At 71.8% G+C, this 54251-nt stretch carries 62 protein-coding genes and 1 pseudogene (1 of these 63 only partly in view); 30 read left to right on the forward strand and 33 right to left on the reverse strand.

Annotation, left to right across the window (positions count from 1 at the left end; genetic code table 11):
- Positions 1 to 251 precede the first annotated feature (251 nt).
- Together ACQEU6_RS20145 and ACQEU6_RS20150 are read left to right on the forward strand one after the other, a co-directional pair.
- The gene (locus tag ACQEU6_RS20145; protein ID WP_499333968.1) at positions 252 to 620 is read left to right on the forward strand and encodes a hypothetical protein; all 369 of its coding nucleotides are present in this window, start codon (positions 252 to 254) and stop codon (positions 618 to 620) included.
- 63 nt (positions 621 to 683) lie between these two features.
- Positions 684 to 1343 carry a DUF3841 domain-containing protein gene (locus ACQEU6_RS20150; protein WP_499333969.1) on the forward strand — a complete coding sequence of 220 codons (660 nt, stop codon included), beginning with the start codon at positions 684 to 686 and terminating at the stop codon, positions 1341 to 1343.
- A gap of 43 nt (positions 1344 to 1386) precedes the next feature.
- Here ACQEU6_RS20150 and ACQEU6_RS20155 read toward each other — a convergent pair whose 3' ends face one another.
- The 3 genes from ACQEU6_RS20155 to ACQEU6_RS20165 are packed head-to-tail and all read right to left on the reverse strand — an operon-like array spanning position 1387 to position 2620.
- Positions 1387 to 1590, reverse strand: a complete 204-nt coding sequence (locus tag ACQEU6_RS20155; RefSeq protein ID WP_499333970.1) for a DUF397 domain-containing protein — start codon at positions 1588 to 1590, stop codon at positions 1387 to 1389.
- Positions 1590 to 1784 (reverse strand): DUF397 domain-containing protein, encoded by a 195-nt coding sequence (locus ACQEU6_RS20160; RefSeq protein WP_499333972.1) that lies wholly within the window; start codon positions 1782 to 1784, stop codon positions 1590 to 1592. The genes ACQEU6_RS20155 and ACQEU6_RS20160 overlap by 1 nt, the downstream gene beginning before the upstream one ends.
- Complete coding sequence (locus ACQEU6_RS20165; RefSeq protein ID WP_499333973.1) at positions 1781 to 2620, reverse strand: helix-turn-helix domain-containing protein; 840 nt, start codon at positions 2618 to 2620, stop codon at positions 1781 to 1783. Before ACQEU6_RS20165 ends, ACQEU6_RS20160 begins: the two co-directional genes overlap by 4 nt.
- 153 nt (positions 2621 to 2773) lie before the next feature.
- Between ACQEU6_RS20165 and ACQEU6_RS20170 the strand changes: the two genes are divergently transcribed.
- Entirely contained in the window at positions 2774 to 2971 is a 198-nt protein-coding gene (locus tag ACQEU6_RS20170) for a hypothetical protein (RefSeq protein ID WP_499333975.1), read from the forward strand.
- A complete protein-coding gene (locus ACQEU6_RS20175) occupies positions 2968 to 3183 on the forward strand; it encodes a hypothetical protein (protein WP_499333977.1) in 216 nt (71 codons plus the stop codon). Before ACQEU6_RS20170 ends, ACQEU6_RS20175 begins: the two co-directional genes overlap by 4 nt.
- 5 nt (positions 3184 to 3188) lie before the next feature.
- On the opposite strand, the gene ACQEU6_RS20180 is transcribed toward ACQEU6_RS20175, so the two are convergent.
- A complete protein-coding gene (locus ACQEU6_RS20180) occupies positions 3189 to 3449 on the reverse strand; it encodes a DUF6406 domain-containing protein (protein ID WP_499333978.1) in 261 nt (86 codons plus the stop codon).
- Positions 3450 to 3451: 2 nt separating this feature from the next.
- Entirely contained in the window at positions 3452 to 5320 is a 1869-nt protein-coding gene (locus ACQEU6_RS20185; protein WP_499333980.1) for a C2 family cysteine protease, read from the reverse strand.
- A gap of 413 nt (positions 5321 to 5733) precedes the next feature.
- Here ACQEU6_RS20185 and ACQEU6_RS20190 point away from each other — a divergent pair, with 413 nt between their 5' ends.
- A complete protein-coding gene (locus ACQEU6_RS20190; RefSeq protein WP_499333981.1) occupies positions 5734 to 6906 on the forward strand; it encodes a glycosyltransferase family 4 protein in 1173 nt (390 codons plus the stop codon).
- Positions 6885 to 8159 (forward strand): MFS transporter, encoded by a 1275-nt coding sequence (locus ACQEU6_RS20195; protein ID WP_499333983.1) that lies wholly within the window; start codon positions 6885 to 6887, stop codon positions 8157 to 8159. The genes ACQEU6_RS20190 and ACQEU6_RS20195 overlap by 22 nt, the downstream gene beginning before the upstream one ends.
- Here the strand turns inward: ACQEU6_RS20195 and ACQEU6_RS20200 are convergent.
- Complete coding sequence (locus ACQEU6_RS20200) at positions 8152 to 9273, reverse strand: MFS transporter (RefSeq protein ID WP_499340271.1); 1122 nt, start codon at positions 9271 to 9273, stop codon at positions 8152 to 8154. The genes ACQEU6_RS20195 and ACQEU6_RS20200 overlap by 8 nt on opposite strands.
- A gap of 62 nt (positions 9274 to 9335) precedes the next feature.
- Here ACQEU6_RS20200 and ACQEU6_RS20205 point away from each other — a divergent pair, with 62 nt between their 5' ends.
- Entirely contained in the window at positions 9336 to 9581 is a 246-nt protein-coding gene (locus ACQEU6_RS20205) for a hypothetical protein (RefSeq protein WP_499333985.1), read from the forward strand.
- 452 nt (positions 9582 to 10033) lie between these two features.
- Here the strand turns inward: ACQEU6_RS20205 and ACQEU6_RS20210 are convergent, their stop codons facing one another.
- Both ACQEU6_RS20210 and ACQEU6_RS20215 read right to left on the reverse strand, forming a co-directional pair.
- Entirely contained in the window at positions 10034 to 10513 is a 480-nt protein-coding gene (locus ACQEU6_RS20210) for a carboxymuconolactone decarboxylase family protein (RefSeq protein ID WP_499333986.1), read from the reverse strand.
- 13 nt (positions 10514 to 10526) lie between these two features.
- Positions 10527 to 11606 carry an NAD(P)H-dependent amine dehydrogenase family protein gene (locus tag ACQEU6_RS20215; protein ID WP_499333988.1) on the reverse strand — a complete coding sequence of 360 codons (1080 nt, stop codon included), beginning with the start codon at positions 11604 to 11606 and terminating at the stop codon, positions 10527 to 10529.
- 205 nt (positions 11607 to 11811) lie between these two features.
- Here ACQEU6_RS20215 and ACQEU6_RS20220 point away from each other — a divergent pair, with 205 nt between their 5' ends.
- The gene (locus ACQEU6_RS20220; protein ID WP_499333989.1) at positions 11812 to 13359 is read left to right on the forward strand and encodes a GMC oxidoreductase; all 1548 of its coding nucleotides are present in this window, start codon (positions 11812 to 11814) and stop codon (positions 13357 to 13359) included.
- A 66-nt stretch (positions 13360 to 13425) separates the two neighbouring features.
- Here the strand turns inward: ACQEU6_RS20220 and ACQEU6_RS20225 are convergent, their stop codons facing one another.
- Complete coding sequence (locus ACQEU6_RS20225; RefSeq protein ID WP_499333991.1) at positions 13426 to 13896, reverse strand: hypothetical protein; 471 nt, start codon at positions 13894 to 13896, stop codon at positions 13426 to 13428.
- Between the two features lie 97 nt (positions 13897 to 13993).
- Positions 13994 to 15337 (reverse strand): alpha/beta hydrolase family protein, encoded by a 1344-nt coding sequence (locus ACQEU6_RS20230; protein ID WP_499333993.1) that lies wholly within the window; start codon positions 15335 to 15337, stop codon positions 13994 to 13996.
- A 409-nt stretch (positions 15338 to 15746) separates the two neighbouring features.
- On the opposite strand from ACQEU6_RS20230, the gene ACQEU6_RS20235 reads away from it, so the two are divergent.
- The 3 genes from ACQEU6_RS20235 to ACQEU6_RS20245 all read left to right on the forward strand — a co-directional run bounded on the left by ACQEU6_RS20235 (position 15747) and on the right by ACQEU6_RS20245 (position 19624).
- A complete protein-coding gene (locus tag ACQEU6_RS20235; RefSeq protein WP_499333994.1) occupies positions 15747 to 15884 on the forward strand; it encodes a hypothetical protein in 138 nt (45 codons plus the stop codon).
- A gap of 175 nt (positions 15885 to 16059) precedes the next feature.
- Positions 16060 to 16815, forward strand: coding sequence for a hypothetical protein (locus tag ACQEU6_RS20240; RefSeq protein WP_499333995.1), 756 nt, complete (start codon positions 16060 to 16062; stop codon positions 16813 to 16815).
- Positions 16816 to 17962: 1147 nt separating this feature from the next.
- Positions 17963 to 19624 carry an ABC-F family ATP-binding cassette domain-containing protein gene (locus ACQEU6_RS20245; protein WP_499333997.1) on the forward strand — a complete coding sequence of 554 codons (1662 nt, stop codon included), beginning with the start codon at positions 17963 to 17965 and terminating at the stop codon, positions 19622 to 19624.
- A 48-nt stretch (positions 19625 to 19672) separates the two neighbouring features.
- Here the strand turns inward: ACQEU6_RS20245 and ACQEU6_RS20250 are convergent, their stop codons facing one another.
- The 5 genes from ACQEU6_RS20250 to ACQEU6_RS20270 form a co-directional block, all read right to left on the reverse strand.
- Positions 19673 to 19873 carry an aromatic-ring hydroxylase C-terminal domain-containing protein gene (locus tag ACQEU6_RS20250; RefSeq protein ID WP_499333999.1) on the reverse strand — a complete coding sequence of 67 codons (201 nt, stop codon included), beginning with the start codon at positions 19871 to 19873 and terminating at the stop codon, positions 19673 to 19675.
- 85 nt (positions 19874 to 19958) lie between these two features.
- Positions 19959 to 20438, reverse strand: coding sequence for an FAD-dependent monooxygenase (locus ACQEU6_RS20255; RefSeq protein WP_499334001.1), 480 nt, complete (start codon positions 20436 to 20438; stop codon positions 19959 to 19961).
- Positions 20435 to 20962, reverse strand: coding sequence for a VC0807 family protein (locus ACQEU6_RS20260; RefSeq protein WP_499334003.1), 528 nt, complete (start codon positions 20960 to 20962; stop codon positions 20435 to 20437). The genes ACQEU6_RS20255 and ACQEU6_RS20260 overlap by 4 nt, the downstream gene beginning before the upstream one ends.
- A 51-nt stretch (positions 20963 to 21013) precedes the next feature.
- Positions 21014 to 21832 carry a MerR family transcriptional regulator gene (locus ACQEU6_RS20265; RefSeq protein ID WP_499334004.1) on the reverse strand — a complete coding sequence of 273 codons (819 nt, stop codon included), beginning with the start codon at positions 21830 to 21832 and terminating at the stop codon, positions 21014 to 21016.
- A gap of 25 nt (positions 21833 to 21857) precedes the next feature.
- Positions 21858 to 22364, reverse strand: a complete 507-nt coding sequence (locus ACQEU6_RS20270; protein ID WP_499334005.1) for a VOC family protein — start codon at positions 22362 to 22364, stop codon at positions 21858 to 21860.
- Positions 22365 to 22603: 239 nt separating this feature from the next.
- Between ACQEU6_RS20270 and ACQEU6_RS20275 the strand changes: the two genes are divergently transcribed.
- From ACQEU6_RS20275 to ACQEU6_RS20295, 5 genes are all read left to right on the forward strand, one after another.
- Positions 22604 to 22834 (forward strand): hypothetical protein, encoded by a 231-nt coding sequence (locus ACQEU6_RS20275; RefSeq protein WP_499334006.1) that lies wholly within the window; start codon positions 22604 to 22606, stop codon positions 22832 to 22834.
- Between the two features lie 2 nt (positions 22835 to 22836).
- On the forward strand, positions 22837 to 23493 hold the full coding sequence (locus ACQEU6_RS20280) for a GNAT family N-acetyltransferase (protein WP_499334007.1): 657 nt from the start codon (positions 22837 to 22839) through the stop codon (positions 23491 to 23493).
- Positions 23494 to 23582: 89 nt separating this feature from the next.
- Positions 23583 to 23804: a VOC family protein gene (locus ACQEU6_RS20285; protein WP_499334009.1), complete on the forward strand. Its 222-nt coding sequence runs from the start codon at positions 23583 to 23585 to the stop codon at positions 23802 to 23804.
- A gap of 16 nt (positions 23805 to 23820) precedes the next feature.
- Entirely contained in the window at positions 23821 to 24759 is a 939-nt protein-coding gene (locus ACQEU6_RS20290; RefSeq protein WP_499334010.1) for a GNAT family N-acetyltransferase, read from the forward strand.
- Between the two features lie 46 nt (positions 24760 to 24805).
- The gene (locus tag ACQEU6_RS20295) at positions 24806 to 25810 is read left to right on the forward strand and encodes a metallophosphoesterase family protein (protein ID WP_499334012.1); all 1005 of its coding nucleotides are present in this window, start codon (positions 24806 to 24808) and stop codon (positions 25808 to 25810) included.
- Between the two features lie 33 nt (positions 25811 to 25843).
- On the opposite strand, the pseudogene ACQEU6_RS20300 reads toward ACQEU6_RS20295, so the two are convergent.
- Positions 25844 to 26092 (reverse strand): annotated as a pseudogene (locus ACQEU6_RS20300) (helix-turn-helix transcriptional regulator); the annotation flags it as partial.
- 16 nt (positions 26093 to 26108) lie between these two features.
- Here ACQEU6_RS20300 and ACQEU6_RS20305 point away from each other — a divergent pair.
- The 4 genes from ACQEU6_RS20305 to ACQEU6_RS20320 all read left to right on the forward strand — a co-directional run bounded on the left by ACQEU6_RS20305 (position 26109) and on the right by ACQEU6_RS20320 (position 28887).
- Entirely contained in the window at positions 26109 to 26564 is a 456-nt protein-coding gene (locus ACQEU6_RS20305) for a zinc-binding dehydrogenase (RefSeq protein ID WP_499334013.1), read from the forward strand.
- A gap of 58 nt (positions 26565 to 26622) precedes the next feature.
- Positions 26623 to 26994: a glyoxalase superfamily protein gene (locus tag ACQEU6_RS20310; protein WP_499334014.1), complete on the forward strand. Its 372-nt coding sequence runs from the start codon at positions 26623 to 26625 to the stop codon at positions 26992 to 26994.
- 79 nt (positions 26995 to 27073) lie between these two features.
- Entirely contained in the window at positions 27074 to 27727 is a 654-nt protein-coding gene (locus ACQEU6_RS20315; RefSeq protein WP_499334016.1) for a response regulator transcription factor, read from the forward strand.
- A 5-nt stretch (positions 27728 to 27732) separates the two neighbouring features.
- Positions 27733 to 28887 carry a sensor histidine kinase gene (locus ACQEU6_RS20320; RefSeq protein ID WP_499334017.1) on the forward strand — a complete coding sequence of 385 codons (1155 nt, stop codon included), beginning with the start codon at positions 27733 to 27735 and terminating at the stop codon, positions 28885 to 28887.
- A 4-nt stretch (positions 28888 to 28891) separates the two neighbouring features.
- Here ACQEU6_RS20320 and ACQEU6_RS20325 read toward each other — a convergent pair whose 3' ends face one another.
- From ACQEU6_RS20325 to ACQEU6_RS20335, 3 genes are read right to left on the reverse strand one after another with little or no spacing between them, the layout of a single operon-like run.
- Positions 28892 to 31183, reverse strand: coding sequence for an ABC transporter permease (locus ACQEU6_RS20325; protein ID WP_499334018.1), 2292 nt, complete (start codon positions 31181 to 31183; stop codon positions 28892 to 28894).
- Complete coding sequence (locus tag ACQEU6_RS20330) at positions 31180 to 31884, reverse strand: ABC transporter ATP-binding protein (protein WP_499334020.1); 705 nt, start codon at positions 31882 to 31884, stop codon at positions 31180 to 31182. Before ACQEU6_RS20330 ends, ACQEU6_RS20325 begins: the two co-directional genes overlap by 4 nt.
- A 54-nt stretch (positions 31885 to 31938) precedes the next feature.
- Entirely contained in the window at positions 31939 to 33081 is a 1143-nt protein-coding gene (locus ACQEU6_RS20335) for an acyl-CoA dehydrogenase family protein (RefSeq protein ID WP_499334021.1), read from the reverse strand.
- 94 nt (positions 33082 to 33175) lie between these two features.
- On the opposite strand from ACQEU6_RS20335, the gene ACQEU6_RS20340 reads away from it, so the two are divergent.
- Entirely contained in the window at positions 33176 to 33886 is a 711-nt protein-coding gene (locus ACQEU6_RS20340) for a MerR family transcriptional regulator (protein ID WP_499334022.1), read from the forward strand.
- A gap of 15 nt (positions 33887 to 33901) precedes the next feature.
- On the opposite strand, the gene ACQEU6_RS20345 is transcribed toward ACQEU6_RS20340, so the two are convergent.
- The 7 genes from ACQEU6_RS20345 to fdxA all read right to left on the reverse strand — a co-directional run bounded on the left by ACQEU6_RS20345 (position 33902) and on the right by fdxA (position 39305).
- Entirely contained in the window at positions 33902 to 35398 is a 1497-nt protein-coding gene (locus tag ACQEU6_RS20345) for a polyamine aminopropyltransferase (RefSeq protein ID WP_499334023.1), read from the reverse strand.
- A 131-nt stretch (positions 35399 to 35529) separates the two neighbouring features.
- A complete protein-coding gene (locus ACQEU6_RS20350; RefSeq protein ID WP_499334024.1) occupies positions 35530 to 35967 on the reverse strand; it encodes a DUF350 domain-containing protein in 438 nt (145 codons plus the stop codon).
- 61 nt (positions 35968 to 36028) lie between these two features.
- The gene (locus tag ACQEU6_RS20355) at positions 36029 to 36463 is read right to left on the reverse strand and encodes a DUF4247 domain-containing protein (protein WP_499334026.1); all 435 of its coding nucleotides are present in this window, start codon (positions 36461 to 36463) and stop codon (positions 36029 to 36031) included.
- Positions 36460 to 36966: a DUF2617 family protein gene (locus tag ACQEU6_RS20360; RefSeq protein ID WP_499334027.1), complete on the reverse strand. Its 507-nt coding sequence runs from the start codon at positions 36964 to 36966 to the stop codon at positions 36460 to 36462. The genes ACQEU6_RS20355 and ACQEU6_RS20360 overlap by 4 nt, the downstream gene beginning before the upstream one ends.
- A gap of 2 nt (positions 36967 to 36968) precedes the next feature.
- On the reverse strand, positions 36969 to 37586 hold the full coding sequence (locus tag ACQEU6_RS20365) for a DUF4178 domain-containing protein (protein ID WP_499334028.1): 618 nt from the start codon (positions 37584 to 37586) through the stop codon (positions 36969 to 36971).
- 192 nt (positions 37587 to 37778) lie between these two features.
- On the reverse strand, positions 37779 to 38864 hold the full coding sequence (dapC, locus tag ACQEU6_RS20370; protein WP_499334030.1) for a succinyldiaminopimelate transaminase: 1086 nt from the start codon (positions 38862 to 38864) through the stop codon (positions 37779 to 37781).
- 114 nt (positions 38865 to 38978) lie between these two features.
- On the reverse strand, positions 38979 to 39305 hold the full coding sequence (fdxA, locus tag ACQEU6_RS20375) for a ferredoxin (protein WP_190860953.1): 327 nt from the start codon (positions 39303 to 39305) through the stop codon (positions 38979 to 38981).
- Positions 39306 to 39417: 112 nt separating this feature from the next.
- On the opposite strand from fdxA, the gene ACQEU6_RS20380 reads away from it, so the two are divergent.
- The 3 genes from ACQEU6_RS20380 (at position 39418) to ACQEU6_RS20390 (ending at position 41382) form a co-directional block, all read left to right on the forward strand.
- Complete coding sequence (locus ACQEU6_RS20380) at positions 39418 to 39687, forward strand: putative acetyltransferase (protein WP_499334032.1); 270 nt, start codon at positions 39418 to 39420, stop codon at positions 39685 to 39687.
- 141 nt (positions 39688 to 39828) lie between these two features.
- On the forward strand, positions 39829 to 40281 hold the full coding sequence (locus ACQEU6_RS20385; RefSeq protein ID WP_499334034.1) for an ABC transporter ATP-binding protein: 453 nt from the start codon (positions 39829 to 39831) through the stop codon (positions 40279 to 40281).
- A gap of 87 nt (positions 40282 to 40368) precedes the next feature.
- Positions 40369 to 41382 (forward strand): FtsX-like permease family protein, encoded by a 1014-nt coding sequence (locus ACQEU6_RS20390; RefSeq protein WP_499334036.1) that lies wholly within the window; start codon positions 40369 to 40371, stop codon positions 41380 to 41382.
- A 39-nt stretch (positions 41383 to 41421) separates the two neighbouring features.
- Here ACQEU6_RS20390 and ACQEU6_RS20395 read toward each other — a convergent pair whose 3' ends face one another.
- The 3 genes from ACQEU6_RS20395 to ACQEU6_RS20405 all read right to left on the reverse strand — a co-directional run bounded on the left by ACQEU6_RS20395 (position 41422) and on the right by ACQEU6_RS20405 (position 43864).
- Positions 41422 to 42165 carry a polysaccharide deacetylase family protein gene (locus ACQEU6_RS20395; protein ID WP_499334037.1) on the reverse strand — a complete coding sequence of 248 codons (744 nt, stop codon included), beginning with the start codon at positions 42163 to 42165 and terminating at the stop codon, positions 41422 to 41424.
- 435 nt (positions 42166 to 42600) lie between these two features.
- Complete coding sequence (locus ACQEU6_RS20400; RefSeq protein ID WP_499334038.1) at positions 42601 to 43473, reverse strand: crotonase/enoyl-CoA hydratase family protein; 873 nt, start codon at positions 43471 to 43473, stop codon at positions 42601 to 42603.
- Between the two features lie 55 nt (positions 43474 to 43528).
- Positions 43529 to 43864 carry a hypothetical protein gene (locus ACQEU6_RS20405; RefSeq protein WP_499334040.1) on the reverse strand — a complete coding sequence of 112 codons (336 nt, stop codon included), beginning with the start codon at positions 43862 to 43864 and terminating at the stop codon, positions 43529 to 43531.
- A gap of 45 nt (positions 43865 to 43909) precedes the next feature.
- Between ACQEU6_RS20405 and ACQEU6_RS20410 the strand changes: the two genes are divergently transcribed.
- Both ACQEU6_RS20410 and ACQEU6_RS20415 read left to right on the forward strand, forming a co-directional pair.
- On the forward strand, positions 43910 to 44716 hold the full coding sequence (locus tag ACQEU6_RS20410) for a class I SAM-dependent methyltransferase (protein WP_499334041.1): 807 nt from the start codon (positions 43910 to 43912) through the stop codon (positions 44714 to 44716).
- Positions 44717 to 44736: 20 nt separating this feature from the next.
- Positions 44737 to 45387, forward strand: coding sequence for a hypothetical protein (locus ACQEU6_RS20415; RefSeq protein WP_499334043.1), 651 nt, complete (start codon positions 44737 to 44739; stop codon positions 45385 to 45387).
- 12 nt (positions 45388 to 45399) lie between these two features.
- Here ACQEU6_RS20415 and ACQEU6_RS20420 read toward each other — a convergent pair whose 3' ends face one another.
- Positions 45400 to 47307, reverse strand: coding sequence for a glycohydrolase toxin TNT-related protein (locus ACQEU6_RS20420; RefSeq protein WP_499334044.1), 1908 nt, complete (start codon positions 47305 to 47307; stop codon positions 45400 to 45402).
- A gap of 125 nt (positions 47308 to 47432) precedes the next feature.
- Here ACQEU6_RS20420 and ACQEU6_RS20425 point away from each other — a divergent pair, with 125 nt between their 5' ends.
- On the forward strand, positions 47433 to 48602 hold the full coding sequence (locus ACQEU6_RS20425) for an alpha/beta hydrolase family protein (RefSeq protein WP_499334045.1): 1170 nt from the start codon (positions 47433 to 47435) through the stop codon (positions 48600 to 48602).
- Here the strand turns inward: ACQEU6_RS20425 and ACQEU6_RS20430 are convergent.
- On the reverse strand, positions 48586 to 49542 hold the full coding sequence (locus ACQEU6_RS20430) for a zinc-binding dehydrogenase (protein WP_499334046.1): 957 nt from the start codon (positions 49540 to 49542) through the stop codon (positions 48586 to 48588). The genes ACQEU6_RS20425 and ACQEU6_RS20430 overlap by 17 nt on opposite strands.
- A 156-nt stretch (positions 49543 to 49698) precedes the next feature.
- Here ACQEU6_RS20430 and ACQEU6_RS20435 point away from each other — a divergent pair, with 156 nt between their 5' ends.
- The 3 genes from ACQEU6_RS20435 (at position 49699) to ACQEU6_RS20445 (ending at position 52360) form a co-directional block, all read left to right on the forward strand.
- On the forward strand, positions 49699 to 50274 hold the full coding sequence (locus ACQEU6_RS20435; RefSeq protein ID WP_499334047.1) for a hypothetical protein: 576 nt from the start codon (positions 49699 to 49701) through the stop codon (positions 50272 to 50274).
- Between the two features lie 20 nt (positions 50275 to 50294).
- Positions 50295 to 51056 carry a hypothetical protein gene (locus tag ACQEU6_RS20440; RefSeq protein WP_499334048.1) on the forward strand — a complete coding sequence of 254 codons (762 nt, stop codon included), beginning with the start codon at positions 50295 to 50297 and terminating at the stop codon, positions 51054 to 51056.
- A 344-nt stretch (positions 51057 to 51400) separates the two neighbouring features.
- Entirely contained in the window at positions 51401 to 52360 is a 960-nt protein-coding gene (locus tag ACQEU6_RS20445) for an NAD(P)H-dependent flavin oxidoreductase (protein WP_499334050.1), read from the forward strand.
- A 909-nt stretch (positions 52361 to 53269) separates the two neighbouring features.
- Here ACQEU6_RS20445 and ACQEU6_RS20450 read toward each other — a convergent pair.
- Positions 53270 to 53512 carry a hypothetical protein gene (locus ACQEU6_RS20450; RefSeq protein ID WP_499334052.1) on the reverse strand — a complete coding sequence of 81 codons (243 nt, stop codon included), beginning with the start codon at positions 53510 to 53512 and terminating at the stop codon, positions 53270 to 53272.
- Positions 53494 to 54251 carry the 3' portion of an ImmA/IrrE family metallo-endopeptidase gene (locus ACQEU6_RS20455; protein ID WP_499334053.1) on the reverse strand. Its footprint extends 181 nt past the window's final position, so 758 of the gene's 939 nt are visible here — the last part of the coding sequence; its start codon lies off the right edge, out of view — the gene reads right to left on this strand; its stop codon occupies positions 53494 to 53496. The genes ACQEU6_RS20450 and ACQEU6_RS20455 overlap by 19 nt, the downstream gene beginning before the upstream one ends.

A 54251-nucleotide genomic window follows, 5' to 3' on the forward strand; every position in this document is an offset into this window, starting at 1 on the left:
GGGAGCCAGCTACGCCACGAATAACGTTCCGCATATGCGACTCGCAGGAAGTCGCACAGTTCTCTCAGAGCAGTTCGAGAAGGGACACCGCGGAACGAAGAAAGCAGCAGGACTGGCAGGGGGAATCGTCGGGGCGGCGTTGGTCGCGGGTGGTCTGGCCGCGGTGGCCCCCCGACGACAGTCCCTCCGTCGAGCGCGTCGCGGCCACAACGAAGGAGTCGGCCGGCAAGCAGGCCGGCCAGCCCTGCGCGATGAACACCAAGGTCAAGAAGGGCGCGTTCATCGGCATTACGTACGTCAAGCCCAACCGCCACCCCTGGCGCGTCACGGGCGAGGACCCGCATTCCGTCCTGGAGTACTCCGGCGAGGAGAAGGTCTCGAACAAGATCACCAGTAGCCTCAACGCGAGCTACGAGACAATCAGTGCGAGCGTCGGATTCGAGGTGAGCGCGGAGCGGTCGACGAGGCTCTCCTACCGCGTGGAGCTCACCAAGAAGGCCTTCTACACCATCCAGGTCATGCAGGGCTTCAAGGGCTGGAAGTTCTACGTCTGGCAGGACGTCGGCGAACTCCGCATGGGGACCCCCCATTCTGGCATCGGCCTCTACTGCTCGGCGTGACATGAGTGACGGACGAGCACGGCCCCGGGCGATCGGGCTCGCCCGAACCGTCATGATGAAGGCGTGCCCCCCTTGCCACTTCGCGACGCCGAACCCGAGCAGGCCGTGCCCGCCGGTCGGGTGGGCTACGACCTCGACGCGGACCGGCTGCTGCTCCACACCGTCCAGTCGGCCGAGGCGTTCGAGGCCCTGCTCACGAGGGGCACGCTGACGACGGACCCGGACCTGGCGGTGAAAGAGTTCGCGGACGCCTACGACTGGATCCACCGCATGATGGCAGCCCGCCTGCCGACCAGCGGCGAGGGCGCACTGTGGTTCTGGGCACGCACCCGCCGCAGGCACCTGGTCGACAACTGCCGCCGCTCGCGCGGCCAGGTGCTGCTCACCTGCCGGGTCCCGCGCGAGCGGGTGCTCCTCTCACACTTCGACGAGTGGCACCTGGTCCTGAACAGGGCCCGGGGCATGCCGAGGCTGCCCGGCGAGTCGGAGGACGACGCGTTCGCCCGCTGGGAAGAGGCGCAGGACGAGTTCGACACCCGCCTGCGCGCGGCGGGCGTACGCGACGCCCCGGTCCGAAACTGGCCCACCGACCTCCGGAACGAGATCGAGACATCCTGGGAGAGCATCCTCGACCGAGCCGGCTACGGCCCGTCCGAATGCTGGCAGGGCACCGTCCACGCCCTGCACACCACCGACGTGGTGGAAGCGGTCCGAATCATCTGAGCGCCGAGTCCCCAGCAAACCTGGGAACGTCCAAGCTCGTGACTCAGCCCGGCCACTCACGAAGACGACTCATCAGCTCACGCGCCGCCACAGGGCTGAGCCTGAGGACCGGACCGCCCGAATCCTTGGAGTCACGAAGCAGCACCAGCCCCGACACTGAGGCGATCTCCACGCACTCACCGCCCGACCCGCCGCTGTAGCTGCTCTTCCGCCACCTGAGCGACGGCGGAACCTGCTGAATCACCACTACCTCGCCCGCACCTGGCTGATCAGAGCGCGTGCAGCTTCCTTGGTGAGCCCAAGGCGAGGCCCGTCCGGATCCTTGGAATCACGGACGAAGATGCCCCCAGGCAGAGCAGCAAGTTCGACGCACTCACCACCCATGCCGTTGCTGTAGCTACTCTTACGCCACAGTGCAACCACTGATATTTCCGTGCTCACGAGAAGGCCTCCCTGGCTTGGCGCATGAACTCGATGGACTCCGCTTGGTTCAGGGCCTCACCCATCATCCTGTTGAAATATACCCCGGCCATGAAGACGTCATCTGGCTCGCCGGTCAGGTGACCGATGTTCCCAGATTCGATGTAGAGGAGTTCTGGCTCCCTTGCGAAGGTCAGCAATATCAGTCCCCCCGACAGCGCTTCGGGCGTGACCTGCTCGAACGGCATCACCAGCACTTGAACGTGCACCAACCGAGACATGCTGACGAGGTGGTCGATCTGGTCGACCATCACCTCTCCGCCTCCAACGGGCCGACGGAGCACGGACTCATCCAAGATGAACGCCGTCATCGCGGGCTTGTCACGCGTAAAGACACCTTGTCGATCCAGACGGCTCGCGACACGAGCATTCAGCGTGTCTTCTGGATCGCTCGGGTCCATCAGGGCGCGGGCATACTCCTCCGTCTGGAGAAGGCCCGGCACGATCTGAGCCGCAAAACACCTAACGCCGATGGCGTTGGGCTCGTACTGCAGGTAGGTCTTGAAACCGGGGCGGAGGACGCGGTGGCGGCCGGCGCGGCGGATGGTGGTGTAGATGCGGTGGAAGTGGCCGTCGTCCTGGTCCGAGCCGTCGGTCTTGAAGTAGGTGTCGAGGTCGAAGGCCGTCTGCTCGGAGACGGTCTTGTCGGCCTTCTCCAACTGGCAGATCCACTGCGGGGTGCAGCCTAAGGCGTTCGCGAGCTGGGTCTGGGACAGCTTCGCGCGCTGGCGCGTCCGGCGGAGCTCTTCGCTGAAGTAGACGCGCAGCGCGTCTGGGTCCTGCTGGTCACCGGCCATGGCGGGGGCCTCCGGCATTCGGTTGGCGGGGGCGTCGGGGGGTGGACGTCCAGTTACAACAGCTTCGTTGCCGAGAGTAATCGCCCGACCGCAACCTGTCCCAAGAATCAGACGAGCGCCGACGAGGTCGGCCGCGAGGGGGCAGGTCAGCCGATGAAAGACACGAGAACGGCCGCGATCGAGCAGGACTTTCCCGCCTGGATGGTGTGGGTGTCCCAGCGGGGCGAGTACTGGGGCGCGGTTCGACGCGATCCGAGTTCGAGCCAGCCCGCGACCGTCATCGCCGACTCCGAGAAGGACCTTCGCGAAGCGCTGGCCGCGCAGCCGTCCGCCGGGGAGCTGAGCCGATGAACCCGGCCATCGGCCTGACCTACTGGATGCCCGGCTTGCAGGTCTGGTACGGCATCTACACCCGCTCCTGGTGGGCGTTCATACCCGGCCCCCAAGACAGGCTGATCGAAGCGCCGTCCCCAGAACTCCTCGCCCAACAACTCACCGCTCTGGCCATGCGATCCGCAGAGCACCGGCGGACACCACCCCGGCGACAGGCGCACGTCACCTGAGGGCGCTATTCAACCATAGAGAAAACCGCACCCAATCTATTCCTCCCAATCTCTTCGATTCGGTCGACTTTCCAAGTTTGTTCGCCGACAGGGAAGGTATCTCCAAGACGGAGAGTGAACTCACTCTCTCCGCCGTCCTTGACGAAAAGAATCACCTCCGAAAGGTCACCATCTTCTCCTATGCTCACGTCGACGAGTCCCATCTTCACCCCGTCCTCCAAGTGAGCCTGGGCTCCTTCCTGAAGGGCGACATTCTTGCGCGCCATGGTTACTCCAAGGTGGTGTAGCGTGACCGTGCTTCGCGTTTGAATTCTTGAATCGTCATTGGTTCAGGATGTTTTCTACCCCATGGGTTGCGCAGATGAAACCTTCCTTGGTCGTCTATTTTCGTGACTTCGTAGGCGTGATTAGCGCGAAGCCCTTTCGAAAGCCTCGATTCACCTTCGCGCTTGTCGCGAGTTCCTACCAGCACAGGCTTGCCGTGAGAGAGTTGCCGGAAGATCTCGTCATGAAGTTGGCGATCAGCACTGCGCCCCTGGTTATCATAACCACTCGGAAATTGTACCGACTTGGCGGGAAGCCCCGTCAACTGCGTCAGCAACTCGGCGCGTTCCCCAGGACCGCTACCTTGGTTCAGGCGCACATAACCCGTCGGAGCATCTCCAGGATTTCCACGCGCGTTCCAGATCTCATTCACTCTCGCCTGCCGTTTGACACTCCACGTCTGATCAGTACCAGCGATCGCCTTCTCAAGCACCGGAGCCCAGGCCGCGTTCGCCAGAACCGGAGCGAAGGCAGGCTTGTCGGGCGCCTCGTCGTTTACTGGCAGATCGGGCGTGAGGGTGAGCGTGATCGAAGCGCCGGTCGGCTCGTAGCGGCGCCTGGACACTGAGTATTCTGCCTCATGAAGACGTACCTGATAGTTGCCGTCTTCGGTTTCAGACACACACGTGCGAAGAGTCTCTGGCTGGTGAGCGGCGACCGCGCCGAGGGTGGCAATTATGCCGCAATCACCAAGTTCTCCCTGTTGTGCTTGTTCACGCTTGGGCATTCCATTGAAAAGCGGCGTCCGAGTACCGTCGTCGCGATCCAGCGGCGTTCCATATCGGTCCGGAACGTACTCAGGCTTTACTTCGGGGTCCTGAAAGTCCGGGCGGTCGACCAGCCCTCCCAACTCCCTGGGGCCGTCGCTTCGATCCAGCTTGGCAGCGAGCTTTCTCAGCCGCTCTGATATTCCACGCTCGAGGGCGTCCTCGTCGATTTCTTCACCTGAGATCCTTCTCCCCAGGTCGTCTGCCGCGTCGTCCGAGCCATCGAGGTCCGCCGTGCCGTCCGGCGCACTGGTGGGGCCCGCACTGAGGTCGTTGCCAGGCTTGTCTTCTGGTTGGCTCTCGGGCTCCTGTGCGACGGCTTTCGCCATGTCGCGTGTGTTCTCGTTCCCCGGTTCCGAAGTGGGCGACGGCTCATCGGCGCCCGGTTCTCGGTCCTGCTGAGGACTCGACTCCTGCTCCTGCGAACGTTCGGTTTTCGTGGTGCCGTTCTCCGACGTGGGCGAGGCAGGCTCGACGGCAGGCTCTGCGGTCGGGTCAGTGTCCGTGGACTCGGTCTCCGGCGCCCCGGCGTCCTGCTGATCTGGTTCGCGGGCGTGGCTTTCTCGGCGGGACGGCTGGTGCGGGGAGCCGGGGTTGTCGGTCGGCAAGGTGTGCTGCCGTTTCGAGGACACGGGGTCGTCGTGTGTTTCGGCTTTCTCGCCGGCGCTCTCGGGGCGCTGGTCCTGCTCTGACTCCTCGCCGGGCTCGGAGGCGTCTGCTTCCGCCTCCGGCTTGGCCGCGTCCTCTTCCCTGTCTGGGGCCTCCGGACCGGACTCGTCCTTCGCTTCGCCGCTGTCGGCCTGTGTGGAGGCGGGCTCGTCGTCGCGCGCTTCCATCTCCTGGGCGGGGCGGTCTTTGACCGCTGCCTGCTGTGTCCCGCCCTCTTGCTGGACGGGTTCGCGGGCGCGGGCGAGGCTCTCGCGGCGGGACGGGTAGCCGGGAGCGCCGGGGTTGTCAGGTGGGGGCCCGGGAGGCTTGTCGGACGACCTGGGCCGGTCGGTGTTCTCGACTTTGGCATCGGTCCTGGCGGGATGCTCCAAGCCCACACGCGCCCCTTCCACGAAATGACCCCGACATCGGCTCGCCTCGCCTCATGCGAGCCGGGGTGCCCGATGCCGAGCGGGGCCTTCGGCCGGTCACACCGTCATCTATGAAAGCGTGAATGCTCAGGGATTGCACGCTTCGTTGATCAGTGGGTCGTATTCCTGTTTCGATGCCGAAGCTCGGGCACCCTCACCGCAGCGCCATCGCCGCCGTGACCGGACAACGCCGCCAGGTGGATCTCGAAGGCGGTGCCAGGGGTGCGGACCGTGCGACACGCACGACGGGCGGGTTCTTTACCGCGTCATGAGGTTCACGTTCAGGATGCCGCCCTTTCCTTTTACCTTTGGGCGGCCGCATATCGGCCGGTGGCTCATGGGGTTGGTTGGGGGGCGGCTGGGCGGGAAATCGTGGTCGCATGGAGATACCGCGGACGTTGGTGCTGACCGGGCACTTTCCACCGGAGCCCGGCGGTGTGCAGACGTTCACGTGGGAGCTGGTGCGGCGGCTGCCCGCCGACCGGCTGGTCGTCGTGGGGCCCGCGTGGGCGGGGGCGGCGGAGTTCGACGCCGAGCTCGGGTTCCCCGTCGTCCGGCGGCACGCGTACCTGCTGTTCCGGGGGCTGCGGCGGCTCGTCGCGCGGCACCGGGTCGAGGCGGCGTGGATCACGGCGGCGGCGCCGTTCGGGATGTACGCGCCGCTGGTGCGGGCGGCCGGGGTGGGGTGGCTGGTCGGGTCCGCGCACGGGCAGGAGCTGGGGTGGTTCCGGGCGCCGCCGACGCGGGCGGCGTTCCGGGCCGCGGCGCGGTCGTTCGATGTCCTCACCCATCTCAGCGCGACCACGCTGCCGGAGCTGAGGGACGCCGTCGGCGACCGGACGCGGCTGGCGCGGCTCGCCGGGGCCGTGGACACCGTGCGGTTCCGGCCGGGGCTGGACGGGACGGCGGTCCGCCGCCGGCACGGCCTCGGCGGCGGGCCGGTGGTGCTCAGCGTCGCGCGGCTCGTGCGGCGCAAGGGCCACGACATGCTGATCCGCGCGTGGGCGGACGTGGTGCGCCGGCGCCCCGACGCCCGGCTGGTGATCGTCGGGGACGGTCCGATGCGGCGCCGGCTCGTCGGGATCGCGGACCGGGAGGCGCCGGGGACGGTCACGGTGACCGGGCCCGTTCCCGCGGCGGAGCTGCCGCGCTACTACGCCGCCGCCGACGTGTTCTCGCTGCCGTGCCGTGACGACCGGGCGGGGCTCCAGACCGAGGGGCTGGGCCTGTCGGTGCTGGAGGCGTCCGCGTCGGGGCTGCCGGTGGTGGTGGGCCGGTCCGGCGGCAGCCCCGAGTCCCTGATCGACGGCCGGACGGGGGTCCTGGTCGACGCCTCCGGCCCGGACGAGATCGCCCTGGCCCTGCACGGCCTGCTCGGCTCCCCCGGACGCGCCGCCGCGATGGGGGCCGCAGGCCGGCGGTGGACGTGCGAACGCTGGAGCTGGGACGCCGCCGCGGCCCGGCTCGCCGCCCTGCTGAAGGGTTCCGTCCTCGACGCGCCGAAGCACGACACACCGGGGATGGAGCCCGCATGGGACTCAGGGAGCAGCTGAACAAGCGCGACTTCCGGCAGCTCATCATCGGCCAGACGGTGTCCTCCTTCGGCGACTGGATGGGCACGCTGGCGCTGATGTACTTCGTGCTGGAACTCAGCGACTCCACGACGGCGGTCGGCGGCGTCCTGGTGCTGCGGCTGCTCCCGTCGGCGCTGGGCGCGCCGGTGGCGGCGCGGGTGGTGACGCGCTGGCGGCGGCGGAGCGTGCTGATGTGGTCGACGCTGGTCCAGACGGGCATGGCGCTGGCGCTGCCGGTCGTGCCGTGGCTCGCGTGGGTGTACTTCTGGGCCTTCATGATCGAAGTGGCGGGCCTGATCTTCCTGCCGGCCCGGGACGCGTCCATCCCGTTCCTCATCGAGGATGAGGAGAACCGGCACGACACCGGCACGCTGGAGATCGCCAACGGGATCACGATGGCGACCTCGTACGGGATGATCCCGGTGGGCGCGGCGGCGTTCGGGCTGATCCTCTACTTCTCGCAGCACATCGGCCTCGGCACCCATCTGCGCTACGTGCTGGTGTTCTGGCTGGACGCGCTGACGTACCTGGCCTGCTACTTCGCCATCCGCTCGATCCCCGACCTCGGCCCGGGGCCCGTCGAGCGGCGGGAGGTGGAGCGCGCCGAGAGGGAGGCGACGTCGCGCGGCCTCCTCGCGGCGCTGCGGCTGCCCGTGGTGCGCGGCGTCCTGCCGGGGGTGGCGGTGGTGGCACTCGGGCTGGGCGCGCTGTTCTCGCTGGGCGTGGTGTTCGTGCGGAACGTCCTGGCCGCGGGGCCGCTGGAGTTCGGGACGCTGGTGGTGCTGTTCGGGGTGGGCGCGCTCGTCGGGCTGCTGATCATCCACCGCAGGGTGCGCAACCTCGCGGCGCAGGTCCGGATCGGGACGGCCGTGCAGGGGGTGGTGATCACCTTCATGGCCCTGCTGGGGTCGGTGACGTGGGCGTTCGTCGGGGCCGTGCTGTTCGGCGCGGCGGCGACCAGTGCCCTGGTGGGCGGCATCACCTACTTCCAGGAGGCGCTCAGCGGCGTCGACCGGAACCTGGCGCTCACGGCCTTCCACGCCGTCCTGCGGTTCGGCCTGGCGCTCGCGGCGCTGCTGGCGGGGGCCGCGTCCGACCTTCTGCGGAAGGCGGGCGCGGCCCCGCTCGACCTGTCCCCGTCGCAGTTCGCGCTGGCGGTCTCCGGGCTGATCGTCCTGTTCGGGGCCTCCCTGATCAGGGTGCCCGGCGGCAACGGCCCGTCCGCTACCTGACCGGCACGGGACCCGCCTCCTTCCGCGGCTCCGGCGCGGACGCCTCCCCCCGGCTGTTGGCGGCGCGGAGGGCGACGACGGCCGCGGCGACCAGGAACAGGGAGCCGGCCAGCAGCGCCCGGGAGAACCCGCCGGTGAGGGCCTCGGGCACGGGCCTGCGGTCGGCGAGCAGGGCGTCGGTGCGGGCGGTGGCGACCGCCGAGAAGATCGCCAGGCCGAGGGCGCCGCCGATCTGCTGGGACGCGTTGAGCAGCGCCGCCGCGAGTCCGGCCTTGTCCGGCGGCACGTTGGCGTTGGCCGCGGTGGTGACGGCCACGAACGTGAAGCCGAGCCCGAACGAGGTGACCATCAGGCCGGGCAGCAGGTCGGTGAGGTAGTGGCCGTCCACCGGGATGCGCGACAGCAGGAAGGTGCCGGCGGCCGCGAGCAGCAGCCCGGCGATCATCACCGGGCGGGTCCCGGCGCGTCCGATCAGCGGGGCGGACGCTCCCGCGGCGACGCCCACGCCGGCGCAGAGCGGCAGGTAGGCCGAGCCCGTCTGCATCGGCGAGTAGCCGAGGACGTTCACCATGTACAGGCTGAGGAAGAAGAACATCGACAGGAATCCGGCGACGGCGACGAGCTGGGCGACGTCCGCGGCGGCCAGCCCCCGGATCCGGAAGATCGACAGCGGCAGCAGCGGGTTCCGGCTGCGCTGCTCGTTGAGCAGGAACGCCAGCAGGATCGCGGCCGCCCCGGCGAGGCCGCCGATCGTGCGGCCCGCGCCCCAGCCGACCTCCGGGGCCTTGACCAGGGTGAACACCAGCAGCAGCATCCCGCCGGTGACGAGGACGGTGCCGAGCGCGTCGAAGCCCGCGAGCCTGGCGGTGCGCCGGTCGCTCTCGACGAGCAGGAACAGCGCGGCGCCCGCGACCACGATCCGGCGGCGTCCGAGCAGGTCGGCGAGCCGCCCGCCGAGCAGCATGAACCCGCCGTAGGTGAGCAGGTAGCCCGACGGCACCCACTGCAGGTCCTGGACGGAGAAGCCCAGGTCGGAGCGGATCGCGGGCAGCGCCACGTTGACGATCGAGGCGTCGATGAAGTCCAGGAACGCGATGGCGCACAGCAGCGTCAGGGTGAGCTTGCCGCGTCCCGTCGCGAGGAAGGACGGAGGGGGTCAACGGCGACCCGTCCGCGGTGCTGTTCGATGAGGACGCGCCGTTCGCCGTCATGGTCCTCGGCCTGGCCCCGGACGGCCACCGCGTCCGCGGCGTCTACGCCGTCACCAACCCCGACAAACTCACCCGAATCGAGGACGACGGCTGCCCCCTCCCGCCCCGGCGATGGACGCCGCGACGTCCGGCGCGATGCGCGATGCGCGATGCGGGCAGGCTGATTCGCATTCAGGCCCGGCAATTTTACAGGCGACTTCTCGTGCCCTAGAATACGCAACGCAAGAACGGCAAATAAGATACATAGAGGGGAACAAATCAAATGACCGCAAAACAAGAAAGCACTCCCACCCAAGAGTGGGACTCGGAGAAGGACAAGTGGGCCAGCCCCGCGCCCCCCGAGGCCCCCCCGGCCGAGTGGGACAGCGACAAGGACCAGTGGGCCCGATAAGCTCCGGGCTGTGATCGGCCCGTAGGGCACGACATTCGCCGGTCCTCTCACGGCCGTGAGAGGACCGGCACTTCTTTGCGGACCGGCGCCGCACCCGGCAGACCATCCAAAGGCCCCGATCCCGGCGCCGCGATCTTTTCTCAACTAAACAGGTCGAGATAGTTGACTACAGGGAAGGGGTGTGGTTCGCTGGTGGCCGGGTCCGAAGGGGTTCTGTGTGGTCGTCCCGGAGACCGGGTCCGGCGCGGGGTGGCGCCGGGCCCGCCTCCGCGTCAGGGACGGGGCAGGACGCACATGGCGTCGAGGCCGAGGACGCGGTTCAGGCGTCCGAAGGCCAGCCAGGAGCCGATGCACATGCTCAGCTCCACGATCTCCGCCTGGGCGTAGGAGGCGGACATCCGGGTCCAGAACTCCTCGTCCAGGCCGTGGTGGTCGAGGACGTAGCGTTCGGCGTACTCGGCGGCCAGGCGGGTGCGCTCGTCGAAGGCGCCGGTGGTGCGCCACTCGGTCACCGCGTCGGCGAAGCCCTCCTCGACCTTCTCGCCGTCGCGCTCCGTCCGCCAGTCGAGGCAGAACAGGCAGCCGTTGAGCTGGGCGACGCGCAGCCGGGCGGCCTCGAACTCGCGGAGCCCGAGGGTGGTGTGCGCGTAGACGGCGAGAGAGAGGTTCGAGGCGGCGGGGCCGATGCCCGGCACCATCTCGCCCCACACGTACTGGATCGGGTCCTTGCCGTCGGGGATCTCGATGTTCACGGGCCCGCCCTTCTCATGACGCCGTCCTGCCGAGTCTGCCCACGGCGGGACGGACGGGAACGTCGAGCGCGTCGTACAGGCCCGGTTCGGCGTCCACGAGCCAGTCGATGGCGTTCACCAGCCGCCCGGCGGCGGTGGCGTTCCCCCCGGCGGCGCGGTTGCCGTGCTCGTCGGTGGCCTCGACGGTGACCTCGATGCGCGGGACGCCCTCGATGACCACCCGGTGCGCGCCGTCGCCGCCCGGGGGCATGGGCCAGTCCTGCGCGCAGGACGGGTGGATGCGCGTGACGTGCTCGACGACGATGCGCGGCTCGCCCGCCACGATGCCCTGGACCTCGAACCGCACCGCGCCCTGCGTGCCCTTCTCGAACTCGCCCATGGACGCGGTGGTGATCGTGGCGTCGAGCGGGCGCCGGTCCACGGTCTCGCGGATCTCCTCCAGCTCGGCGCCGAGGGCGCGGGCCATCAGCCGGACCTGGCCGCCCCACACCATGGTCGGGACGGTCGCGGCGAGCATCGGCGGCTCGTAGTCCATCGGCTGGCCCATGCCGACCAGATAGCGGACGGAGTCGGGCTGGTCGTAGGCGGAGTAGTCGAAGATCTCCTGGCAGCGGACGACGTCGATCGTGCCGCCGAGGCCGCTGACCAGCAGCGGCAGGACGTCGTTGCCCCATCCGGGGTCGACGCCGGAGGCGAACAGGGAGCCGCCGCCCTCGGCGATCGCGTCCAGCACCTCCGCGCGCATCCCGGGCGGCGCGCCGCTCTGGTCGTAGAGGGCGTAGAGGGCGGGGGTGACGACGACGGCCCCGGCGCGGACGGCCCGGAGGACGTCGGCGAGCGCGTCGTCCGGACGGATGTCGCCCGACGCCGCGTACACGACGGCCCGCGGGCGGGCGGCGAGGACGGCGCCGGCGTCGGCGGTCGCCGCGACGCCGAGCTCGCGGCCGAGGCCGGCGAGGTCGCCCGCGTCCCGTCCGACCTTGGCGGGATCGTGGACGATCACGCCGGTCAGCCGGAGCGCCGGATGCGCCTCGACGGAGCGGACGGCCAGCCGTCCCATGTTGCCGGTACCCCAGACGACCACGGAGATCATGCGCGGAATGTACCAGGTGCCAAGCAAGCACTTGGTAGTCCACATGTGGACACGAGAATCTTCCGGGCAGCTCGTGACGTGACTCATATTTGGATATAGAACACGTTCTAATCTCACGAGTGAGGGAGGTCACATGCGTGACTCCACCCCGTCCCTTAGCGTGTCCCGGCGAGGTTTCATCGTTGGAACCGGTTCTATCGTCGGATTGGGGCTGCTCGGCGGGACCGGCGCCGCCGCGGCCCCGGTCCCGGCGCCGATCCCCAACGGCGCCCGCGTCCCCGTCCTCGTCGTCGGCACCGGGTACGGCGGCTCGGTCGCCGCGCTGCGCCTCGCCCAGGCGGGCGTCGACGTCCACATGGTCGAGATGGGCATGACCTGGGACACCCCGGGCACGGACGGCAAGATCTTCTCGGGCATGCGGTCGCCGGACCACCGCGCCTACTGGCTCCGGACGCGGACCAAGCAGCCCCTCAGCAACTTCCTCGGCTTCCCGATCGACAAGGACGTCCCCAGGTACACCGGGATCCTGGACGCCGAGGACTTCGGCGGCATCCTCGTCTACCAGGGCCGCGGCGTCGGCGGCGGCTCCCTCGTCAACGGCGGGATGGCGGTCACGCCGAAGCGGTCGCGCTTCAGCGCCGTGCTGCCCTCGGTGAACGCCGACCAGATGTACGACGTCTACTACCCGCGGGCCAACGCCGGGCTGGGCGTCAACGAGATCGACCGGGCCTGGTTCGACACCACCGACTGCTACCAGTACGCGCGGGTCGGGCGGAAGCACGCCCAGCGCTCGGGGTTCGAGTTCGTCTACGTCCCGAACGTCTACGACTTCAACTACATGAAGCAGGAGGCGGCGGGCGCCGTGCCGCGGTCGGCGCTCGACGCCGAGATCCTCTACGGCAACAACTACGGCAAGAAGTCGCTCCAGAAGACCTACCTGGCGCAGGCCAAGGCGACGGGCCGGGTCGCCATCTCGGCGCAGCACCGGGTGACGTCGGTGTCCCCCGCGTCCGGCGGCGGGTACGCGGTCGCCATCGAGCAGATCGACACGACCGGCGCCGTCGTGGCGACCAAGACGGTCACCGCGGGCCGGGTGTTCTTCGCCGCCGGCAGCGTCGGCACCAGCAAGCTGCTGGTCAAGCTCAAGGCGACCGGCGCGCTGCCCAACCTCAACGGCGAGATCGGGAAGGGCTGGGGCGACAACGGCAACGTCATGGTCGGCCGCGCCAACCACCTGTGGGACCCGACCGGGAGCCTCCAGTCGGGCATGCCGACGGGCGGCATCGACAACTGGGACGCGGGCGGCGCGTTCGCCGAGGTCGCGCCGCTGCCGACCGGGATCGAGACCTACGCCTCCTTCTACCTGTCGATCACCAACACCCCGCACCGGGCCGAGTTCTCCTGGAACGCCTCCGCCGGACGGGTCGACCTCGACTGGCAGACCGCCTGGAAGCAGTCCAGCATCGACATGGCCAAGTCGATCTTCGACAAGATCAACAGCAAGGAGGGGACGATCTACCGGACCGACCTCTTCGGCACCTACAAGATCTGGGGCGACCACCTCACCTACCACCCGCTCGGCGGCGCCGTCCTGAACAAGGCCACCGACAACTACGGCCGGCTGCACGGGCACCCCGGCCTCTACGCCATCGACGGCTCGCTCATCCCGGGCAACACCAGCGTGAACCCGTTCGTCACGATCACCGCCCTCGCCGAGCGGAACATCGAGAAGATCATCGCCACCGACCTGTGACGGTCGCCGGGACCCGGCCACGGGCGCGTGTGGCCGGAACCCCCTACGGACGGCCGGGGAACCGGCTCACCGCCGCACCGCGCCGTACAGCGATCCCGCGAGCAGCACGACGCCCGACAGGACACCGCTGACGAACGGGATCCACTCCACGGACGACACCGCCGCCATGATCATTCCGGCCGCGCCGAGACCGGACAGCACCACCCCCGGCACCGCGATGGCGCCCCTCTTCCACACCCGTGCCAGCACGACGAAGTGCAGGCCGACGATCAACGCGATCCAGGCGACATTGATCTCCTGCGGCGCGTCCAGCGCCCTCAGCCCGGCGATCCCGCCGAAGATCAGCGCGAACTCCGCGGCCACCACGAGCCCGAACCGGGGCCCGAACCACGCCGGCCGCGCGTCGCCGCGCCCCGTCCCCCCGCGCCGGTCGCCGCGGAAGCCGGTCACCACCACCGCGATCAGGCACAGCACCGCCAGGATCCGGACCGCGATCCCGGCGGCCTCCGGTAGGGGCTCCCCCGCGTTCGCGAGCACAAAGGCCGTACCGAAACTGGAACCAACCAACAAACCAAGCAATTGCGGCGACACGCGGAGCATCCTACTGTCGGCGTACCTACCAGGAGGAACGCCACTACGGGCAGGCGGGGAACAGCCGCCGCGTCCCCGTCCCGGCCGCGTAGGCCGCGGGATCGCTGAACCGGCAGCCGTAGTCCGGACGCGCCACCGCCGACGGCCGCGTGGTCACGTCGCCCTCGGGCCGCGGGCCCCCGCCGGCCCAGCGGACGAGATCGTCCCAGGCGGTGCCCGCCTCCGCGTCCGAGAACTCGCAGTGCTGGGTCGTGCGCACGGCCCGCTGGACGAGCAGCCCCGACCGGTGGTTCCGTGCGACGTCCCTCGCGTACATCTGCTCCATGGAGAACGGGACGAACAGGTCCCCCAGCCCGTGCAGGCTCAGGACCGGGACGTCCGGACGCCCGTTGACGCGCGGCACCTGGGAGAGCCGGTTCGACAGCCGCGCCGGCAGGTTCCCGGCCCGCACCCGCTGGACCGTCCTGTTCACGTCCACCGGCCTGTTCGGCTCGTACCGGGTGAACAGGTTGGTCCCCAGCTGCCCCGGACTCTCGGCGAGGGTGGCGTCCGGGGCGGACGGCTCGGCCAGCGTGAACGGGAAGTCCTTCCACAGCGCGAACGACGGCACGGCGCCGGGGCGCGTCCCGCCCGTCCGGTCGATGACGATCGAGCGGAACTGCTTCCCGCGCTCGTTCGCGGTGTCCGGCCCGCCCGGCCGCAGCGCGGTCAGCCCGAGCGCCGCCTCGATCTTCGGGACGGTCACCGCCGCGTACCGGTCGGTGACCGGGTACTCGCGGACGCCGGACAGGTCCTGGGCGACGAGGTTGTAGTCGAGGAAGTAGTCGAACAGCTCGTTGTCGCCGAGCACCCCGCACATGGGGAGCGCACCGTCGTAATACCCGGGGAATTGCTCCAGCGAGCGTCCGATGATGTGCCCGCCCATGGAAACACCGGTGATGATGCGCTGCTTGGGACGTCCCACTTCGCGGGCGAACAGTTCGGCCACGTCACGAGTGCCGAGCACACCCGCGCGGACGTCGTATCCGTTGTCGTAATAGGAGGACGCGGCCCACGCGTAGCCCTGGTCGAGAAGGCGTTGCCGCAGGCCGTACCGCGGCGGCTCGACCGTCAGCACATGCCCCTGGCCTGCGTATCCATGCGCCCAGAGCGCCAGCTTGCCGTTCCACTGCGGCGGCACCTCGATGTCGTAGGCCGCATGGCGGTGGACGCCCTGCATCACCCGCGACGGTTTCCCGTGCACCTGGACGGTCGGCAGCGGCGGATTGGCGATGGCGTACCCGGGAAGAGGCTGGTCGTCCGGCACGCGGTCGGCGCCGGCCGCACCCGCCGGGACGAGTGCCGCGAGAACGAGCGCGGAGAGAACGGCGAGGGGGCGGAGGCGCATGGTGCGATTACATACCGCCCGGTCGGTCAGCGAAATGCCACGACCAGATCCGGCCTCCCCTCCGGCGTGCTGGGGCAGAGCAGCGCCCCCGCCACCGCTCGACGGCGGCCGGGGCGCTACCGTCGAACCCCTCACCCAGGAGTCCTTTATCAACGAGCCCGGCCACCCCGACTCTCGGCGCGACGAATTCGATCGTCCCGGCTCGGCCGCACGGCCCCGGCTCAGGGCCCGGCTTCACCTCGGGCAGTCCCTGACAGGGACGATCGTGTGGGTTCCGCGGCCTGGCGCCATCGGAATCGGAATCGACCTCGGACTTCCCGTCGGGGGCTTCGTCGACGTCCTCCACCTGCCCCTGGACGACGCGCGGTGGCCCGCGAAAGGGACCATCACCGACTTCACGATCTGGTGGATGGACGAGCGGCCCCAGATCCGGCTGATGCCCGCCGATCCCCGCTACCGCCGCGAGGACTTCGACGACTGGATCGGACATCAGAACACCCAGGCGGCCAAAGCCTTCCGCGCGGGCGATACCGAAACGCGCGGATGATCAGATAGCGCTCGCCTCGCCCACCTGGGAATTCCTGCCGCCCGGCTCCGCGATGTGAACGACAGCGCCACCCGAAAACTATTCCAGAACGCTATTCGGCAAATCCTCTCTTGCGTCGGCGAGAGCTCTCCGGACGGTGTACTCCGAAACCCTACAAACAGAGCGGCCGGAGGCCATGGTGAACACCTTTGCCGAACAGATCGAAGAACTGGCCCGCGTCAAGGGCACCTTCGACACCCTCGCCGCAGAGCTCGACGCCCTCGGCGACCAGGTCGACCCCCTCGACCGGATCAAGCTCCAGCTCGAGATCGGCAAGGCCCGGCTCGACGTCCTCAAGACGCAGTACGACACGACCAAGACCGATGTCGGCGTCCTCACGACCGATTTCAACCAGATGAAGAGCGAGCAGCACAAGCGGATCGGCTACCGCGACACGCTGATCTACACCGCCTTCGCGGTGGTCGCCGGTGCGGCCTACGCCATCACGCAGGGAGCCTCCCTGCTCGTTCTGCTGGGTCTGATCCCGGCGGTTCTCTCGCTCGGGTGGATCTACCTGGCGAACGACACCAAGGTGTCCGAGATCGGCCAGTACGTCCGGTCCGAACTCGCGCCGCGCATGAAGCAGCTGCTGTCCGAGGGGGCGATCCCCTTCGGCTGGGAGTCGTGGCACCGGGCCCTCCCGGGACGCCGGACCGGCAAGATCGGTCACCTCGCGGTGACGCTGACGATCTTCTGCGCCATCCCGGCGACCTCGATCGCGATCGTCCTCGGGAACCTCTCCGCCCTTCCCTCCTGGGTCTTCCCGGTGGGGGGAGCGGAAGCCATCGCCACCCTGTGCATCGGGTGGCTGTTCCTCCGCGCGAACCTCCGCCGGAGGACGCCGCAGATCGTCGCCGCGAACACCGGCGACGACGCACCCGCGGCCGGCTGAGGCAGCACCTCGGCAGGACCGCTCACCCCCGAAGGGCCCGGCACACCCGGGCCCTTCGACTTTTACCGCCGAGCCCCGCGCCGATTCGGGGATTCAGCGACCGCGCTGCTCCGTCTTCGCGTATCCGCGTTTCAGGAGGTCATGTCAAGTGCCGGTTGCGGTCATACCCGGCGCGGCATGACCCGCTCGCCGGCCTGCGTATGCCCCGACTGGCATCCCGAAACTCATATCAGCAGCCTCGCCCACCCCGAAAGGCGACGCCCATGGCCCAGCATCTGCTCTTGGCCTGGAGAGGTCGGGATTTCCCCGACAGGCGCATCTTCTTCAGCCTCATGAAGTCCGACGAAGGTGTTCACCTCGATGGTCGGCTTCTACGACTCCGTCAACGGACCGATCGAGCTGCCCACCATCCGGTCTCAGTGGGGCGTTTCACTGGCTTCTCCTCCCCGCCCCTCCGGAACGAGCATCCAGCCTTGGGGGGCATGGGTCGGCGACGGTGGACAGATCTGGCACTCGTACGACGTGTTCAATCCGAGACCGGCGGCGATCTCTGGGGCCACCTCGAACCATCCGCCCATGCTCGTGACCCATCGGGAGGTCCTCTACCTCTACTGGAGAGGAAAGGACGACCAGCACATCTACTGGTCCTCGCTCGGGGCCGACGGCTGGGGACCGCCGAACGGGCTCAACGATCGGATCAGCAGCGACGTGCCCGCCGTCACACCGTTCGGCAACTGGCTGGTCATGGCCTGGGTGGGCGGAGGAAGCGACAGCACGCTGTACTACAGCGTCCAGAACACCGCCGGCTGGTCGGCGCAGAGAGCGACCCCGTTCAGAAGTGGGTGGCGACCGACGCTGGCAGAGTTCAACGGCAAGCTGTACTGGCTGACGCCGGACGAACGACCGGCAGGCTCCGCCCTCGTGCGGGCTGCGGTTCTCGGTCGTTCGCAGGGGCGTTTATTGGGTGGAGGCGCGGGGGTGGGGCGGGTAGCGTGTGGGGCATGGCACGAGGTATCTGGTCGCAGAAGGTTCGCAGCGTCCGCTGACGGCGGCGCCTTCTCCTTTGTGAATCCGCGTTCGCCGTTCCGGGTCCTGCCGGGCGGCCGTCTGATTCTGCCCGGCTCCATGGCGAGCTGCGGAGCACCTCTTGAGCCTCACCCCCATTCCCGAGAACTCGTCCCTGCCCGTGCCCGCGGGCGAGAGCGCGCACGTCCGTGCCCAGGACATCGCTGTCACCCGCGGGTCGCGGCGGGTTCTGCGCGGCGTCTCGGTCACCGTCTCGGCGCGGTCGCGGATCGCCGTCGTCGGCGAGAACGGCCGTGGCAAGACGACGTTGCTGCACGTCCTCGCGGGTCTGATCCCGCCCGACGAGGGCACCGTGCACCGCGCCGGCACGATCGGCCTGGTCCGCCAGGAGCTGGCGGCGCGCGGCGGTGAGACCGTCGGCGCCCTGACCTCCGCGGCGCTGGCCGCGCCGCTCGCGGCCCTCGCCGCGCTGGACGAGGCGACCGCGGCCATGACGGCCGGTGTTCCGGCCGCCGACGACCGCTACGCCCTGGCGCTGGAGGCAGCGGTCCGGCACGACGCGTGGGACGCCGAACGCCGTGTCGACGTCGCCCTCGACGCCCTCGGCGCGTGCACGGACCGCGACCGCCGGTTGGCGACGCTGTCGGTCGGGCAGCGCTACCGGGTGCGGCTGGCGTGCCTGCTCGCCGCCCGGCACGACGTCCTGCTGCTCGACGAGCCGACCAACCATCTCGACGCCGGCGGGCTGGACTTCCTCACTCGGCGGCTGCGCGAACATGAGGGCGGCCTCGCCGTCGTCAGCCACGACCGGGCGCTGCTGCGCGACGTCGCCGACCGGTTCCTCGACCTCGACCCCAGCCGCGACGGCAGGCCGCGGCTGCACGCGGGCGGCTATGACGCCTGGCAGGACGCGCGGCGCGGCGAGCGTGAGCGCTGGGAACAGGACTACGAGCAGCAGCAGGCCGAGCAGCGGCGGCTGCAGGACGCCGTGTCCAAGGCGCGCGACCGGCTGTCCACCGGCTGGCGTCCGGACAAGGGCACCGGCAAGCACCAGCGCCAGTCCCGCGCGCCGGGCGTCGTGCAGGACCTGAACCGGCGGCAGGACGCCCTCCTGGCGCACCGCATCGACGTGCCGGAGCCGCCGCCGACCCTGCGCTGGCCCGACCTGGGAACGCGGACGCGAGCACCGCGGCTGCGGGCCCAGGGCGTCGGTCTCGGCGAGCGGCTGGCCGGGCCGGTCGACCTCGCCCTCGACGGCGGCGACCGGCTGCTCGTCACCGGGCCCAACGGCGCCGGGAAATCCACGCTGCTCGCGGTACTGGCCGGTTCTCTCCAACCGACGGAAGGACGACTCTGGACGGCGAACGGCGTCCGGGTCGCCCTGATCACGCAGGAGACCGCCGAGCACGATCCCGAACTCACCGCCCGCGAGGTGTACGCCCGGCACGTGGGACGGCTGGTGGCAGGCGGCGCGCTGCGCGACGCCGACATCGTTCCGCTCGGGGCGCTCGGACTCCTCGACGCCGCCGCGACGCACACGCCCACCGCGCGGATGTCGCAGGGCCAGCAGCGGCGTCTCGACCTGGCTCTCGCGCTGGCCGGGCGCCCCGGCCTGATCCTGCTCGACGAACCGACCAACCATCTGTCGTCCACTCTCGTCGACGAGCTGACCGGCGCGATCCGCGCCACCGGCGCCGCCGTCGTCGTCGCCACCCACGACCGGCAACTGCTGAGAGACCTCGCCGACTGGCCGCGTCTCGCGATCGGACGCGTGGACGCCTGAGAAAGATCCCGATGGGCGGTCCGGCGCCGGCCGGTCCGCCCATCGGGGTCAGGTCCAGCGGGTCAGGGCCGCTTCCAGGGGTTCGTAGCCGTCGTCCGCCCAGGCGATGTGGCCGTCCGGGCGGACGAGGACCGCGTCCACGTCCAGGTCTCCGCGAGGGTGCGGGATGCCGCCGTGGCGCGGTCCGTCGCCCAGTTCCAGGACGGCGTGCCCGCCGGAGTGCAGGACGGCCGGGTCGAGTCCGGGCATGGTGCGGCCGACGAGCGGATGCCGTCCGGGGAGGTCGTAGCGGATGTCGAGGCCGGAGATCAGCCCGGCGAGACGGAGGTTGGCCTCAGTTGCCGCGCAGGTCGGCGGCCAGTTTCCAGCCGAGGTTGAACGCGTCCTGGAGGCCGAGGTTGAGCCCCTGCCCGCCGGTCGGCGAGTGGATGTGGGCCGCGTCGCCCGCGAAGAGCACGCGGCCGTGCCGGTAGTGCTCGACCTGCCGTGAGGCGTCGGTGAAGCGCGAGGCCCACCGGACGTCCTGGACGTCGGGGACGGCGCGGCGGACCTCGTCCAGGGTGACGGGCGTGTCGCGGGCGGCGGTCTGCTGCTCGGGCCCGGCGATCAGAGCCCGGTACAGGCCGCTCTCCAGCGGCAGGACGTTCGCGACGCCGTCCTCGGGACGGTCGAACGAGGGCAGCCGCCACCGGCCGGGGCGCTCCCGCGTGAGGGTGATGTCGGCGAACACGCGCCCGTCGCCGGCGAGCGCCAGTTCGCAGGCCAGCATCAGCCCGGTCGGGCCGGCGCCCGCCACGAGCACATCAACGATCATGCCCGCAGGTCCTTCCGCCTGGTGTAGACGAGGTGGAACGCCGGCAGCGGCACGGCGATCACCGGCCAGACGAGGTTGAGCACGAGCGGCGCGGTGTCCAGCGGCAGGACGAAGGCGCCGATCACGTGCAGCACCGCGTTCAGGATCGTGGCCGCGCCCCACACGGCGGTCAGCGTCCGCAGGCCCTGCCGGAAGCCGGCGTCGTGGTCCCACCGGGCCTCCCACCCCCGCGGCCCCTCCGGCCCGACCTTGGTCAGGACGAACGAGCGGAACACCACCATCAGCGCGGGACGCCCGTACACGACCGACGCCAGGAGCCACACCCCGGCCACGCCCACGAGCATCCAGATCCAGGAGTCGCGGACGAGCAGCGTGCGCGGGTTTCCGGTCCCGCGCGTCCCTCCGATGATCTCGACCAGCGCGCGGATGTGCGCGGGGCGGTCGCGCATGAACGCCAGGTTCGACTCGATGTAGGCGGCCAGGGTGTCCCGGCGGGTCTCCGCCGGGACCAGCCGGGGCCGCATGAACGCGCGCGGATGTCGCCGTTCTCGCAGCGGCCGGCGGATGCGGCTGCGTCAGACCCAGGTCGCCGAGTCCGGGTCGATGCCTCGGTCGCGGGCGTTGGCGTCGATGATGTCGCGGAGCCAGGCGGTCATGCCTGGTTCGATCGCGTCGTAGTAGGCCGCGAAGCCGGGGTCGGCGGCGTATCTCCTCCCCAGGCAGACCTGCATCGAATGGGTGCAGTCGAAGTACTCGCCGATGGAGGCCCTGTGCCGTTCGGCCAGAGCGTTGGCCTCGGCGCCGCCCGGCCTGACGTCGGCGCGCTTGGCCGCCGCCAGGTCGTTCTCCAGCGTCGCGACGTCGTCGGCGATCTGCTGCCAGTCCTCGGAGGTCCTGCCCGCGGCGCGCTCGGCGGACTGCGCCCATTGAGCCGTGTCGCCCCATCGGTCGCGCGCGGCCGCGAGCCATGACGGGTTCCATCCCCGCCCGAAGATCGCGACTTGTTCCTCAGCGGACAGGAGGATGCCGGCGCTCGCGGCCTCGATCAGGCGGTCGACCGCGTCGACCATCGACTGCAGGCGGGAGATGCGGCCGAGGAGCTCGGCGCGCTGCTGTCTCAGCGGCACGGTCATGTCCGCGGTCGAGGCATCGAGAAGATCACCGACCTCGGCGAGGGACAGACCCAGTTCGCGGTAGATGAGAACCCGGTGGATGCGTGCGACGTCAGCCGCCGAGTAGAGCCGGTAACCGCCGGCGGTCCGTCCCGACGGGCGGACGAGCCCGATCGCGTCCCAGTGGTGGAGGGTGCGGACGGTGACCCCCGCGTGCGATGCCGCGGCTCCGACGGCCAGCCCGCCGGGGCCCGCGGCATCGTCCATCGCGGTGTCGGTCACGCCGTCGAGTCTGACATGCGCCGTCTCACCCCTTGGGCAGGGGGATGCCGGCCGCTTCGAGGTTGCGCGCCTCGGGGCTGCCGGCGTCGAGGGTACGGGCCGCGGTGATGATCACACGAGCGTTCTCCGGTGTGACGACCTCCAGATCCACGGTGTTCCAGGGAGTCTTTCGCGGTCCCGCCGTGCAGCCGGGCGCCAGCGCGGTGCACGCTTGCGCGATCTCGTCGATCTGGCTCAGCACGCAGGAGAAGCTGATGCCCACCGCTGGAGGGGCCGGCGGGGCGCCGGCCGGGACGAGCAGAACGTCCTGGAACCTCCACCGTCGAAGGTGCGTGACCTGGCCGGGGATCGTGAACAGGTCGACGAAGCCGAACCCGCGAACCCAGAAATCCGCGGACGCGGCCAGGTCGGATGTCGGCACGTTGACGAACATCGGCATGCCGTAGATGCCCCGGTAGATCTCAGGAGGCGTCGCGTCGGGCCCGGGCGGAGGGACCGGGCTGACCTCGAACGCCTCGTAGTAGTCGCTCATGCGTTCATCGTGGAGCCTGACGCAACGTCAGGGTCAAGCCCGGACGGTCCGGACCGCGTCCCACCGGCGGTGACATCGGCCCCAACCGCGCATGTATGCCTCCCCTGAGGAATCTGCCTGCCCCAGGGAGGGAGGCGGCCAGGACGCCGAACGTTCCACACGAGTTCCATCGATCTTGCTTGGAGTCGTACCGCCGGCGTCTCGGAATGGGGCATCGCGCTGGGAGCGTTGTAGGTGAGGTGACCACGGTGGAGGAGCGGTTGACCGCGAACCGCGTCGGCACGCTGAAGCCCATGGCGTCGCTGACCGGCGGCTGGGAAGGCGTCGTCGAGGTGTCGGCTCGGCCCGGGACGGACGAGCACGCCCCGGAGGGCGCCGCCATCGCCTGCGAACGCTGCGGCGACCCGGTCGGGGCGGAACGCCTGGCCGCGCGGCCCGCCACCCGTCCCCGCATCGCCCGCGCCGGCTGATCATGATCAGGGTGCGCCCCTTCAGGGAGACCGACCGCGCGGAGCTGCGCAGGCTGTTCCGGCGCGCCGGCGAGGCGTCCCCGAGCGCCTTCCAGTGGGGCCACGAAGACTCCGAAGCGGCCATCTACCTGGACCCCTACATGGACCTGGCGCCGGCGTCGCTCTTCGTCGCCGTGCTCGACGGAGCCCTGGTCGGCTACCTGACGGGGTGCCTCGACAGCGCGAGCTTCCCGAGTGAGAGCGAACGCGTCGGACGGGCCATCCGGAAGTACCGTCTGGTCCTGCGCCCCAGGACCGCCCCCTTCTTCGCGCGCGCGGCCTTCGACGCGGCGTCGGTCGCGCTGCGGCGAGAGCCCACCGCGCGCGGGTTCCGCGACACCCGCAGGCCCGCGCACCTGCACATCAACCTGGCGCCTGAGGCGCGGGGAACGGGCGCCGCCGACGCGCTGCTGAACCGCTGGTTCGACCGGCTCAGAGAGACCGGCTCGCCCGGCTGCCACTTGCAGACCCTGGTCGAGAACACCCGCGCCGTGCGGTTCTTCCGGCGCATGGGTTTCGTCGAGCACGGCCCGACCCCGCTGGTCCCCGGCTTCCGGTACGGCGGCAGGCGGATGCACCAGCAGACGATGATCTGGCCCCCTCAACCGGACACGCCCTGAGGCGATCTGGTCGAGATAATCGGCCCTGTCCGGCCAAACGGGTCCGTTTGCCACCTCGCGATGAGTTTCCCGCCCCGCCCCGGTCTTCATTGGCGACCCGAGGGAAGACGACGACCATCGCGCTCGTCCCCGCAGAGGTCCCGGCCGGCATCCGCCTGACGACCCGGGACGTCGACGCCGACCACACGGCCCTGCGCGAACGCGGCGTCGATGCGGACGCGGAGGTGCTGCGGATGGGGCCAGGGGTGCCCCCGATGTTCTCCGTGCGCGACCCGGACGGCAACGACCTCCTTCTCATCCAGGACTCCTGAACGGGCGGTATCGGTGATGGACGAGCAGTTCACTGCGCGCTTGCAGAAGAGCCCGAGCAAGGGCGGCTGGACCTATGTCGTGTGGCCCGAGTCGGCCGAGTTCTTCGGCACCCGGGGCCTGGTGCGGGTCCGGGGCACGATCGATGGTCACCCGTTCGAGAGTTCGTTCATGGCCCTGGGGAACGGCACCCACAAACTGCCGGTGAAGGCGGACTTGCGCAAGGCGATCGGCAAGCAGGAAGGCGACACCGTGTCCGTTCGCCTGCGGGAGCGCCTGAAGCCCTGGTGCGGGTCCGAGCCCGATCACGGTCGCCTGGCCTTCCCGCACGCCCGTGGCGCCCACGGGTGCGCGGGAACCGGACGATCGGACCTGGCCACCACCGGCCGGAGCGGCCTTCGCCATCGGCCGGGTGCGGACACTCGCCGCCCGGCGGATACTTCAGGCATGGGTGTGGTGGAGACGGAGCGGCTTGTCATGCGGCCGCTGTCGGGTGAGGACTTCGACGACTATGCCGCGATGCTGGCCGACCCGGAGGTGGCGGGCCGGCTGTCGGAGAGCGTCAGTACCTCACCCGCTGATGCCTGGCGGAATCTCGCGATGTTCATCGGGCACCGGGAGATCCGCGGCTACTCGCACTGGGCGCTGGTGGAGAAGGCCACGGGCCGGTTCGTGGGGCGCGCCGGGCCCTGGCGGCCGCACGGGTTTCCGGGGCTGGGGATCGGCTGGTGCCTGGCGCGGGAACACTGGGGGAAGGGGTACGCCACGGAGGCGGCCCGCGCTTCTCTGGACTACTGCCTCGGAGAGTTGGGCGCCGAGGAAGTGATCTCTCTCATCCTGCCGGGCAACTCCCCCTCCATCGCCGTCGCGGAGCGCATCGGCCACCGCTACCTGCGCGATGTCCAGTACCGCGGCCAGACCGTCCACCTCTACGGCCAACGTTTGGGTTCGGCCTGAGATATTGCTTTGCAGGTGGAATGGGCCCCCGCCTAGGCTCCGGCGGGTGGGACGTACCGTCATCGTGGGCGACATCCACGGCTGCTTCGACGAGCTGATCGAACTGCTGGAGAAGGTCGGGCTTCGGCCGGACGACCTCCTGGTCAGTGTGGGCGATCTGGTCGATCGGGGGCCGGCGCCCGGCGAAGTCGTCGGGTTCTTCCGTGAGCGTCCGAACTCGGTCGTTCTCATGGGCAACCACGAGCGCAAGCACGTACGCGGGGTCCTCTCCTACGCGCAGGAGATCACGCGGCTCCAGATGGGCGACGCCTACGCGGAGGCGGTCGACTGGATGCGGACGCTTCCCTACTTCTTCGAGGACGAGCATGTGCGGATCGTGCATGCCGCGCTGGTTCCCGGAGTCGCGCCGGCCGAGCAGAAGGAGGAGATCCTCTGCGGAACGACCAGCGGGGAGCGGCAGCTCACCGCGCTGTTCCCGGACGGCCACTGGCACGACCGCTACGCCGATGACAAGCCGGTCGTGTTCGGTCACCACGTCACCGGACGGGAGCCGCTGGTCCGGGACGGCAGAGTCTTCGGCCTCGACACCGGCGCCTGCCACGGCTGGAACCTGACCGCGCTCAGCGTCCCGGACTTCACCGTCCACTCGGTGGAGGCCCACGTCGACCACTGGTCGGTCACCAAGCGCGAGTGGCAGTTGCCGGTGCTGAAGACCAAGGCGTGGGGCGACCTCACGTGGGAGGAGCTGAACGAGAAGGTCGCGCGCTTCTCCGGCACGTCCGACGCGGCTTCGCGGGAATGGCTCCGGGCGGTCGAGGAGTGGGCAGCGGCGGTGCGGGCTCTGATTCCCATCCTGGTCGACGCGGCGCACCAGGCGGCGGGGGTCCTGACCGCGGACGAGATGCGGCGGCACCCGGCCGCGTCCGTGCTGTTCCAGGCCCGTGGCGGACGGCTCGACCAGGCCGTCCTGGCCAAGCGCTGCACGACCCCGCGCCGCACCTCGGACCTGGCCGCCGCCCTCGACATCGCCGCCCCCGCCCCTCCCGTCTGAACCGCCGCGTGTCCGCGCTGACGTCCCCGATGCTCACCGGGGCGGCGTGCCGTGGCGGGCGGGAGTGCGGTGGTCGCGCCGGTAGCGGCCGGGCGGAAGGTCGAATTCGCGTTTGAACGCGTTGGCGAAGGCGAACTCCGAGCCGTATCCGACCTGTTCCGCCACGACGTTCAGAGGGGCGTCGGAGTCGCGCAGCAGCCGCATCGCGGTCGTCAACCGCCACCAGGTCAGGTAGGCCAGCGGCGGCCGCCCCACGAGCGCCGTGAAGCGGCGGGAGAACGCGGGCGGCGGCGTGGGCATGTTCGCCGTCCAGCTGGCCCGCCACGCCGGCGCGCACGTCATCGCCACCGCCGGCCCGCGCAGCTCCGGCCGGGTCCGCGGCTACGGCGCCGAGCAGATCATCGACTACACCCGGGTCCCGCCGCATCAGGTGCTGGACCGACCGGTGGATGTGGTGCTCAACCTCGTTCCGATTCCGCCCGAGGCCGCGGAGGCACTGTGCCGTGCCGTCCGCCCCGGCGGCTCGGTCGTCTCGATCACCGTCCCGGTGGATCCCCCGCCCCGGGCAGGCGTGACGGCGACGCACTTCGTCGCCCGCAACGAGCCCGCTCAACTCGCCGAGCTCATCACCCTCATCGACCGCGGCACGGTGCGGGTGGACGTCACGGCGGCCCGTCCTCTCGCCGATCTCCCCGCCCTGCACCGGGACGCCGAGGCCGGCCGCACCAGCGGCAAGATCATCCTCGTCCCCTGAAGGAGACCCTGGTGGCCACCTGACGAGTGAAGAGGTGGGGGCGCGGTATAAGGGCGCCATGGACTTCAAGCTGGAGTTGGTCGCGGTGCCGGTCTCGGACGTGGACCGTGCCAAAGCGTTCTATACCGAGAAGGCCGGGTTCAACCCGGATCATGATCACCGAGTGAGCGACGAGATCCGGTTCGTGCAGCTGACGCCGCCCGGGTCGGCGTGCTCGATCGCCATCGGCACGGGGCTCGTCGACACCGCGCCCGGGTCCGCGCAGGGGCTGCAACTGGTCGTCGCCGATGCCGACGCCGCTCGGGCGGAGCTCGCCGGACGGGGGGTCGAGGTCAGCGAGGTGCAGGAGTTCCCCTGGGGGCGGTTCGTCTACTTCCAGGACCCGGACGGCAACGGCTGGAACGTCCAGCAACTCGTCGCCCAGGGCTAGACAGCGCCTCGCGGGTGAAAGGGACGCTCGCACCCCGCCGTTAACCGTCTCCTTATCGCGGTTCTGGGGAAATGGCAGGATGCGGATACTCGTGGCCGAGGACGAGCGGTTCCTGGCCGATCTGGTGGCGGAGGGGCTGCGGAAGCGGGCCATGGCGGTGGACATCGCCTATGACGGGGCGGGCGCGCTGGAACGGCTCGCGGTCAACGAGTACGACGTCCTCGTCCTGGACCGGGACCTTCCCCAGGTGCACGGCGACGACATCTGCCGGGAGCTGGCGCAGCGCGAGGAGGCGGTGCGCATCCTGATGCTGACCGCGTCGGGCGCGGTCCACGAGCGGGTGGACGGGCTGAACCTCGGGGCCGACGACTATCTGGCCAAGCCGTTCGCGTTCGACGAACTGGTGGCGCGGATCCGCGCGCTGGCGCGGCGGAACGCGCCGCCGCTGCCGCCGGTGCTGGCGCGCTGCGGCGTCACGCTGGACACGGCGCGGCGGGAGGCGTCCCGGGACGGACGCCTGCTGGCCCTGTCCCCCAAGGAGTACGCCGTGCTGGAGGTGCTGATGCAGGCGCGGGGCGGCGTGGTCAGCACCGAGGAGCTGCTGGAGCGGGCGTGGGACGAGAACACCGACCCGTTCACCACCGTCGTCAAGGTGACCGTGAGCAAGCTGCGGGCCAAGCTCGGCGAACCGCCCGTCATCGTCACCGTTCCCGGGGCCGGGTACCGGCTGTGAGGCCGATGACGGTGCGGGCCCGGATGACGCTGCTGTACGGCGGCATGTTCGCCGTGATCACGCTGGGCGTGCTCAGCACCGTCCTGTGGATCCAGCGGAAGATCGTCAACGACCGCGTGCAGGACGTTCCGTTGAGGTCCCGGGTCGACGTGGTTCCGTGCGACCCGGGTCACGGCGTGCCGTGCCCGCCGGAGCACCCGATCGAGTTCGTGGATCCCGGTCCCCGCGAAGGGCTCAAGGAGGCCGTCGGGCGGGAGCAGTTCCAGGACAGCCTGGTCGGGTCGCAGCGGCTCGTCATCCTGGTCGCGATCGTGGTGATCACGGTGCTGGCCCTCGCGGTGTGCTGGTGGCTGACCGGGCGGCTGCTGCGGCCGCTGCACCGCATCACGGCGACCGCGCGCCGGCTGTCGCTGTCCACCCTGGACGAGCGCATCGCGCTGGACGGCCCGCAGGACGAGCTCAAGGAGCTGGCCGACACCTTCGACGCCATGATCGACCGGCTGGAGAAGGCGGTGGACAGCCAGCGCCGCTTCGTCGCCAACGCGTCCCACGAGCTGCGCACGCCCCTGGCCGTCCAGCGCACCGCCGTCGAGGTCGGCCTCGCGGACCCCTCGCCGGAGCGGCTCGCCGAGGTCCGGGCCGAGATGCTGCGCAACACCCGGCGGTCCGAGCGGCTGATCGAGGGGCTGCTCGTCCTCGCGCAGGGGGAACGCGGGCTCGACGCCCGCGCGCCGGTGGACCTCGAAGCGGTGGTCGGGCAGGTCGTCGAGGACAACGTCACGGACGCCGTCCGCGGCCGGATCAGCGTCGCCGCCGACACGCGGCCGGTCACCGTCGCCGGGGACGAGGTGCTGCTCACCCGGATGGTCGCCAACCTGGTGCAGAACGCGATCCGGCACAACCGGCCCGGCGGGGACGTCCGCGTGGAGCTGTCGGAGGGGGCGCTGGTCGTGCGCAACACCGGGCCGCGGGTCCCGGCCGAGAGGGTGGACGAGCTGTTCGAGCCGTTCCGCAGGCTGCACGCCGACCGGACGGCGTCGTCGCAGGGTGCGGGGCTCGGCCTGTCCATCGTCGCCGCGATCACACGCGCCCACGGCGGCCACGTGAGGGCCAGGGCGAACCCGGACGGCGGGCTGTCGGTCACCGTGGCCCTCACATGATCGGTCACTCGCTGCGCAGCACGGCGGCGGTGCGGGTGGCGGCGGCCCGGACGGCGGGCGGCCAGGCGCCGAGGACGGCGACGACCAGCCCCGCGCACGCCGGAGGCAGCAGCAGGAGCCAGGTGTAGACGTGGATCCAGGAGGTCGCCATCCCGCTGCCGAGCATGTCGCCGGTGAGCACCACGACGCCGTGGTGGGCGAGCACCCCGAGCGGCGCCCCGAGCGCGCCGCCGGCGACGCCGAGGGCGGCCATCGACGTCACCATCATGGCGACGACCTGCCGCGGGGTCGCCCCGACGGCCTTGAGCACGCCGAGGTCCCGGCTGCGTTCCCGCGCGTTCAGGAGCACGCTGTTGAGGACGCCGAGCGCCGCCGCCGCACAGATGATCAGTGAGAACAGCAGGAACAGCCCGCCGAAGACCGCGCCGTTGCCGAGGTCGGGCTCGGTCGGCTCGGCGATCAGCGCGGCGGACGGGGCCGCGGCCATGACCCGGCGGGCGTAGTCGGCCGCGTCGGTCCCCGAGGTGAGGATGACCGAGAAGGGCGGCGGCGGCCCGTCCCCCCGCACGGCTCCCGGCAGGCTCGCGGCGTCGAGCATCAGCCGGTCGGTGTCGGGGTGCGCGAACGCGCCGACGATCCGGACGGTGGCCCGCGTGCCGGACGTCTGGAGGGACACGGTGTCGCCCACGTCCAGGTCGTGGAGCCGCAGGAAGGCCTCGGTCGGCACCACCTCGCCGGGCCCCGAGAACCAGCGCCCGCGGACGAGGCCGTCACCGAGGAAGGGGCGGTAGTCGCCGCCGTAGGTCTCGGCGGTCAGGCTCGACGGCGCCCCGGGGACCCGCACGTTCACCGGGGAGAACGACATCACGTGGGCGGTGCCCGGCTCGGCCCGCAGCAGCGCCGCCAGCCGGTCCTCGGTCATGCCGCCGGAGGCCCTCGGGTCGAAGCCCACGGTGACGGAGGTGTGCCCTTCGGTGTCGGCCGTGAGGATCTTCATGACCGTCTGCTGCATCCCGAGGCCCAGGGTCACCGCGGTCACGCCGAGGCACAGCCCCGCGAGGGTGAGCGCCGTCCTGGCGGGGCGGGCGGCGGGCAGCCCGAGGCCCAGCCCGGCCGGGACGGGCAGCCGGGTGCGCAGCAGCCACCGCTGGAGGCGCCGCCCGCGGCCCCGCCGCGACACGGTCCCGGCGCTGATCGCCTGCACCGCCGGGAGCCGTCCGGCCCGCAGCGCCGGAAGGGCGGCGGCCGCCGCCACGAGGGCGAGGACCCCGGCGCCCCCGGCCAGGTCGAGCGCGGGCGCCGCTCCCCCGGCCGACGGCAGGTCGAATCCCTCCGCCACGCCCGCCGCGATCCGCAGGGCGAGCAGGTGGCCCGCCGCCATGCCGGCCGCGCAGCCGAGCAGCGCCGGGACGGTGACCATCACGACGTGGACGGCGGTGACCTGCGCCGGGGTGAAGCCGAGCGCCTTCATGACGCCGATGTGCCGGAACCCGGAGACCACCGCGCCGCTGACCACGTTGGCGACGATGAACACCGACACCGCCAGGGCGAGCGCCCCGAAGACGGTGACGAAGGGGATGAGCTGGTCGAACTTCTCCTCGAAGGACCGCTGGGCGGCGACGTAGGACTCGTAGCCGCGCGTCGGCACCCCGGCGGTCGCGGTCGCCACGCTCCGCCGGACCTCGGACGGGCCGCCCGCACGGTCGAACCGGTAGAGCATCTGCCAGCCGTCCGGCCTGAGCGCGTCGATCTGGCCGGGGGTCACCCAGCCCATGAGGCCGTCCGTCGCGGAGTTGGCGAAGCCGACGATGGTGAGTTCGGGCAGGCCGGGGGGCGTCATCTTGCCGCCCAGCCGGAAGGGGCCGCCGGGCCGGGCGCGGAGCACGATCTCACCGGGCCCGCGGACCCACCGGCCCTGCGTGAGGGTGAGCCTGTCGACGGGACCGCCGGGGTCGGCCCGCCCCGCCACCGGGAGGCCGTCGCCGCCGGGCCCCCTGTGGCCCTGCCCCTGCGGCAGGACCGCCGTCCGGAACGGGCCGGCCGCGGCGGTGACGCCGGACGCGTGCGCGGTGGCGGCGAGCCGGTCGGCGCTCACCCGCGCGGCGTCGAAGGAGACGGTCGCGTGCGCGCCGCGCGCCCGCGTGAAGGCGTCGTCGAAGAGGGAGCCCGACGCGACCAGCAGGCCGAGCCCGAACACGAGCGTCGCCGTGGACAGCGCCACGACGACGGCGATGCTGACCGTCTGCACGCGGCGCCGCCGCACCCCGGCGCGCGACGCCGCCCAGACCGCGCTCACCGGGCCCACGACTCGTCCCGCGCGGACTCCCGGACGATCCGGCCGTCCCTGAACTCGACCAGGCGGGACGCGCAGCGGTCGGCCAGGCCGTGGTCGTGGGTGACCAGCAGCAGGGTCTGGCCCTTGTCGTTGAGGTCGAGCAGCAGGTCGCTGACCTGCTCGCCGGTCGCGCTGTCGAGCGCGCCGGTCGGCTCGTCCGCCAGCAGCAGCGCCGGGCGGTTCACCAGCGCCCGCGCCACCCCGACGCGCTGGCGCTCGCCGCCGCTCAGCACCGCCGGATAGGCGCCGCGGCGGTCGGCGATGCCGAGGTCGTCCAGCAGTTCCAGCGCGCGGGCCCGCGCCTTGCGCGCCGGGACGCCCGCCAGCCGGGCGGCCAGCGCCACGTTCTCCAGTACGGGCAGGTCGTCCAGCAGGTTGAAGAACTGGAAGACCATCCCGATCCGGCGGCGCCGGAAGCGGGCCAGGGCGGCCTCTCCCATCCCGGTGAGGTCGTCGCCGCCCACCGCCACCGAGCCGGCCGTGGGGCGGTCCAGGCCCGCGACCATGTTGAGCAGCGTCGACTTCCCGCTGCCGGACGGCCCCATCACCGCGACGGACTCGCCGCGCCGGATCGCGAGGCTCACCCCGTCCAGCGCGGCGACGTCGCCGAATGCCTTGCGCACGGCCTCAAGCCGTACGACCGTTTCCTCGCGTGTGTTCACGGCCCCCAACGTGGCAGCCGGGAGGTTTCGGCGCGGTGAGCGCGGGCGGGCGCGTCAGACGCCGAGGCCGCGGCCGATGATCTCTTTCATGATCTCGGTGGTGCCGCCGAAGATGGTCTGGATGCGGACGTCCTGGTAGGCCTTGCCGATGGGGTACTCGGTCATGTAGCCGTAGCCGCCGTAGAGCTGGACGCAGCGGTCCACGACCCGCTTGAGCAGCTCGGTGTTCCACCACTTGAGCATCGCGGCCTCGTCGGGGGTCAGCTCTCCCCTGCCCTCCTTGACGATGCACTCGTCGGTGAAGGCGCGCGTGACGGTCAGCTCGGTCTTCATCTCGGCGAGCGTGAACCGGTTGTGCTGGAACTTGCCGATGGGACGGCCGAACGCCTCGCGGGTCTTGCAGTACTCCAGGGTCTGCTCGAAGGCGGTCTCGGCGGCGGCCTGCGCGGTGGCGCCGATGGACAGCCGCTCGCGGGCGAGGTTCTGCATGAGGTAGATGAAGCCCATGCCCTCCTCGCCGAGGAGGTTCTCCTTCGGGACGCGGACGTTGTCGAAGAACAGCTCGGCGGTGTCCTGGGCGTGCATGCCGACCTTGTCGAGGTTGCGGCCGCGCTCGAAGCCCTCCATGCCGCGCTCGACGGCGAGGAGGCTGACGCCCTTGGCGCCGGCGGACGGGTCGGTCTTGGCGACGACGATGACGAGGTCGGCGAGGATGCCGTTGGAGATGAACGTCTTCGACCCGTTCAGGACGTAGTGGTCGCCGTCCTTCAGCGCCGTGGTCCTGATGCCCTGGAGGTCGGACCCGGCGGCGGGCTCGGTCATCGCGATCGCGGTGATGATCTCGCCGGAGCAGTAGCCGGGAAACCAGCGCCGCCGCTGCTCGGGGCCGCACAGCTGCCGCAGGTACCCGCCGTTGATGTCGTTGTGGACGGCGAAGCCGGGCCCGTGCACGCCGGCCTTCGCCAGCTCCTCGTTGAGGATCACGTAGTAGCGGTAGTCGGGGTCGCCGCCGCCCCCGAACTCCTCCGGCATGTCGATGCCGAGCAGGCCCGCGCGCCCGGCCGCCAGCCAGACCTCGCGCGAGACGATCCCGTCCTTCTCCCACTGCTCGTGGTGGGGCGCGACCTCCTTGGCGATGAAGGAGCGCACCATGTCGCGGAAGGCCTCGTGCTCCTCGGTGTAGATGTCGCGTCCCATCCGGCGGGCTCCCTCGGTAGTGCGTGGGCCTGAGTAAGTGCGTGCTGATACACGATTAATGTAACACTGGTGCTGTCACATATCGGGAGGCGGCATGGAACTGACCGTCGACGAGCTGGCCTCGCGCGCCGGGGTCACCGTCCGGACCGTGCGGTTCTACGCCGGGCGCGGCCTGCTGCCCCCGCCGAGGCTGCGCGGCAGGACGGGCCTCTACGGCGCCGACCACCTCGCGCGGCTCGAACTCGTCCGGGAGCTCCAGTCGCTCGGGCTCACGCTCGCCTCGATCGAGAAGCACCTCGGGCGGATCCCGCTGGACGCGCCGGCCGAGGACCTCGCCCTCCAGCGCGCCCTGCTGTCCCCCTGGGCGCCCGAGCGGCCGGAGGACCTCGGCCGGCACGAGCTCGACCGCCGCGCCGGACGCCACCTCGACGACGAGACGATCGGGCGGCTGGAGGCCCTCGGCGTCGTCGAGCGGATCTCCGGCGGCCCGGCGGGCGAGGTGCGGGTCGTCAGCCCCGCGCTGCTCGGCGTCAGCGCCGAGCTGGCGGCGCTCCAGCTGCCGCTGGACACGCTGGTCGCCTCGTACCAGGCCGTGGACCGGCACACGACCGCGCTGGCCGCCGAGCTCCAGCAGGTCTTCCAGGACACCGTCGTCCGCCCCTACCGGGCGGGCGGGCGCGCGCCGCAGGAGCGCGAGCGGCTCATGGAGATGGCCGGGAAGCTCAAGCCGCTGATGATCCAGTCACTGGTGACCTCGTTCCAGCGGGCCGTCGACAAGGCGCTCCGCCGATCGGTCCCCGACTAGCCTCTCCGGCCCCGGTCAGGAGTTCTTCCACTCCTGGCCCTCGTACTCGACCAGGCGGGGGTGGACGAGGGTGTTGACGTCCACGTCGCGGCTCCGGCGGTCCTTGGGGAAGACCGCCGCCGCCTGGAGCAGCGGACCGTCGAGGAAGCGCAGGGCCGGGACGTCGCGCGGCAGCGCCAGCGAGGGAGGCCGCTTCCCGGGGGACGCCAGGACGAACCCCCAGTCGCCGAAGCTCGGGACGTCCACGTGGTACGGGGTGGTCGCGAGGCCGGCGGCGGCGATGGACTTCTGGATGCTCCAGAACGACTTGGGCGCGAAGTAGGGCGACCCGGACTGGACGACCATCCGCCCGCCCGGCGCCAGGGCCCTCTTCACCATCCCGTAGAACTCGACCGAGTACAGCTTGGCGGTGGACACGTCGTCGGGGTCCGGCATGTCGACGACGACCGCGTCGAACTGGCGGTCCAGGCCGCGCAGCCAGGAGAACGCGTCCGCGTTGACGATCTGGGCGCGCGGGTCCTCGAACGACCGCCGGTTGAGCGACTCCAGCGGCTGGTACGTCCGGGCGAGGCGGATCATCTCGGGGTCCAGCTCGACCAGCGTCGCGCTCTGGACGTCCCTGTAGCGCAGCACCTCGCGCAGCGCCAGCCCGTCCCCGCCGCCGAGGATCAGCACCCGCCCGTGCGGGCCCGACATCAGCGGGTGGACGAGCGACTCGTGGTAGCGGTACTCGTCCAAGGAGGAGAACTGGAGGTCGCCGTTCAGGAAGAGCCGCAGGTCCGAGGGACCGAGCCCGGCATGCCGGGTGATGACGATCTCCTGGTACCTCGTGCGCTTGGACACCGCGATCGGGGCGTCGTACAGCGCCTGCCGCGCCGACACCTCGAACCCGTCGGCGAGCGTGTACGTCCCGCCGAGGACGGCGAGGACGGCGACCATGCCGAGCGCGAGCGCGATCCGGGCGGCGCGGCCGACCTCACGGCGGAACAGCCACATCACGACCGCCATCCCGGCGACGGCGTTCACGACGCCGACGAGCAGCGCGCCCTTGATGTGCCCGAACGTGGGCAGCAGCAGGAACGGGAACGCCAGGCCGCCGATCAGCGCGCCCACGTAGTCGGCCGCGAACAGGTCGGCGACCGCCGACCCGGCGTCCTGCTTGCGGATCCGCTGGAGCAGCGTCATCAGCAGCGGGATCTCCGCGCCGATCAGCGCGCCGACCGCGAACGCCACCACCACCAGCGCCGGAACGTACAGGTCGAGCCACGCGAACGCCGCGTACAGCACGAGGACCGACACGCCGCCGATCAGCGCGAGCACGCCCTCGACGACCGCGAACGCCACCACGGCGCGGCCCTGCAGCGGCTTGGCGGCCAGCGAGCCGACGCCCATCGCGAACACCATCACCGACAGGACGATCGACGCCTGCGTGACGGAGTTGCCGACGAGGTAGCTGCCGAGCGCGACCAGGGCCAGCTCGTACACCAGGCCGCACGCCGCGCACGTGAACACGGCGGCGAGGACCAGCGCCCGCGCCGCCCGCGCCGGGACGCGCGACCTCCCCGGGCCGTCCCCCTCGGGAGGGGGCGGCTCCGGGGAGGGATCGCCGGACGGCCGGACGGCCTCGTCCAGATCGCGGGACGTCAGGAGACCGCCCCGGCCACGATCGCGGCGACCCCGAGGTCGGCGGCGGCGACGACCCAGCCCGCCGGGTGGATCGCGGCGCCCGTCCCGCCCGCGTCCACGAGCGTCGCGCCGAGCTTGCCGGGCGTGAGCACGTCCAGCAGGAAGAACGCCACGATCATCAGCACGATGCCGATCCCGCCGAACACGGCGGTGTCGACCAGGCCGTCGGTCAGGTCGCTGTCGCTGGTCACGATCGCGGTGGTGACGATCGCGGCGATGCCGAGGAGCTTGGCGGCCAGCAGGAGCGCGGCGCCCCGGTTGCCCTCGGTCCAGATCTGCTTGCCGAGCTTGCCGGGCGTCGTCACCTCCACGACCAGGTAGCCGAGCGCCATCAGGGCGATGCCGACCGCGCCGTAGGCGAAGGTCGCCCCGATCTCGTGAAGGATGTCGTTCATCTGTCGCTCCTCATCTGCCCGACCACCTCAGTCGCCCGACCACGTCTTGTCCCCGACCACGTCACTTGCCCGAGCCGGGTCCGCCGCCGCGGAACGACGCGGCGCCCCTGCTCGTCCATCCGTTGCTGCCCGGGCTGCTCCAGAGCCCGCTCACATGCGAGTAGTGGCGGCCGTAGCCGCGGCGCGCGCCGTCGACCGTGATCCGGCTGCCCGTCCCGTTCGGCAGGACACCGACGACGAGCTTCGGGTAGCGCATGAAGATGCCGCCGTTGGCGCCCATGGTCGCCAAGTCGTCCACCCGGTCGATCGGCCTGAACTTGCGGCCGATCTCCGAGGCGACCTTCTGGGGGGCCTTCGGCGACTGGTAGGTGTCCGGCCCGGTCCTGGAGTACTTGTCGGCGATCCAGGACGACTGCGACTTGCCGCAGCCGCCGAGCGCCGTGGCGGTCAGGGCCGCGGCGACCACCGCGCCCGCCACCCGGTATCTGCTGTTCATGAGGGTCTCACCAGACGGCTCCGCGTCATAACGATCTCCCGGGTCTGGGGGTAGGCGTGCCAGGTGCGCCATCCGAGCGCGGCCTCCTGCCCCGCCGTGTCCTCCAAGGCGAGGACGGTGACGGCGTGCGGGGAACCGGGGAAGGCCCCGGTCAGCGTGTCCCCGCGGTCCGCGAGCCGGGCGCACACGGCCTCGACGGCGCGGGCGAACGCCGTCCCGTCGCTGTGCGCCGCGGTCGTCGCCGCGAAGTCGTACGCCCAGCCGGGCACGCTCGTCGCCGCGTGCCCCGGCAGCGGCTCGGCGCGGCCGGGCAGGCACGCGACGGTCTCGCTCAGCGGCCCGGCGATGACCTGGTGGGACGCGCCGAGCAGGCGCAGCTCCACGGTCAGGCCCGCGCGCTCCACCGGCAGGACGGCGAGGGCGTCCATCGGCGGCAGGCCGAGCGCGAACGACAGCCCGTCGGCGCGGGCGTCCGCGTAGGGGGTGTCGAGGGTGGCCTCCAAGATCAGCTACCGCCCGGGTAGATCGTCATCGATCCCGTCGGGACGCGCTCGCCGAGCCCCGCCTCCCACTGGCCGCCGCCGTACTGCTCGAACGACAGGTACCTGCCGCGCGGGCCCTCGTAGTCGACGTACTCGACGCGGCCCTGCACGCCGACGCCCGTCGTGCCCTCGCTGGTGTAGTCGGCGGTGCCGTGCTCGTCGCGCCGGTACTCGACGCCGTCCACGACGAGGTTCTTCTCGCCGGGCCGCAGGTCGCCGATCTCGTGCTCGGTCCACCAGACGACCTCGAGGTCGGGGTCCTCCTCGACGGAGACCCACACCTTGGTCCCCTCGATCGTGTCGGCGTCCAGGAGGTGCTCGCTCCAGGTGAAGCCGCCCTCCTTCAGCCGCAGCGAGCCGCGGACGAAGTAGCGGGTGCCGAGGTACTCCACCATGTCGCCGGCCTTGAGGGCGCGGGGGTCGCCGGCCACCTGGTCCTCGGCGGCGAACGGGTCGCGCGGGACGGCCGGGGCGGGCGCGGGCGGCGGCGCGCCCGAACGACGCCGCAGCAGGACGGCGATGAGCGCCACCAGGGCGACCAGGATGAGTGCCAGCAGGATCACTATCGCCGCTTTGCCCACGGCACCTCCATCGTTTCGTCCGTTTCGGGGGGACAGACCTGCGGATCCTACCGACTGTGGCCTGTCAAGCCCATACCGCGATCAGACGTATCAAATGAAGATGCGGTTTCGTCCGGAAACGCTGCATTCCCGCCACCGACGCGCGGGCCGGAACCGGCCGGGACCGCGCCCGGCCGCGCGCCGGGCGGCGTCTCAGAGGCGCGTGGCGGCGGCGGCCACGCGCGCGTCGGTGGCGGTGAAGGCGATGCGGACGTGCCGGGCGCCCCCCGGGCCGTAGAACTCGCCGGGGCCGACCAGGACGCCGAGGGACGCCAGATGGGCGACGGTGTCCCAGCAGGGCTCGTCGCGCGTGGCCCACAGGTACAGGGACGCCTCGGAGTGCTCGATGCGGAACCCGTGCCTCTCGAACGCCTCGCGCAGGGCCGCGCGGCGCCGCGCGTACCGGGCCCGCTGCTCGTCGACGTGGGCGTCGTCGCCGTAGGCCACGGTCATCGCGGCCTGCACCGGCGCGGGGACGATCATCCCGGCGTGCTTGCGGACCTCCAGCAGCCGCTTCACCAGCGCGAGGTCGCCGGTGACGAACCCGGCGCGGTAGCCGGCCATGTTCGACCGCTTGGACAGCGAGTTCAGCGCGAGCAGCCCCTCGTGGGAGCCCTCGCAGACGTCCGGGTGCAGGATCGAGACCGGCGGGTCGCCCTCGTCCCAGCCGAACTCCAGGTAGCACTCGTCGCTGACGACGACCGCGCCCCGGCCGCGCGCCCACGCCACGACCTTGCGCAGGTGCTCGGCGGGCAGCACCTTGCCGGTCGGGTTGGACGGGGAGTTCACCCACACGATCTTCGGGGCGACCGGGCCGAGGGACAGCGTGCCGTCGGTCGCGACGGGGTCGGCCCCGGCGAGCCGGGCGCCCACGTCGTAGGTCGGGTAGGCCAGCGCGGGGAAGACGACCTTGTCGCCGGGTCCGGCGCCGAGCAGCGTCGGCAGCCAGGCGACGAGCTCCTTGGTGCCGATGACGGGGAGCACCGCGTCCGGGTCGGCGCCCGTCACGCCGGCGCGGCGCCGCAGCCAGCCCGCGACCGCCTCGCGCAGCTCCGGCGTCCCGTAGGTCTGCGGGTAGCCCGGCGCGTCGGACGCGCCGGCGAGGGCCCGCCTGATCGGCTCGGGCGTCGGGTCCACGGGCGTTCCGACCGAGAGGTCGACGATGCCGTCCGCGTGCGCCAGCGCCCGCTCCTTGTACGGCGCGAGACGATCCCACGGAAAGTCCGGCAGCGTGAACAACGCCCATACCTCCTTGGAGAAAACGCCGGGCCGCGGTCGTTCCCGACCACGGCCCGGTTCACGGCACAGGCGGACCCCGGAGCGCCCGCGCGGAGCGCTCCAGACCCGCCGGGATCAGTCGTCCTGGCTCTGCGGAGGCAGCGCGGCGACGATCGGGTGGTCCTTGTCGATCTTCCCGACCTTGGACGCGCCGCCGGGCGAGCCGAGGTCGTCGAAGAACTCCACGTTCACCTTGTAGAAGTCCTTCCACTGATCGGGGACGTCGTCCTCGTAGTAGATGGCTTCAACCGGGCAAACCGGCTCGCACGCACCGCAGTCGACGCACTCGTCCGGGTGGATGTAGAGCTGACGCTTCCCCTCGTAGATGCAGTCGACCGGGCACTCCTCGATGCATGCCTTGTCGAGCAGGTCCACGCAGGGCTGCGCAATGACGTAGGTCACGTCAGTGACTCCTCTCGGATTTCCGGCCCCGCCGCACGTCACGGCTCACCGCAAGCTCGCTGTGAATAGTATGGCCACCCCGCCGCCGTCGATTCGACATGGGGGTCCCTACATGTCCGGCCGCTTCGCCGCACGCCTGGTGGTGGCCATCAGTGGCGCGGACGTGGGCCAGCGGATCTCGCTGCGCCGCCGTCTGCCTACGGGAGGGTACAGCGACGTCGTGGGCGTACTCGAATCATGGTCCGCCGGGACGCTCGCGGTGCGCCGCCGCACCGGTGAGCTCGTCGAGGTGCCGGAGGCGTCCATGGTCGCGGCGAAGGTCGTCCCGCCGCAGCCCCCGCCCCGCCGGCGTCCCCGCCGCGAGGAGCCCGAAGAGGAATAGCGCCCGCGCCGGAGACCGTCGGCGTGTCGGCGGGACGACGCCGCCCGGCGCGTCCCGGGCGGCCGTCCACCGATCGGTGGACGACGGGTTCAACCAGTCGAGGCTGTCGGCGGTCCCATGCCCGCGACCAGCATTGACGGCATGACGGAAGTTGCTGAGCGGGCGGGCGGGAATCCGGTGACCGGGCCGGAGGAGGTCGTGCGGCTGGAGGCCATGCGCAAGGTGTACGGCGGTTCCAGGCGCGGTGTGGCGGCCCTGGACGGGGTGCCCCTCCGGCTGGACCGGGAGTCGTTCACCGCCGTGATGGGCCCGTCGGGGTCGGGCAAGAGCACGCTCCTGCACTGCGCGGCGGGGCTGGAGCGGCCGACGTCGGGAGCGGTGCGGCTGGCCGGGGCGGATCTGACGGCGCTGGGCGAACGGGCGTTGACGCGGCTCCGGCGCGAGCGGATCGGGTTCGTGTTCCAGGCGTTCAACCTGCTGCCGGAGCTGACGGTGGTGGACAACGTGACGCTGCCGCTGCGGCTGGCCGGGCCGCGACCGGCTGCGCCGGGTACCTGGCCACCGAGAACGCGCGGGCCGGCACCTCGCGGCTGACCGGCGCGATCCTGCCGGTCATGCTGGCCACCGGACTGGCGCTCGCGCTGGCCTACATGCAGACCACCCAGGCCGAGGGGGCGCGCGGTGTTCCGGGACAACCTCCGCGCCGACCTGGCGGTCACCTCGCCGACCGGCGGCCTGACGCTGGACACGGTCGACTGGATCGCCCGGCGGCCCGGCGTCGCGGCCGCCTCGGCCCAGGTGACCAGCACCGGCTACATCGAGCCCGCCGAACTGGCGGGGCCCCTGGTCCGCAAGGGCGACGCGGGCGAGGGCGCCCCGCAGCCGCCGACGATGGCGCTGCTGGGGGTCACCGCCGCCGGCGTGGCCCGGACGACCGCGTACCGCGCCACCGGCGGCAGCCTCGACGCCCTCGACGGCGCGTCCGTCGCGCTGCCGGAGCGCTTCGCCGCTCCCTACCGGATCGGCGACACGGTCCCGATGCGGCTGGGCGAGGGCAGCCGGGCCGCCCTCAGGCTCGTGGCCACCGTCCGCACGCGGCCCGGGTACGAGACCGCGCTGCTGCCCGCGGCGACCCTCCTGCCGCACACCGGCGGCGGGCTCGTCCCCCAGATCATGGTGACCGCCCAGCCGGGCGCCGACCACGGCCGGCTCGCCCGCACCCTCGCCCAGGGGCGCCCCGGCCTCCGCGTGGTCGACCGGGGGACGCTGTCCGCGCTGCGCGCCGAGCAGGACCGGACGCAGGCGTGGATGTCCTGGCTGGTGCTGGCCGTGGTCGTCGGCTACGCCGCGATCGCGCTGGTCAACGCGCAGATCCTCGCCGTCGGCGAGCGGCGCCGCCAGTTCCGGCTGCTGCGCCTGGTGGGCGCGGCCCGCCGGCAGGTCCTGCGGATGATGGCGGTGGAGGCCGTCCTGGTCACCGCGGCCGGGCTCGCCGCGGGAGCGCTGGTCGCCGCGGCGACGCTGGTCCCGCTGAGCCTGAGCGTCCTGGACGCGCCCGTCCCGCACGGCTCCCCGTGGATCCTCGCCGCGGTGGTCGCCGCCGCGCTCGCCCTGACCCTGGCCGCCACGCTCCTGCCGGCCCTGGCCCTGCTGCGCGTCCGTCCGGGCGAATCCGTCGCGGGCGGCCGCCACTAGCCGGCCCGGGGCCGGCCCACCGTCCTGAGGTGTGGCGGGTCAGGGGCTCGGCGAGGCGGGCGGGGCGGGCGCCGGGCCGCTGGGCGCCGGGCCGCCGGACTCCGCGGTTCCGGGCGCCGGGGCGCTGCTTCCCGACGACGGGCCGGCGGACGGTCCCGTGGGCGGCGGACTGGCCGTGACCTGCGTGGGCGGCGCGGTCCGCTCGATGTAGGACGTGCCCGGCGCGAGCCGCTGCCCGGCGAACAGCTCCGAGACGGTCACGAACGTGAACCCGCGCTTGCGCAGCCCGTCCACGACCTTGGGAATGGAGTCGACGCTCGGCTTGTGGATGTCGTGGAACAGGACGATGCCGCCGGTCTTCGGCTCCTTGACCCCGACGCGCGTGTCGCGGGCGGCGTCGCGGTAGCGCCAGTCGAGCGTGTCGACGCTCCAGAGGACCAGGGGCATCCCGATCGCGGTCTCGACGCGCTTGTTCGTGGACCCGTAGGGCGGCCGCACCAGCGTGGGCGCGACGCCGGAGGCGTCCTTGACAGCCTTCTGCGTGCGCTGGATCTGGGACCGCACCTCGGCGGACGACAGGGTCGTCAGATCCGGGTGCGACCAGCTGTGGTTGGCGACCTCCTGGCCCTCCAGGGCCATCCGGCGCACGACGTCGCGGTGGGCGCCGACGTTCTCGCCGAGCATGAAGAACGTGGCGCGCGCGCCGTTCCTCTTGAGCGTGTCGAGCAGCCGCGCCGTGTACGGGCCGGGGCCGTCGTCGAACGTCAGCGCGACGCACTTCACCCGGTCACAGTCGATCTTCCTGGGCGGGGGCGGCGTCGGGCTCGGTGGCCGCGTCGCCGTGGCCCTGCCTTTGAACGCGCCGTGCTCCCCAGCCGTCCGCGCCTGCCGCTCCGCGTGGCTGCATCCGGCCGCGAGCAGGAGTCCGGCACCGATGACGGCACAATTCCTGATCCGCACCAGGCACCCCCATAACGTGTGACCTCGGGCGGCTTAATACCCTCCGTAACCGATGAGACACGCTTCCCTATGGTCCGGAAAATCAAGATCGTCCTTGGGACGCACCGGGAAATTCCCCTCCGTCATGCGACGGACCGCTCCGCCCGGGGCGCCCCTCGCGCCGTCCTGGCGGCTCTGTGGCCGCCTGAGAGCTCTTCGGACGCCGCCCCCGGCTCGTCGGGTTTCGAGGCGCCCAGGCCCTTCTGCGCGGCGCGCTCGTCAGCGGACGGGCCAGTCGGGGACTTCGGGCGGGAGGTCCTTGCTGACGCGCAGCGGGAAGACGGCGTCGCGCTTCTCCAGGAAGGACGAGACGCCCTCGGCGGCGTCGGCGCCGCCGCCGAGCGAGGCCATGAGGCGGGAGTCGGCGATGTGGGCGGCCCACGGGGACGGCGCGGACAGGCCCGACCACATGAGGCGCCGGATCGCCGCGACCGAGACGGCGGAGGTGTTGTCGGCGATCTCGCGCGCCAGCGCGTAGGCGGCCGGGAGGAGCTCGTCGGGCGCGTACACGCGGGAGACGAGGCGGCCCGCGAGGGCCTCCCGCGCGTCGAAGATCCGGCCGGTGGCGGCCCACTCCATGGCCTGCGCGATGCCGACCAGGCGCGGCAGGAACCAGCTGGAGGCGGCCTCGGTGACGATCCCGCGCCGCGCGAACACGAAGCCGAACCTGGCCTTCTCGCTGGCGAGCCGGACGTCCATCGGCAGGGTCATGGTCACGCCCACGCCGACGGCCGCGCCGTTGAACGCGCCGATGACGGGCTTGAGGCAGCGGGCGATGCGCAGCGCGACCGTCCCGCCGCCGTCGCGCGGGGTGCCGTCCTCCAGGACGTCGTCCTCCCCCGCGAACATGTCCCTGGACTTGTCCTTGTCGAAGGTGTCGCCGCCGCCGCTCAGGTCGGCGCCCGCGCAGAACGCGCGCCCGGCGCCGGTCACGACGACCGCGCGCACGTCGTCGTCGGCGTCGATCCGGTCGAAGACGTCGAGCATCTCGCCCCGCATGACGAACGTGTAGGCGTTCATCTTCTGCGGCCGGTTGAGCGTGACGGTCGCGATCCCGTCCCGAACCTCGTACCCGATCTCTGCGTACGGCACCCTGCGCACCCTTCTCCAGCCCGGCTGTCAGAATCCGATTCTAGGAAGGCGTCCGTCAGGCGCGGGCTTCGGGGAACATCCGCAGCAGGACGTCCCGGCGCCACTCGGCGAGGTCGCGTCCCGGCGGCGGGACGGGCGCCAGCGCGCCGTCGTCCGCCGGCGCGAGGCGGATCTCGACGCCGGGCGCGAGCTCGTCCGGGATCTCCCCCGTGGCGGCGAGGCGCCGCGCGAGCGCGCCGAGGACGCGCGCCCAGCCCTGCCCCAGATAGGGCGGGAGCCCGTCGGCGCGCAGTTCCGGGAGGCCCCGGGCGGACAGGCCGGAGGTGCGCAGGGTCAGGCCGTCCGGCCCCTCGGCCCCGACGACCCGGATCTCGGACGTGACGTCCGCCACGGCATCCCCACCTCACCATCGGGTGATGTCCGATAAATTATGACAGTGAACTGGGCCGTGACGACGTACGACTCCGCCTTCGGGTACGTGTCCGCGCACGGTGCGCCCCTCGTCGACCTGCTCGATCCGCAGCCCGGCGAGAGGGTCATCGATCTCGGATGCGGCACCGGCTCGTTCAGCGCGGAGATCGCCGAGCGGGGCGCCGAGGTGCTGGGCATCGACGGCAGCCCCGAGATGGTCGCGCAGGCGACCGCCATGCACGCCGGGCTGTCGTTCGTCGTCGGCGACGCCCACGACTTCACCGTGGGCGAGTCCTTCGACGCGGTCGCCTCGAACGCGGCCCTGCACTGGATGACCCGCGACCCCGACGCGGTGATCGGCCGCGTGCACGCGGCGCTGCGCCCCGGCGGCCGGTTCGTCGGCGAGCTCGGCGGCGCGGGCAACTGCGCGGAGCTGATCGTCGCGATGCAGACGGCGTGGCGGGTGTTCGGCCTCGGCGAGCCCGAGCTGCCCTGGTACTTCCCGTCGCCGGCCGCGTACGCGACCAAGCTGGAGGAGGCCGGGTTCACGCTGCGGCTGCTGGAGCACGCCGAGCGCCCGACCCGGATGAGCGAGGGCCCGGACGGCGCCGCCGACTGGGTCCGCGCCTACGCCTCCCGCGCGCTGGCCGACGTCCCGCCGGAGCTGGTCGACCCGCTGCTAGAGCGCGTCAACGACCTCGCCGCGCCCGCGCTGCGCCGCGAGTCGGGCTGGGTCGCCGACTACGTCCGGCTGCGGTTCGCGGCCGTCCGCCGGTCGGACGGCGCCGCGCCGACGCCGTTCGGGCCGATGGGCGCCGACCACTCCGGGTAGGCGCGCCCTAGGGTGGAGGCATGCTGCGGCTCCACGACCACCGGACGGGACGTTCCGAGGCGCTGCCCGCCGGACGCGGGCTGCGCGTCCAGGTCGTGGACGGCGCGTACCGCCGCGCGGTCGTCGCCGACCTGCTGCGCCGGGTCGCCGAACGGGGCGGGCGCCGCGTCCAGGTCGTGAGCACGCCGGGCGCCGCGTCGGGCCTGGACGACTACAACGTCCTGCCGTTCGAGGTGGCGGACGGCGTGCGCCCGGACGCCGACGTGTACGTGTCCGAGACGGCCGGCGTGGACGCGCTGTGCCTCGCCGTCCCGCAGGAGACCGGGACGGCGGCGGATCCGCTGACCGCGCGCCTGGCGATGCTGGAGGTCCCCTACCGGGAGCCTCTGGAGCTGTCGGAGGAGAGGCTGTCGGCGGCCGCGCGGCGGCTCGACGCGTGGCGCGGCAGGGTCGCCGAGTGGGCGACCTCGCCGGGGCGGCCGATCGACCGCGCGTACGCGACCGAGGCCGAGGCCGCGCTGGCCGACGACCTCGGCAGCCCCGCCGCGCTCGCCGTCCTGGACCGGCTCGCCGCCGACCCGGACGTCCCGCCGGGCGCGAAGCTGGAGACGTTCATCCACCTCGACCTGGTGCTGGCCCTCGGTCTGGTCTCCGCGATCGGCCAGGCCTGAGCGTTCGTCCCGTCAGGTGTCCGGTCGGGCGTCCGGGACCTCGGTGAGGCTCCCGTCGGCGACCAGGTCGGCCATCGACCGCCGGAACACGTGCGCCGTCCCGCCTCCCGGCTGCCCGAACCACGGGACGGCCGTTCCCGTCAGCGTCTCCATCGGCCGCCGCAACCGGTAGACGCGGTACGGGCGCTCCCGCCACCCGGGCGGCAGCGACCGCTGCGGAAAGGGCGTGCGCGCCGCGTACGTCACGTTCCCGTCCGGTGCGCCGTAGCGGTCCACTTCCGTTCCCGCGGCCAGCTCCATCACGTGGCGGTCGCGCAGGAGCGACAGCGGCGGCTCGCCCTTCAGCGGCGCGAACGGCCCGTCCCCGACGGTGTGGCGCGGGTCGAGCAGCAGCCGCCCGAGCAGGTGCGCGGACGCCTGCTCGGCGTCGTCGAAAACGGCCTCCTTGCGGCGCTCGCCGTCGCGCATCCGGAACACCGACCAGCGCCCCTGCCGCGCCGTGAGGCACCAGACGCCCTCGGCCACGTCGTTGACGCGGTAGGCGGCGCGGTCGACGCGGAGCTGGTCCAGGCGGTGCTGGAGCGCCCCCGCCCAGTCGGGCCCGGCCTCGGGCCGGACGCGCCCGGGCGCGGCGCGCCCGGTGACGGCGGCGTTCGCCGCGTCCATCGTGCCCTCGTCCACGTCGGGGACGCGGAACCCGCCGGCCCTGATGTGCGCGACGAGATCGGGCTCCGGCGGGACGCCGTGCTCGGTCAGGTAGTAGGCCACCGCGCCCGACCACACCCACGTCCCGTCGGTGTGGAAGGTCAGCGGCACCGCCGCGCCGCGCGACGGGTCGAGCCGGTCGGGGGCGTTCGAGCGCGCCGCCATGACGGTCGGGGCCTGCCGCAGGTACTCGGCCACGCGGCCCGCCTCGTCCGGTGGGACGGGCGGGCGCGACACGGCCGGGCGGCTCCCGTCCGGGCCCGCGTGGTCGAAGATCCTGGCCCGGCGCAGTCCGGGTCGCGGCGCCGCCGCGACCGCCTCGGGCCGGGGGCGCGGCCCGAGGCGCCGCACCATCCAGTCCGGGACGTCCTCGCGCGGGAACCGCTCCAGCTCGCGCCGGACGTCGTCGGCGGACGGCTCCTCCTCCCAGCGCGGCTCGTCGTCGTGGGTGAAGCGCGCGCGGCAGCGGACGGCCCCGTCCTCGTACAGCACCTCGAAGTCGACCCTGGACCAGGTGGAGCCCTGGAACGCGTGCGTCCCGGCGCGGAGCCGGTCGAGCAGCGCGGCGGCAGCGGCGGGCGCCGTCCAGGACGTCCGGGCGCCGCCGGCCAGGCGGCACGGCATCGCGGGCATCTCGGCGCGCCCGCCGACCGCCTGGTAGTGCCCGGAGATCCGCTCCCACAGCCCGGGCGCGTGGGAGGCGACCAGGATCGCGAACCGGTCCGACAGCAGCTCCATCTGCTCGACCGGGTCCATCGGCCCCGGGGCGGAGGCGGGCGGCTCGGCGGGCTCGCGCCCTTCCAGCCGGTCGCGCAGCCAGCCCGGCACGTCGCCGCCGTCCCGCGGCATCACGGTCTGGTCGCGCCGCCAGTGCTCCGCCGGGATCGGCGGATCCCACAGCGGGTCGAAGTCGTCGTTGTAGAGCGGGCACGCCGAACCCGGCTCGATGATCATGACCATCGAGAACCAGGTGCCCCGCTCTGGCCGGTACCGGGCACGGCGCAGATCCAGCAGCAGGCCGGCCAGCTCCTCCGGGACGTCCCCGGACATCTGGATCCGGCCCTCGCCCGTCAGCACCGTCAGCGAGACGTTCTTCCCGGCGACCGTGGCGGCGCAGTGCAGGTCGATCCGCCGCCAGCCGGGCGGCGCCTGCCGGCGCGCGCACTCGGCGACCCGGCTCTCGAACTCCGCGACGCGGTCGTCCTGGCCCGTCACCGCGCGTCCCTCCGTCCCGATGGCTCCCCCTATGGCACCTGATCGGCAGATTAACCGCACTAATGAATGTATTGCGCACCGCCCCGGGCGCTGGCGACGCTCGCGGGAGGCTACTTTCGTATGTCGTGTCCACCGCTGCACCAGCGTCGTCCGTCCCGGCGCCCCCCGGCCCGCCGCACCGCCGGCGCCGCCGCCGTGCCCGCCCGCTGATGTCGGCGGTCGTCACGATCACCGCGCTGCTGTGCGCGCTGGTCGGCGGGGTCGGCTGGTACTTCGCCGGCGTCGCCATCGAGGTCGACCACTCCGCCGAGTACCCGCTGACCATCGAGGACGCGGGCGACGGCACCGTCACGCTGCCCCGCGAGCCGGGTACGGAGCGCCCCGGCGCCTGGGCCCTGGCCTGGAAGGGCGGGCGCGCCCTGCTCGGGCCCGTCGTCGGCGGGAACGACGAGCAGGTCGTCCGGAAGGTGTCCCCCGTGGAGGGCGACCTGGTGAAGGACGCGCCCGCGGTGATCGACCACTGGATGTACGACGGCGACCCGAAGACGGCGCTCGGGCTGCCGTTCCAGGACGTCATGTATCCGTCCGAGGTCGGGCCGATGCCGGCGTGGCTCGTCCCGGGGACGACCGGCAAGGGCACCTGGGTCATCGGGGTCCACGGGCGCAACGCCGACAAGGCGGAGACGTTCCGCGTCATGCGCACCGTCCACGCGCTGGGCATGCCGATGCTGTCCATCGCCTACCGCAACGACGTGGGCGCGCCCCCGTCGCAGGACCGCCGCAACCATCTGGGCGACAAGGAATGGCACGACGTCGTCTCCGCCATCGGCTACGCGCGCGCACACGGCGCGACGGGCGTCGTCCTGTACGGGTGGTCGATGGGCGGCGCGATGGCGTTGACGACGCTGCAGCGCGACCCGTCGTTCGTGCGCGGTGTCGTGCTCGACTCCCCCGTCGTGGACTGGAACGCCACCCTGGACAAGCAGGGCGACGCGCGCCACCTGCCCGGCTTCATGACGGACATCGCCAAGCGCGTCCTGCAGTGGCGCATCGGCATCGACCTGACCGACTTCGACATGCGCCGGTTCGCGCCCCACCTGCGGACGCCCGTCCTCATGTTCACCACCGAGGACGACGCCACCGTCGCCAACGGCCCCGCCTTCGCCTTCGCCCGCGAGGCGCCGCCCGGCACGGTGACCCACATCCCCACGCCGGGCGACCACACCGAGTCCTGGAACGTCGACCCCGCCGCCTACGAGCGCTCCCTGACCGCGTTCCTCAGGAGGATCGGCTGACCTCCAGCAGGGTCTTGCCGACGGTCCGGCGCGTCTCGATCGCGGCGTGCGCCTCGGCCGCGCCGTCGAGCGGGAAGCGCTGCCCGATCACCGGCGTGAGCCGTCCGGCCGCCGCCTCGCGCAGCGCGTGCTCCGTGAACTCCCGCAGTTCCTCCGGCGCGGCCTTGGGCCAGACCAGCGTCACGCCCCGCTCCCGGGCGTCCTCCTCGGGGATGTTCGCCTCCTCCCCGCTCGCCAGCCCGAAACTGACCATCCGCCCGCCCTTCCTGAGAAGCCCGAACGCCTCGCGTGCCACGTCGCCGCCCACCCCGTCGAACACCACGTCCACCGGCCCGGCCTTCTCCGCCCAGCCCGGCTCGCCGTAGTCGACGGCCTGGTCCGCCCCCAGCCGCACGGCCAGCCCGGTCTTGCGCTCACCCCGCGCGGCCGCCACGACCGTCGCCCCCCGCGCCTTCGCGAGCTGGACGAGGAGCGTCCCGACCCCGCCCGCCGCCGCCTCCACCAGGACGCGCTCGCCCTCGCGGAGCCGGGCCGCGCGCGTCATCATCACGGCCGTGCGCCCGTCGGCGAGCAGGGCGACCGCGTCGTCGAGCGCCAGGCCGTCCGGCACCTCGAACAGGCCCCTCGCGTCCACGGCGGCCTTCTCCGCGTAGGCGCCGGTCCCGCCGGTGCTGCTGACGACCCGCCGTCCGACGAGCGCCCCGTCCACCCCGTCGCCGACCTCCGCGACCACGCCGCCGACCCCGTTGCCCGGGATCACCGGCGGCTCCAGCCGCACCGGCATCGGACCGGTGCCCGACCGCAGCTGCGTCTCCACGAACGTGATGTTGGCGAACGCGACCTCGACCAGCGCCCGGCCCTCGCCCGGCACCGGATCGGGCGCGTCCCCCGCCTCCAGAACCTCCGGACCGCCGAACTTCCTCAACCACACGGCACGCATGCTCGACTCCTCCCATCAGCGTCTTCACCAGGAGCCTGGTACCTCAAGCAAGGTCGAGGTCAAGCGGGACGCAACGAATCCCTTTTCTCACCCCACGCATCTCTGTAAGCTTTCGCGCGTATTCGGCCCGTTGTCTGCTGCCGCTCAGGGATGGCGATGCGCATACGTTCCTCCCCTCTGGGGCCTCGCCGCGCCGCCTGCCTGTCGGCCGTCCTCGCCGTGTGCGCGGCCGCCGGATGCGGAACGTCCGGCTCGTCCGCCAGCGGTGAACTGTCCCCCAACGGCCGGCTGGAGAACGGCGGCACCCCTGCCGCCGCCGCGCCCACCGCGGTCCCGACGGACCAGCTCTTCAAGACGGTCCTCGCCCGCTACCGCGCCTACCAGGCCGCCTACCAGAAGGCCTACGAGAAGAACGACGCCGCCGAGCTCGCCGACGTCGCCATGGACCCCCTCCTCACCGAGGTCACCGACGACGTCGAGGCCACCAAGGCCAAGGGTCAGATCTGGCGCTTCGCGAAGACCCTGAACCCCCGGGTCTACGCGGCCTCCAAGGACCGCTCGAAGGTCTACCTGATCGACTGCGTCAACACCGTCGCCGGTTACCGCTTCTCCGCCAAGACCGGCAAGCGGACGGGCGGAGGCAAGGGCGGCGCCTACCTCTACCGGTACACCGTCCAGTACGACGGTGACTCCTGGAAGGTCGCCGCCTCCGTCCGGGACCGCACATGCTGACATTCCCCAGAGGACACGCGATGTCTCACACCCCCACCCGGCGCCGCGCGGCGTCGGGCATCACCGTGGCGGCGGCCCTCCTCTCCACCTTCGCGGCCCCGGCCCACGCCCTCGCCGACGGATGCGGCGCCTCGGGCAAGGGCCTCGACTGCAACCTGTCCGGCGTCACCGGCGGACGAGGCGGAGGAAGCGGCGGCGGGAACGGCGGAGGCGGATCGGGCGGAGTCAGCGGCCCGGTGGCCCCGCCCGACCCCGAAGGCCTCACCGACAACCAGGCCGTGGACGGCGTCGACACCCCCGGCGGCAACGCGCCGCCCGCGGCCCAGCCGCCCGACGTCTGGACGATGATGCAGCGGGCCAAGGCCTCGGCCCCGTTCCCCGTGCCGACCGCCTACACGGCCCCCAAGGACAAGACCTTCGTCCGGCTGCGGACGAACCTCTGGGTGGACGGCTTCACCGTCGTCCAGACCGACCCGATCTCGCAGGGCGGCGTGACCGTCCAGGCGACGGCGACCCCTTCGTCCGTCAACTGGAACCTCGGCGAGACCCAGATCACCTGCGACGACGCGGGCAGCGAGACCGGAAAGACCTGCGGCTACACCTACCGGCGCTCCTCCACGGGCCAGCCGGGCGGCGCCTGGCAGATCACCGCCACGATCACCTGGAAGCTCGTCTGGACCTGCACGGGCGCCGTCTGCGGCGGCGGCCTCGACGACCACACCATGACCTCCGAGCCCACCCCCCTGGCCGTCAGCGAAATCCAGACCAACACCCACAACTGACCCCGCCCCCACCCGGTCTCGCAGCGCCGCCCAGCACGCCGGACCTCGGCCACGTGCACAGTGCCGTTCAGGCCGCCGCGCATCCCCGAAATGAGAACAGAGTCATGCAGGCCGCCGAACACGAAGGGCCCCAGTCCCCGGAGACCCCGTGTGAACGCGCGGCCCGGGAGGCGGACCGAGAGGCCGTTCTCATCAGCTCTCATCTGGAGGCGGGCAAGATCCCTCCTGGCTACGAGGTCTACACCCGTGAGCAGGTCGCCTCGGGGGAATGGCTTTCCTGACCAACCGCCGTCTCCGGCCGTACTGGCCGATCCGGAGATCAGGCCGTGCGCGATGATGCGGGGATGGAGTGGTCGACGGCGTTCACGGAGATGTTCGGGGTGCGGTATCCGATCGCGCTCGCGCCGATGGGAGGGTCGGCGGGCGGCGAGCTGGCCGCGGCCGTCTCCCGTGCGGGCGGGCTCGGTCTGCTGGGCAGCGCGAACGGCGACCCGGATTGGCTGGCGCGCGAGGCGCCGATCGTGGCGGCCACCGGAAAGCCGTGGGGCATCGGGTTTCTGACCTGGAGCATCGATCTCGCGGCGGTGGATCTGGCGCTGGGCTACCGGCCCAGGGCGGTGATGCTGTCCTTCGGCGACCCGAGCCCGTACGCGGAACGCGTCCGTGAGGCGGGCGCCCTGCTGATCGTGCAGGTCTGCGACCTGGAGGAGGCCGAGCGGGCCGCCGGGCTGGGCGCCGACGCGATCGTGGCGCAGGGGACCGAGAGCGGCGGGCACGGAGCCTCGCGCGGGCGGGCCACTTTGCCCTTCGTCCCCGCAGTGGTGGACCTCGTCTCGCCCATTCCCGTGCTGGCGGCCGGTGGGATCGCCGACGGCCGCGGCGTGGCGGCGGCCCTCGTGCTGGGCGCCGCCGGGGCGCTCATCGGCACGCGCTTCCAGGCGACCACCGAGGCTCTGGTCGAGCCCGCGACCACCAAGGCGATCCTCGAAGGACGCGGGCAGGACACCGAGCGCAGCAACGTGCTCGACATCGCCCGCAACTCCCCATGGCCGTCGAAGTACTCGGCGCGCACCCTCGGCCACCCCTACCTGGAGCGCTGGCGCGGCCGGGAAGAGGAACTCACCGCCGACCCCCAAGCTCGTCGGGCGTACCAGGACGACGTGGCCGGCGGCGCGATCCCGCCACTGCCGATCTGGGCCGGGGAGGGCGTCGACCTCATCACCGACCTCCCCTCCGCTGAGGACCTCGTCCACGCGATGGCCACCCAGGCCGAACAAGCCCTGACCCAAGCAGGACGCCGCTAGCTAGGCCGCCGCCGTGACGGCCTACCGGGACGGCACCGCCGTCAAAGCCCTGGCCCGCCAGCACCAGGTCGCCCCCAAGAGCATCCGCCGCGTCCTGGACGCCGCTCGCGCCCCCGAACTGCCCGACCAGCTCGACACGCCCGGCCACCGCCCCCGGCCAGCCGCACGGCTTGCCCGCGGCAGACCCGGACGTAGTGCTCGACCTGCCTGGCCTGCTCGCCGACCATCTGCGCGCCGCCGGCGACGAGGCCGTCCGCCAGGCAAACGGCTCCGGGCGGACCATCCGTCGCGGCCAAAGCCACTCGGTCCGCGTCACCGCCCCACTCGCACTGCACCGCGCCGCTCTGCAGCAGAGCGCGGGCCCTGGCCACCGAGGCCGCCTGACCGGCCACGCGCAAGGCTCACCGGGTGTACGCCACCCGCTTCACCACCGCTGGCCGGCAGCCACCAGGGCACTGACCAGCATGCCCCGCATCAGCCCCCCATTACGACGAGATCACCGAGTTGTGGGACACCCTCCTGTTGAAAGAAAGCGAGCCGGCGAAGGCCGCGGTCATCCTGAGCGCGATGAAGGCGCTGGTCATCTTCACTGTGCTCCCCGACTCAGCCGCGGCAGCCGACGAAGTGACCCGGCACTTGAACCGCCTGTTCGAGCGCGGGGGCGATCTGGGAGACCAGCGTCTCCGCCAGCACCAACGCCAAGGCGGAATCGGAGCCTCCCTGGCGCATCTGTGGAACCTACCTGGATCTGCAGGAAGACCCTCGATCCCCCGAAGGAAACAGCCACCCCCGCAGCGTCGAGTTGATCGTGATGCTGCCGGGCCAGGGCGTATGAGGGGGACATCCGGCACGTGATCGCCGAGGTCGCGTAGGAGGTCGGCGTCACCGGGCGGGGCGGTGGCAGCGCCGTCAGTACATGCTGAGCGCGTCGACGCGGTCCATGAGGTCGGAGTACTCGCTGTCGGCGTCGTCGATGATCTCTTGAGGTGTGCGCGCTTGGCGCGGTCCGAAGTGGTCTTCGGCGATGCGGGCGATCTCGGGTTGCGGGTCGGCGTCCCAGTAGGAGGCCCCGAAGGTGATGGCCTCGTAGGGCCCGAGGCCGCCCGCGAGCAGGTGGAGCAGGTCGCACAGGTTCAGTGCGACGGGTCCCATGGCGCCCTCGCTCTCGAGGAAGACGACCGGCTGCTCCTCGACAGGACGTCCCTGGTGGACCAGCCAGAAGGCCGCCAGGCCGCCGCTCCCGGCTCGTCGCCACGCGGCGCGTCGTCGTCCAAGCCGGACAGATCCACGTTCACATCAGGAAGATCGGAGGCATCGGCCCAGGTGACGGCGGGTTCGATGGGGTCGACACCCGCCTCGCGCAGGTCGGCCTCGGCCTCTTCGAGGGTGACGCCGCGCAAGGTGGCTATGGCCTGAGCGGACAGCACCCCGAGCGCGTAGCCGTTGATCGTGCGTGTGAGCAGTTGCTGCGGTGTTCGCCGTTTGTCGGATTCGGTCTGTAGCGCGCGGTACTGGTCGGTCCACCCGAACCGGGCGGCCAACTGGGGGGTGTAGAGCTCCGCCCACCGCTCGCTGATCGGGCGGTCAATGTACTCGGCCTGTTCAAGGGCGATCGCGGCGATCGCGGGAGATACCAGAAACCGCTGCACCACTGCCGACAACGATGCCAGGGTCACCTCCTGCCGACCGCCCAAGAACTCGCGCAGACCTTCCAGAGGCAGGAGGAGGTGCCGGGCGAAGGCGCGGCACCTGCCCTCCCTCGGAGACGGTTCGCTCTGGTCGACCGATTCGGTATCGGTCCAGTCTTCGAAGAGGACATGGGCGAGTTCGTGAGCGAGCGTGCTGCGCTGCCGCATTGGATGCCTGGTGCGCGCGACCCCGATGAACACAA

This window comes from Spirillospora sp. CA-108201, assembly GCF_050936235.1.
GTDB lineage: Bacteria > Actinomycetota > Actinomycetes > Streptosporangiales > Streptosporangiaceae > Spirillospora.

Excerpts from the sequence above, each read along its gene's own strand:
- ACQEU6_RS20270 (WP_499334005.1), bottom strand. The coding sequence starts at position 22,364 with ATGAGCGACTACTACGAGGCGTTCGAGGTCAGCCCGGTCCCTCCGCCC.
- ACQEU6_RS20240 (WP_499333995.1), top strand. The coding sequence starts at position 16,060 with ATGGTGAACACCTTTGCCGAACAGATCGAAGAACTGGCCCGCGTCAAG.
- ACQEU6_RS20450 (WP_499334052.1), bottom strand. The coding sequence starts at position 53,512 with ATGGGACCCGTCGCACTGAACCTGTGCGACCTGCTCCACCTGCTCGCG.
- ACQEU6_RS20280 (WP_499334007.1), top strand. The coding sequence starts at position 22,837 with ATGATCAGGGTGCGCCCCTTCAGGGAGACCGACCGCGCGGAGCTGCGC.
- ACQEU6_RS20415 (WP_499334043.1), top strand. The coding sequence starts at position 44,737 with ATGCTGCGGCTCCACGACCACCGGACGGGACGTTCCGAGGCGCTGCCC.
- ACQEU6_RS20305 (WP_499334013.1), top strand. The coding sequence starts at position 26,109 with ATGTTCGCCGTCCAGCTGGCCCGCCACGCCGGCGCGCACGTCATCGCC.
- ACQEU6_RS20435 (WP_499334047.1), top strand. The coding sequence starts at position 49,699 with ATGCGCATACGTTCCTCCCCTCTGGGGCCTCGCCGCGCCGCCTGCCTG.
- ACQEU6_RS20385 (WP_499334034.1), top strand. The coding sequence starts at position 39,829 with ATGACGGAAGTTGCTGAGCGGGCGGGCGGGAATCCGGTGACCGGGCCG.
- ACQEU6_RS20250 (WP_499333999.1), bottom strand. The coding sequence starts at position 19,873 with ATGCCCGGACTCGACCCGGCCGTCCTGCACTCCGGCGGGCACGCCGTC.
- ACQEU6_RS20190 (WP_499333981.1), top strand. The coding sequence starts at position 5,734 with ATGGAGATACCGCGGACGTTGGTGCTGACCGGGCACTTTCCACCGGAG.
- ACQEU6_RS20350 (WP_499334024.1), bottom strand. The coding sequence starts at position 35,967 with ATGAACGACATCCTTCACGAGATCGGGGCGACCTTCGCCTACGGCGCG.
- ACQEU6_RS20215 (WP_499333988.1), bottom strand. The coding sequence starts at position 11,606 with ATGATCTCCGTGGTCGTCTGGGGTACCGGCAACATGGGACGGCTGGCC.
- ACQEU6_RS20175 (WP_499333977.1), top strand. The coding sequence starts at position 2,968 with ATGAACCCGGCCATCGGCCTGACCTACTGGATGCCCGGCTTGCAGGTC.
- ACQEU6_RS20170 (WP_499333975.1), top strand. The coding sequence starts at position 2,774 with ATGAAAGACACGAGAACGGCCGCGATCGAGCAGGACTTTCCCGCCTGG.
- ACQEU6_RS20430 (WP_499334046.1), bottom strand. The coding sequence starts at position 49,542 with ATGCGTGCCGTGTGGTTGAGGAAGTTCGGCGGTCCGGAGGTTCTGGAG.
- ACQEU6_RS20355 (WP_499334026.1), bottom strand. The coding sequence starts at position 36,463 with ATGAACAGCAGATACCGGGTGGCGGGCGCGGTGGTCGCCGCGGCCCTG.
- ACQEU6_RS20290 (WP_499334010.1), top strand. The coding sequence starts at position 23,821 with ATGGACGAGCAGTTCACTGCGCGCTTGCAGAAGAGCCCGAGCAAGGGC.
- ACQEU6_RS20230 (WP_499333993.1), bottom strand. The coding sequence starts at position 15,337 with ATGCGCCTCCGCCCCCTCGCCGTTCTCTCCGCGCTCGTTCTCGCGGCA.
- ACQEU6_RS20335 (WP_499334021.1), bottom strand. The coding sequence starts at position 33,081 with ATGGGACGCGACATCTACACCGAGGAGCACGAGGCCTTCCGCGACATG.
- ACQEU6_RS20255 (WP_499334001.1), bottom strand. The coding sequence starts at position 20,438 with ATGATCGTTGATGTGCTCGTGGCGGGCGCCGGCCCGACCGGGCTGATG.
- ACQEU6_RS20235 (WP_499333994.1), top strand. The coding sequence starts at position 15,747 with ATGGACGAGCGGCCCCAGATCCGGCTGATGCCCGCCGATCCCCGCTAC.
- ACQEU6_RS20445 (WP_499334050.1), top strand. The coding sequence starts at position 51,401 with ATGGAGTGGTCGACGGCGTTCACGGAGATGTTCGGGGTGCGGTATCCG.
- ACQEU6_RS20380 (WP_499334032.1), top strand. The coding sequence starts at position 39,418 with ATGTCCGGCCGCTTCGCCGCACGCCTGGTGGTGGCCATCAGTGGCGCG.
- ACQEU6_RS20145 (WP_499333968.1), top strand. The coding sequence starts at position 252 with ATGAACACCAAGGTCAAGAAGGGCGCGTTCATCGGCATTACGTACGTC.
- ACQEU6_RS20320 (WP_499334017.1), top strand. The coding sequence starts at position 27,733 with ATGACGGTGCGGGCCCGGATGACGCTGCTGTACGGCGGCATGTTCGCC.
- ACQEU6_RS20165 (WP_499333973.1), bottom strand. The coding sequence starts at position 2,620 with ATGGCCGGTGACCAGCAGGACCCAGACGCGCTGCGCGTCTACTTCAGC.
- ACQEU6_RS20310 (WP_499334014.1), top strand. The coding sequence starts at position 26,623 with ATGGACTTCAAGCTGGAGTTGGTCGCGGTGCCGGTCTCGGACGTGGAC.
- ACQEU6_RS20340 (WP_499334022.1), top strand. The coding sequence starts at position 33,176 with ATGGAACTGACCGTCGACGAGCTGGCCTCGCGCGCCGGGGTCACCGTC.
- ACQEU6_RS20315 (WP_499334016.1), top strand. The coding sequence starts at position 27,074 with ATGCGGATACTCGTGGCCGAGGACGAGCGGTTCCTGGCCGATCTGGTG.
- ACQEU6_RS20440 (WP_499334048.1), top strand. The coding sequence starts at position 50,295 with ATGTCTCACACCCCCACCCGGCGCCGCGCGGCGTCGGGCATCACCGTG.
- ACQEU6_RS20260 (WP_499334003.1), bottom strand. The coding sequence starts at position 20,962 with ATGCGGCCCCGGCTGGTCCCGGCGGAGACCCGCCGGGACACCCTGGCC.
- ACQEU6_RS20180 (WP_499333978.1), bottom strand. The coding sequence starts at position 3,449 with ATGGCGCGCAAGAATGTCGCCCTTCAGGAAGGAGCCCAGGCTCACTTG.
- ACQEU6_RS20195 (WP_499333983.1), top strand. The coding sequence starts at position 6,885 with ATGGGACTCAGGGAGCAGCTGAACAAGCGCGACTTCCGGCAGCTCATC.